A 56,484-nucleotide genomic window follows, 5' to 3' on the forward strand; every position below is an offset into this window, starting at 1 on the left:
ATTCATCGATCGCGAATGTTTATGTTGCGTGCCTGTGTGCCCCACGTTCGTGCAGTATCAACGAATCAAATCCGATCTTCGCGGCGTCGCGTTCACTAATCCGACGCCCTTCGATGAGCACGGCGAGGAGATCCGACATGATGCGCTCGCGGACAACGTCCGTCACGTCGTGGATGCCGGGGGACGAGTGGTGATTCCCTGTGGAAACACCGGTGAATACTACTCGCTGACCGATGACGAGCGGATCGCGGTCGTGGAAACCGTCGTTGAAGCGATCGGCGACGAGGCGACGATCGTTGGCGGCGTCGGCGGCAGCACCAAGACGGCCATCGAGTTGGCCGCCGCGTACGAGGACGTCGGTGCCGACGCGATCATGATCATGAATCCGGGCCACACCTATCAACACCAGGTGGGGTTGATCGAGTACTACCGCAAGATCGTCGAATCGACCGACCTGGGCGTCATCCTATACAAACGAGGGCCCGAGGTGACCCTGGATCTGCTCGCTGAGATCGCCGACTACGAGAACGTCGTCGGAATGAAATACGCGGTCAACGACGTCAAGGGATTCTCGGAGGCGGTCTCGACGATCGATTCGGACGTCGTCTGGTCGAATGGAATCGCCGAGCGGTTCGCTCCTGCCTTCGCGATCGAGGGGGCGGAGGGCTTTACCACCGGTATCGGGAACTTCGTGCCCGAGCAAGTGCTCGCGCTAATGGACGCACTCAAGGCGGAGGAATGGGACCGGGCACGGGCGCTTCGCGATCTGATTCGCCCCTACGAGAACCTTCGTGAGGAATCCGGCGAGGGCAACGATCTGAGCGCCGCCAACAACGTTCCCGCGGTCAAACACGGCATGGAACTGGCCGGGCTCTACGGGGGACCGGTCCGCGAGCCGATCGTCGAACTCTCCGACGCCGATCGGAGGCGAAGCGAGGAGTACTACGAGCGGATAACGACGGCAACCGACGAGCACGTCACCGCTGAGTGATCTTTGCGCTTTCGACGTGGAGCAACTCAAAGCTCTCGGCGTGGAGCGACTCGACGGGTGCCGATCTTCCGACACACGTAGATTGAAGTGTTCGTACGTCCGTACCGCGATCGTCTCCCGTACAACGAGGGCGATCGAACGGGGCGACCGATACCACACGTACCGATATGCGCTGGCACTACAAACACACCGTCCTTTCGCTTTGTACGCTCGCGTTCTTCGCGACGATGGTGGGGCGGCTCGCGATCAGCCCGGTCGTCCCGCAGATAACGGACGCCTTCGAGATCTCGAATACGGTGATCGGCATCGCGTTGACGGGAATGTGGATGGCTTACGCGCTTTCACAGTTCCCGAGCGGCATCCTCGGGGATCGATACGGCGAACGGCAGGTCATCCTCATCGCCGTCGGCGGCACGGGCGTCATGAGCCTTCTCGTCGCCATCTCACCAGTCTACCTGGTGTTCGTCCTCAGTGTGATCGTGCTCGGGGCAGTAGCGGGACTGCATTACAGCACCGCGACCACCTTGCTGTCGCGGACGTACGACAACATCGGGACGGCGATCGGAATTCACACGATCGGCGCGCCCGCCGGGGGCCTGATCGCACCGGCGGTGGCCGCGTGGATCGGCACGCGATACGGGTGGCGGCCGGCCGTCGCGATCGGAGCCGTGATCGCCATCCCGGTCTTCGCGTCGTTCGCGATACTCGTGCGTGATGTCGAGCCACAGCGGCCCGACCAACCGATGCGCGAGCGGATGCAGATCGGGCCCGTCGTCGAACTCCTTTCGCGACCCACGATCGCCTTCACCGCCGTCATCGCCGGCGCGGGAGCGTTCGTCTGGCAGGGAGTCGCGTCGTTCCTCCCGACGTTTCTCATCGCTCATCGCGGACTGTCCGCGACGACGGCCGGCATCGTCTTCTCGTCGTATTTCGTGGTACAGGCCGCGGTCAAACCCGCCCTCGGGGCACTCTCGGACAACTACGAGCGCGATCTCGGCGTCGGCGTCAGCCTGTTCACCAGTGCGTTGGGGATGTCGCTTTTCGTCGTCGCACCGGGACTCGTCGGTATCGTCGCCGCGATCGTGATGATCGGGACCGGCCTCGGGATGGCCGTCACCGTCGAGCCGCGATTCGTCGACGAGCTGTCCGAAAGCGAACAGGGCGTTGGGTTCGGCCTCGTTCGAACCGTCTATCTGGTCGTCAGCTCGCTCGGATCGGTCGTGACTGGCTTTCTCGCCGACACGGTCGGATGGACCTGGGCGTTTTTGATCCTCGCCGGACTTCTCGCCGTCGTCCTCGTGGCTCTGATCGTGAACTACGTGCTGGAGTTGGGCTATTGAGCGGGGGCGAGACGTTACGGCGGATTTTTTAGGTAGTCGTTGGTACCCGTGAACGATGATACACCACGACGTCGCGGTCATCGGCGGTGGCTGTGTCGGCTTATCCACCGCGAAACATCTCGCGGAAAACACCGATCTCGACGTGTGCGTCCTCGAGAAGGAGTACCATCTCGCCGAGCACCAAAGCGGGCGCAACTCCGGCGTCTTACACCCCGGATTCAACTACCCGCCGGATTCGGTAAAAGCGGAGTTCGCGACCGAGGGGACTCGCCGGATGAAAGCGTACTGTGCCGAACACGATATCCCGTGTGAGGAGTGTGGGGTCCTCGTCGTCGCGAAGGACGACCGTGAGGAGGCGTATCTCGACGAACTCGCCGCGCAGGCCGAGGCCAACGGCGTCGAATACGAACTGCTCGACTCGCAGGCGGCGATCCGTGAACACGAGCCCCACGCCGTCGGACAGGCAGCGCTTTACGCCCCCGAGGCCGCCTCCGTCGACTCCCAGCAGTACGTCTACACGCTAGCCCGCGAGGCCCAACACGACGGCGTCGAGTTGTACATGGGGCATGCGGTCTCGGAGATCCATCGGTCGGGCGAAGGCTACCGGATCCACACGAGCAACAGCGACGTCGAGGCCGACTATCTCGTCAACACGGCGGGGCTGCACGCGGATACGCTGGCTCACCAGGTCGGGGTCGGAGAGGACTACCAGGTCGTCCCGTTCCGCGGCGAATACTACGAGATCACCCCCGAGAAGGCGCATCTGTGCCGGACGATGATCTATCCGACGCCGGATCCGGAGTTGCCCTTCCTCGGCGTGCACTACACCCGACGGACTGACGGCAAGGTGATCGTCGGTCCGAACGCGGTCCTCGCGTTCGGCCGTGAGGCCTACAAAAACACGCAGTTCAACCTCTCGGAACTGTTCGAGACGCTCTCCTATGAGGGGTTCCGGCGACTCCTCGCCTCACCGAGTATGCTGTCGGTTGCGTTCTCGGAGTTGAACAAGTCCTACCGCAAGGAGAAGTTCACGGAAGCCTCCAGACGGCTCGTGCCCGAGGTCCGAAGCGAGGACCTCGAGAAAAGCTACGCCGGAATCCGTGCCCAACTCGTCAGCGCCGATGGCGAACTCGTCAAGGACCCGCTTTCGATCGAGACCGACGACGCCGTCCACGTCCTCAACGCCGTCTCGCCCGGGTTGACCTGCTCGTTGCCCTACGGCGAACACGTCGCCGAGCAGTTGGCCGAGAAGGTCTAGTCCGCTCGACTATCATCGCGGTTTCGAGCCGTCGGAAGCCGGACTCAACGCGAGCATATCGACGTTATCGCGTCCATCGGCAATCGGAATAACGACCACGACGACATCACTCACATATAGACTATCAGATGGATAATTAGAATAATCAAGTTTTAATTATACGATCCGATCGAGTCGACGATCGATCTGGCTCCCGACTTTCAGCTCGTCGCCGGGTTTCGAGTGACGCTCGTCATTCGAGCTTTTCCCCGTTGAAGACGGCTATGTCGACGGTTCCAAATTTCTCGTGAGATCGGTGAGTCGTAGTCGTTCGTTTCGGTACCCGGGAAATATACTTCGTGCTCCCGATCGGATGATCCAAATATATAGAATATACAGATGTAACATCTATTGTACCAAATCGGATTTCCATCGAACAGCTGTATCTACCACTCTTCACGAGTCCGGTGGACGCTCGCCCATCACGGCTCCCAGAGACGATCGATTCGCTGTGCGATCTCGGAGTGGGTCTCCTGGAGGATCGAGACGTCGGTTTCCCCGTCGACGTTGATCACCGACACCTCCCCGCGTCGACCGCCGTAGACGTCCTGAAAGTCGTAGACGACGCCGATGGCAGTGAGATCGTCGGGGACGTGGTCGCTTTCGAGGAGTGCATCGATCTGTCGATCGACGTTATACTCGACGAGCCGGTTGATTCGTTCCTCACGGTCGAGTCCCGCCGGCAGCCGATCGATGCCGTCGGCGAGATGCCCTTCAAGCAGATCGAGGCAGGCAGCGATCCCCGGTGGCTCGGAACGTCCCTCAGTCAGGTCGTCGTGAGCCGCCGTGACCGCTCCGCAACCGGTGTGGCCGACGACCACGGCCGTCCGGGTATCGGTGTGGACGATCGGATAGAGGAGATCGCCGGAGACGACGGGGCCGTCGTCAGTGTGCTGGGTGACCCGATTCCCGATGTTCCCACAGGTGAAGACAGTACCGGGATCGTCGTTTCCCCACATGTGATCCTGAAGGACCCGCGAGTCCGAACAGCAGACGGTGACGACGTCGGGAGCCTGTCCGTCCTGGAGACCATCGAATCTCGACTCATACTCGTCGGCATGACGGAGGTTTCGCTCCAACAGATCGATGAACGCGGCGTTCATACTCGTCACCACTCACGATTGGGAGAACAATCCATCGGTTCGATCCCTCTCGGTCGTCGATTCGATCCGTATTGGCCGCCAGTTCGGATGATCGGTCCCGGAAATCGGACCGATCGGGGACTACAGCCGGTCGACGATCGCGTCAGTCATCTCCGCGGTGGTCGCCGAGCCGCCGAGATCGCCGGTCCGGGGGCCGTCGGCAAGCACCGACTCGACGGCGGTTCGGACCCGCTTGCCCGCCTCCGCGTAGCCGAGATGCTCGAGGAGCATCGCCGCGGAGAGGATCGCCGCCGTCGGGTTCGCGATTCCCTCGCCTGCGATGTCGGGAGCGGTCCCATGAACCGGCTCGAAGAGGCCGTTATCCGTGCCAACGTTCGCGGAGGGCAACAGTCCAAGCCCGCCGACGAGCCCCGCCGCGAGATCCGAGAGCACGTCGCCGGCAAGATTCGGACACACCACGACGCCGTACTGGCTTGGATCGAGCGGCAGCTTGGTGGCGAAGGCGTCCATGAGCTCCTCGTCGGCCGCGACATCCCGCTCGTCGGCCACATCGAGGACCGTCCTGCGGAAGCGACCGTCGGTCTCACGCATCACGTTCGCCTTGTGTGCGACGGTGAAGCCGTCACGGTGGTCGGGACCACGATCCGCCTCCACGAACTCACAGGCGAACTCCGCGAGTTGCCGGGAGGCCGAATCGGTGATGACCCGGGTGAGCGTCGAGAGGTCCTCGGAGAGTCGGTCCTCGTGGCCGGCGTAGACGCCCTCGGTATTCTCACGCAGGAAGACGACGTCCGTCTCCGGCCGCAACGCATCGACGCCGGGATACGCACGCGCGGGACGCACGTTCACGAACGAGTCCACGGCATCACGAAGCGGGAGGATGACGTCGGCGGCCGTCTCGCCGGCCGCACCGAACAGCGTCGCGTCGGCACTCGCGGCCAGATCGTAGGTCTCCTGTGGCAGTGCCTCGCCGGTCTCGGAGAACATCTCGTCGCCAGCGTCGGCCTCGATATACTCGAATGGACCGACCGCCTCCGAATCGGCGGCGACGGCATCGAGGACCTCGACGGCCGCCGGAACCACCTCTCGACCGATACCGTCACCCTCGATGACGACGATCTCCTCGCTCATTCAGTCGTCCCCCGCGGCGGCGTCCCCGCCGTCCTCCGGTGATGGGACGTGTTCCGCTGGAACGTACGGCAGCGATCGGGCGGTCTCACGGACCGCGTTCGCGTTCGCACCCATCAGCGCCGTCGTATCCCAGACCCCCTCGACGAGGGCCTTTCGCTGTGCGTCGTTGACCGTGGCGTCGATCTCCTCGTCGTCGTAGACGACGCGTTCGTCCTCGATGTCGACGTGGATCTCGGCGTCGGGATCATCCTCGATGGACGCCTGAAGTGCCTCGATCGCCTCGGTGTCGGCAGTCACCGTCGGAATTCCCAACGCGAGGCAGTTGCCCGCAAAGATCTCCGCGAACGACTCGCCGACGATCGCGTCGATCCCCCAGCGCATCAGCGCCTGTGGGGCGTGTTCGCGGGAGGAACCGCATCCGAAGTTGCTGTTGACCACCAGCACGTTGGCATCACGGAAGCGATCGTCATTGAACGGGTGGTCCTTCTCGTTGTCCTCGTCGTCGAACCGCTGATCGAAGAAGGCGAACTGGCCGAGTCCGTCGAAGGTGACGACCTTCATGAACCGGGACGGAATGATCTGGTCGGTGTCGATGTCGTTACCTCGGATCGGGATGCCGGTTCCGGACACCTCGGTCACCTTCTCGGCGGGGGCCTCGCCCCCGGCGAATCCCTCGTGGTCGATCTCGCCGTCGGATCCGCTCATACGGTGACCACCTCCTCCATCTCGCGAACGTCCGTGACCTCGCCGGTCACCGCCGCCGCCGCGACCATCGTCGGACTCATCAGGACGGTCCGGCCGTCCTTCGATCCCTGTCTGCCGACGAAATTCCGGTTCGAGGAGGAGGCGCTCGCCTCGTCGCCCTCCAGTTGATCGTCGTTCATGCCGAGACACATCGAACAGCCCGGCTCGCGCCACTCGAAGCCGGCTTCGGTGAAGACCTCGTCGAGGCCCTCCGCCTCGGCGGCCGCCTGAACGCGTTGGCTTCCGGGAACGACTATCGCACGCACGTCCGATGCGACCTCACGACCGCGCACGAACGCGGCCGCCTCGTGCAGATCCTTCAGTCGAGCGTTCGTACACGATCCGAGGAAAGCGACGTCGATATCGTATCCCTCCATCGTATCGCCGGGTTCGACGCGCATGTGCTCCTGTGCACGACGTGCAGTGTCACGTTTGTCCGCCGGGAGTTCCTCCGGCTCCGGGATGGGCTCCGTGATGCCGATGCCCTGTCCGGGAGTCGTTCCCCAGGTGACGGTCGGCTCGATCGCGGAGCCGTCGATCGTGACCACGTCGTCGTACTCGGCGTCCGCGTCGCTCGCGATGGACACCCAGTACGACTTGAGCTGCTCGAATTTCTCCGGATCGTCCTCGAAGGCGTCGGTCTCCCGGAGCCATTCGTAGGTGGTCTCGTCGGGATTGACGTAGCCCGCCCGAGCACCGCCCTCGATCGACATGTTGCAGATCGACATCCGTCCCTCCATGCCGAGATCATCGATGGCCTCGCCGGCGTACTCGTAGACGTGGCCGACGCCGCCGTCGGTGCCGAGTTTTCGAATGATCGTGAGGATGACGTCCTTGGCCGTGACGTGCTCGCCGAGCTCGCCAGTGACCTCGATCCGTCGGACCTTCTGTTTTTCCATCGCAATGCAGCCGGTCGCGAGTACGTCGCGGATCTGTGAGGTCCCGATTCCGAACGCCAGCGCGCCGAAGGCGCCGTGCGTCGAGGTGTGGGAGTCCCCACAGACGATCGTCATCCCCGGCTGAGTGAGTCCCTGTTCGGGACCGATAACGTGGACGATACCCTGATCGCCGGAATTGGGATCCGAGAACTCGATGCCGGCGTCACGAACGTTCTCCTCGAGTTCCGACATCATGTTCTCCGCGGCGTCGTCGGCGTAGGGCCGGTCACGATCGTCGGTCGGAATGATGTGGTCGACGGTCGCGTGGGTGCGTTCGGGGAACGCCACCTCGGCGTCACGCTCGCGCAGCATGCCGAACGCCTGGGGACTCGTCACCTCGTGGACCAGATGCAGGCCGACGAACAGCTGGTCCTGTCCGGTCGGCAGCTGGGCCACCTTGTGGTTTTCCCAGACCTTGTCGTAGAGCGTCCCGTTGCTCATTCGTCGATCACCCGATCGCGATCGCCGGCGATCCACGCCCGGATGTCGATAGCTACCTCAGGCATCGGCGGTTACTCGCTCCGTCTCGTCTTCGTCCTCGGTCTCCTCGTCGGCCCAGGCGAAAAGCGACCGAAGCTCCTCGCCGACCTGCTCGATCTCGTGATTGCGCTCTGCTTCGTGCAGTTGGGTGAAGGAGGGACGTCCTGCCTGGTTCTCGGCGATCCACTCGCGTGCGAAGGTGCCGTCTTGAACCTGTTCGAGGATCTCCTCCATGTTCTCACGAGCGTGTTCGTCGACAACGACGTCACCTTGGGTGAGTCCACCGTACTCGGCAGTGTCGGAGACGGAATCCCACATTCCGCCGAGGCCGCCCTCATACATCAGATCAACGATGAGCTTGAGCTCGTTGAGACACTCGAAGTAGGCCATCTCCGGCGAGTAGCCGGCGTCGACGAGCGTCTCGTAGGCCTGTTTTACGAGCGAGGTAACGCCGCCACAAAGGACTGCCTGCTCGCCGAAGAGATCGGTTTCCGTCTCCTCACGGAAGGTGGTCTCGACGACGCCGGCGCGACCACAGCCGATCGCGGCCGCGTAGGCGAGCCCCTCCTGTTTGGCCGTGCCGGTGGCGTCCTGGTAGATCGCGAGCAGACCGGGCGTCCCCTCGTCGTTCTCGTAGTTCCGGCGAACGAGGTGTCCCGGTGATTTGGGCGCGACCATCGTGACGTCGACGCCCTCGGGCGGGCGGATCTGGTTGTAGTGAATGTTGAACCCGTGAGCGAACTGGAGCGTGTCGCCGGGATCGAGGTTGGGCTCGATCGCGTTCTCGTACACGTCCGGCTGGACCGTATCCGGGACAAGCACGGAGATGATGTCCCCCCGTTCGGACGCCTCCGCCGGCGTGGCGACCTCCAGTCCGTCCTCTTCGGCCGCGTCCCACGAGGAGGAGTCCTCTCGCAGGCCGACGACGACGTCGACGCCGCTGTCGGCCAGGTTCTGTGCGTGTGCGTGCCCCTGCGAACCGTAGCCGAGTACGGCGACGGTCTTGTTGAGGATGTGGGACGTGTCCGCGTCGTCTTCGTAGTAGATCTCGGAGTCGAACGGCGTATCGTTACTCATGGATGTGTTATGGATTGTCGTAGCTTCGTTGTGTCGATTCGCCCACGCCCGTCGCGTGTGCGGTCGGTTCGCCCGACGTCCCTGGCTCCTCACCGGGGACGGTCTGCGTGTCGCCGCGCGAGAGCGCGGTCTGGCCGGTCCGTGCGATCTCGATGATGCCGAACTGTTCGAAGGCGTCGATCGCGTCATCGATCTTCGGCTCGTCACCCGTCAACTGGACCGTGATCGTTCGTGGCCCGGCATCGAGGGTCTCACCGTCGTACATCTCGGTGATAGCGTGGACCTTGTCGGGGTCCTCGCCGCGAACCTTGAGGAGAACGAGCTCCGTAGCGATGGCGTCGTCGGCCAGTTCACCGACCGAGATGACCGGCTTCAGTTTCGCGAGCTGTCGTTCGATCTGATCGATCCCGGGTTCGGGCTCTTCGACCACCATCGTGAGCCGCGAGTGGCCCTCGACCGTCGTCGGGCCGACGGTCAGACTCTCGATGTTGAACTGCCGTCGCGAGACGAGCCCCGAGACCCGCGAGAGGACGCCGGGTTCGTCCTCGACGAGTGCCGAGATCGTCGCCCGCCGTGGGGGGTGTTCGGCCTCGACCGCAGGGTCGATCCGGATCCCCTGGCTGTTCCGTCTGCCTTCCGGATGCGGACGCTCCTCGGGAGCGGGCCCGGGCATTCCTGCCCGGTCCGCGTTCATCTCCCGGGTATCCCGGTAGGAGGATCCCGCATCGGGCTTGTTCGGCCTCATGTCGTCGGCATCTCCGCTCATAGTTGTTCCTCCGAAAGCGCGAACTTGGCGTTTGCACCGCCGCTTGGAACCATCGGGTAGACGTTCTCCGCCGGGTCGATTCGGAAGTCGATGACCGAGGGCCCCTCGTAGTCGAGGGCGGCCTCGATCGTGTCGGCGACCTCGTCGTACTCCGAGACGGTCCATCCCTCCGCGCCGAACGCCTCCGCGAGCTTGTCGAACTCCGGCATCCATCCGTACTCGGAAGCCACGTGTCGGCCCTCAAAGAAGGCATCCTGCCACTGTCGGACCATTCCGATGTACTCGTTGTTGAGCACCGCGAAGGTGATGTCGAGGTTTTCACGCACGGCGACCGACAGCTCCTGGATCGTCATCAGGAACGATCCGTCACCATCGAAACAGACGACATCGCGGTCAGTTTCGCCGGCGTTGTCGGCCGCCATCCGCGCGCCGATCGCCGCCGGCACGCCGTAGCCCATCGTTCCGAGTCCGTGCGAGGAGACCCAGGTTCGCGGCTCCGTGTACGTCCAGAACTGGGCGGCCCACATCTGGTGTTGGCCGACGCCCGTGGTGACGATCGTGTCGTCGCCGGTCGCCTCGTCGAAGGCCTCGACGACGAACTGTGGTTTCAGGGGTTCGTCCTCGGGCATCGCGTAGGTCATCGGATACTCCGATTTCCATTCGGAACACTGCTCGCGCCATTCGTCCGCCTCCGGAGTCGTCTCGACGGCCGCAAGCAGTTGTTCGAGCACGGTCTCGGCGTCGCCGATCAGCGGATAGTCGGCATGGACGTTCTTGGATATCTCGGCCGGGTCGATGTCGATGTGAATGACCTCCGCCTCCGGTGCGAAGGTCTCGATCCCGCCGGTCAACCGGTCATCGAAGCGGGTTCCGACCGCGATCAGACAGTCGGTGTGGGTGATCGCCATGTTCGCGTAGCCGGTTCCGTGCATCCCCGCCCACGAAAGCGCGAGTGGTTCGTCCTCCGGGAACGAACCGATTCCGGGCATCGTAGTAGTGACTGGAATCCGGTGTTCGCGTGCAAACCGACGCGCCTGATCGCTCGCGTTGGCCTTGATCACGCCGCCGCCGAACAGGCAAAGCGGCCGTTCGGACCGCTCTATCGCTCGTGCAGCCTTCTCGACCGCCTCGGGATCCGCCTCAGGATGGGTCTCTGCACCCGCAGGGGGCTCCGGTGGCTTTGGCGTCTGATCGGTCTCTCCGAGCGTGACGTCTTTCGGCAGATCGACGAGCGTCGGTCCGGGTCGTCCGGTCTCGGCGTAGGCGAACGCCTCGCCGACCGTATCGCCGACGGTGTCGGTACCGCTCGCGAAGTAGTTGTGCTTCGTGATCGGTGTCGTGATGCCGATCGTATCGGTCTCCTGGAAGGCGTCGTTGCCGACGAACTCCGTGGGAACCTGCCCGGTCAATGCCAACAGCGCATCCGAGTCCATCGAGGCGTCGGCGATCCCCGTAACGAGGTTCGTGGCACCAGGTCCGGAAGTCGCCAGACAGACGCCGGTCTCTCCGGAGACGACGCCGTAGGCATCCGCCGCGTGTGCAGCGCCCTGCTCGTGGGCCATCGTGACGTGGCGGACGGACGAGGCGTATAGTGCGTCATAGACGGGCATGATAGCCCCGCCCTGGACGCCAAAGGCCGTCTCAGCGCCGGCGGCCTCCAGTGCGGCAATGACGGACTCAGCGCCAGTCGTCGGGGTTCTGGTTGTCGCATCGGTCGGTTCCTCACCGCTTGCGTCCGTCTCGGTGGCTGTAGTGCCGCCGTCGGCGGCCGCGTCGGCGTCGTCCGACGTCACGCTCTCGCCGTTCGTGGGATTCGATTCGTCGTGGTCGTTCGGTGCGTCTCGAGTGGTCATGGATCGTGTCGTGGCATCCTCTGTGTGTCGCGATCGGTGTCAGTCACCGGATTCTCCCGATCACGAGGATCGGTTCCTCGCGAGGGAAGTGCGGTACGCCGGGGTCGAAGAAGGGTGGTTGTAGAGGGGCTCAAGCCCCTACGATGGCTCCGATCGTGCCGATCGCGAGCCCGACACGGGTGAGTCCGTTCGACCGGGCGAGCGGCCTCGTGGCTGCCTCGCCGTGGTCCAGGGACGTGTCGTGTCGACTCATTACGAGATGGATTCCGCTCGCCACACTTAAATCTGTCTCGTTCCTCCGCCAAGCGGGGCTGCCGCTGGCGGTCGAACCCCGACGCGGAGACGGCCATCAGACCCGGACCTCCTCGCGTCTATCGATGCCCTCGTCCTCCGCGAACCGCTCCACGTCACCGCCAGTGACGCGTCGCTTGTTGGCACCCTGCTTTTTGACCCGCTTCGTAACGGCCCGGACCTCAGCGTCGGTCGGGACGAAGCCGGCCTCTTCAAGGTGTTTGCGTACCGCGTGCGTTCCGGTGTGTTTGCCGAGGACGAACTCGCGTTCGGCTCCGACCATCTCCGGAGTCATCACGCCAGGTTCGAACGTGTCGGCGTTCTCGATCACGCCGGCCGCGTGGATCCCGGACTCGTGGGAGAAGGCGTTTCGTCCGACGACCGGCTTGTTCGCCGGCACCGGGATGTCCGAGGCGTCCTCGACGATCCGTGCCAGCTCCGTGATGGTCGTCGTGTCGATTCCAGTATCGACGCCGTAGACCGACTCGACCGCCATTACGACCTCCTCGTAGGCGGCGTTACCGGCGCGTTCGCCGATCCCGTTAACCGAGACCTGCGCCTGATGGGCGCCGTTCTCGAAGCCGGCCAGCGCGTTCGCGGTGGCCAGTCCGAAGTCGTCGTGGGGATGGACGTCGACGCGCGCGTCGGTCGCCTCGACGACCGCCTCGACCGTCTTCCCCAAGGCCGTCGGCGTCCCGACGCCGCAGGTGTCGGGAATGTTGATCCAGTCGGCGTCGGCCTCGGAGACCGCCTCGACGATCTCGATCAGGAATTCCGGTTCGGTTCGGGTCGCGTCCATCGGTGAGAACATGCACTCGACGCCCGCATCCTTGACGCGGCGAACGCTCTTTACGGCGCGCTCGACCGCGTCCTGGCGGGTCGCGTGCATCGAGTCCTCGAGTTGGACGTCGCTCGTGGAGACGAACACGTGTACCATCTCCACGCCGGAGTCGATCGCCGCCTCAATGTCGCCTTCGACGACGCGGGCGAGCCCGCAGGTCGTCGCGTCGGTCGTGGCAGCGATATCGCTCACGGCCTCGAACTCCGAATCGGAGTTGACGGGGAAGCCAGCCTCGATGACGTGGGTTCCCATATCGTCCAGCGTCGACGCTATGCGCCGTTTCTCGTCGTAGCTGAACGATGTGCGTGGTGACTGTTCGCCGTCTCGCAACGTTGTATCGAAAATTCGGACAGGACCGATGTCGATATTAGAAGCTATCGTGCCCTGGAAGAACTCGATCCGCCGGGGTGTCCGACGAAGCCTCCGTATGATGTGTCATCGCAATTGGTTCTGAGGCCTCTCTCCTATTAAACCTTTTCGCGATGGAGGCGATTTACCCGGATTACCATCACCACGATCACGGATCGATAGCCGTTCGATCGCTGGACGCCGGCGCGATCGATCGGCGTTCGCCGTCGGAGACGTCGGTCCTCGATACGGTCGATGGTGATCTGGAACCATCTTTATACTCCGAGTGGGCGTTCGTTCACTCTCGAACCAGGCGTTCGTCCACCTTCCATCCAGTTTCGGTTCGAACGCGCCCGCAGGGGGAATCCTTTTTAAGTCAGGCGTGGACCACCGGACATGGGCGATTGGGATCTCGACCTCAGACACGCGGAGGACCAACTCGATGAGATCGGCGCACGCGGGGACGTGGTCCTTGGAATACTCGATGGCTCGACGGACCCGGCGGAGTGGATCCGCCACGTCGAGTACGGAAACACGCTCGTGTTGTCGATCGAGGGCGATCTCAACGAGCTCGCGGCCGGGTTCGCCCGCGAGATCCGTGACATGGACGGCGAGTTAATGCACTTTCGAGGCTTCCTCGTCGTGACTCCTCCGGACGTCGCCATCGACACCGAGCGGCTCACGGAGTAAGCCACTCCCTTCTGGCCGACTTTTAAGCATCGTCGGACCGTGTTCGATACAATGACCCTATCCGACTCCGATCCCGATTTCGACTCCGACGCTCGCGACGGGAGCGAGACGGCCGACGACCGCTCCGATCTTCACGTGATCGATCGGTTCGAGGGCGGAGTGGGGTGGCTTGCTTATCCCGAGGAGGCGATGGAGCGAGCGAGCCACGCGGTCACCGTTTCGAACGAGGAACGCGAGGACCGACCGGACGTCTGGGTCTTCGACCCGGTCGATTCGACCGATCCCGAAGCTCTCGACGATCTCCTCTCGGATCTCGGTACGGTCGCGGGAGTGGTCTGTTGTCTGGATAGACATACGCGGGACTGCGCGGCGGTCGCAAACCGACATGACGTCGCCGTCTGGATCCCGGAGTGGATGGACGGCGTCGAAGCGGATCTCGAAGCCCCTGTCGAACGATTCGGCCCCCGGCTCGCCGACACCGACTTCGAGGCGATCCGTGTGAGAAACGCCTCGCTTCCACCCTGGCAGGAGGTCGCCCTCTTTGACGGTTCGACCCTGATCGTCCCCGAGGCAGTCGGCACGAACCAGTTCTTTCGCGCCGCCAACGAGCGCCTCGGCGTCCACCCGATGTTGCGTCCGATTCCCCCACGGCGTCCCCTCGCCGGGATCGATCCCGATCGAATCTTGGTCGGACACGGCACGGGAATTCACGACCGAGCCGGAGAGGCGCTCGCGGACGCGCTCGCTGGAGCCCGCCGACGAGCTCCCTCCGCTTACCTGAATGCACTTCGCACCGCCCTCGGTCGCTGAACGGGCACCGGATGGCGGACGCGCTCCGGAAGGCGCGACTGGATGGAACAGACTCCGGAAAACGAACGACCGATGAAGTGGAGAACGGACGCGACGAAACGTCGTTTCGGCGGACCTTTCACCACCCGTCCGCAGACACGACACATGGCGGAGGATCCGAGCCGAGTGGGCGATTCACCGGATGACGAGAACGGAGACGTTTCACCGGATGACGAGAACGGAGACGTGGCTGATCGTCCGCAGGTGCGCGATCCCGATCCGATCGCGACCTACGACCGGATCGCCGCACACTTCGCGAAAACGCGCGAATACGCCTGGCCCGAAGTCGAGTCCTTCCTCGACGGGCGGACGGCGACGTGCGCGCTCGACATCGGCTGCGGAAACGGCCGGCACACGGAATCGCTTGCGGACCGTTCGGAGTCGGTCGTCGGTCTGGATGCAAGCCGTGGACTACTCGCCGAGGCGGTCGATCGGGCCGATTCACGGGGGTTCGAGGCGACGTTCCTTCAGGGTGATGCCGCATCACTTCCGCTCCGGACGGGAGCCGTCGACGTGGGCGTCTACGTCGCGACGATCCATCATCTCCGGTCCAGAACGCGGCGGATACGGAGTCTCAACGAACTCGCACGCGTGTTGTGCGACGACGGCGTCGCGCTCGTGAGCACCTGGAGTACGGCTCACGACCGCTTCGACGGAAGGGACGGGGACTCGACGGACGACGCGACCGATACGAACGGAAGTGAGGAGGGGTTCGACACGATCGTGGACTGGACGCTTCCCGGCGGCGAGACGGTTCCGCGGTTTTACCACATCTACGCTCCGGCCGAGTTTCGATCGGACCTCGAAGCCAGCGATCTGTCGATCGAGGACTTCGAGATATCCAGCGGCAACTGCTACGTGGTCGTTCGTCCGGATTCGGGAGCCCGATGAGACCCGGGATCGGGCCTCGATCGAGACACCCGTGTAGCCAACCGAGGGTCGTCGGGGCGACGATGCGACGCTCGGAAAGGGTAAGGTCCTTATTCCACCGGTGATTTTCGGTAGATGAGCGCCGGTGGTCTAGTGGTAGGACCTGAGCCTTCCAAGCTCATGGCCCGGGTTCAAATCCCGGCCGGCGCACTCCCTGCGGTCGTTTGCCGCCCGACTTCCCGTTCGCTACGCTCACGGGAATCCCGGCCGGCGCATTTCTCGAACGAAGTGAGAGAACTCGCCGAGAGGGGTTTTGAATCCTGAAAGTCGCAACCTGCGAGCGAAGCGAGCAGGACCGTCTTTCTCTGGTTCAAATCCCGGCCGGCGCACTCCCTGCGGTCGTTTGCCGCCCGACTTCCCGTTCGCTACGCTCACGGGAATCCCGACCGACGCACCCCCTGCGGTCGTTTGCCGCCCGACTTTCCGTACAGAACATGGACACCGCAACTCAATGTCGGGTATGCCGGCTTCACCCTCAAGCTAAAGCACGAGGCTTTCTCCTTGGTTTTCCGTAACGGGCGAGGCGAGAAGCCAGAGGCTGACCAGCACGGTGATCCCCCCGCTCCACTCACCTGCCGAGTTCGTCGCCGTCTCGGCGGATGTTTCTCACGAGTTGTCCCGAATCTCGATCGGACGGTTACTGGCCAGCGCGATACTCGCCATGTTTCATTCCGAGGACGAAGGCCACGACTGCAAAGAGTATCATTGACGGGAGCACCATCATGAAGATGACTCTCGTCGGCATGGCACCACTCGCAGCGAGACCGACGATGCCCAGAACGGTTACGACGACCAGTGTTCCGACCGAACGGAGGAAATCGAATTGCATACCGTAGTCATCTCGGAGAGATTTTATTTACTTTTCGATGGTTAAGAATAAATCGTCGATTCTGGCGTATTCCCACGTGAAATTGAAGAATGGGTAGTAATCGGAGCGGGGAGACCGAATTACTAGAAGATCACCAGTCGCCGCCACACACCACTTCAACTCCGTTCCCCTCTACCCCGCGTTTTGAGTTATATGCGACTCGCGGCCGATGTTCGCGATTGGCGCGCAAGTAGTGGTATCCCTGCGGCATTTCATCTCCGGGAGACCGATCCATTCGAGCGATCTCGACGGATCGTCAGCGTTCTGCGCCATTCGACTGCCCGATCGTTGTGCTCACGGGAATTCCGGGCGGTGCATTCTCGGACCGTAGCGAGAAAAACGGTCGAGATGGGTTCGAATCCGAGCGGTCGTGCGCACGACCACGCCGGCGTTCGGCGAGGCCGAGGACCGATGGCTTTTGTGGGATGACGCCGTGGGTCGATCGAATGAGCCATCGTCGGTCCGGACGGATAACCGATCTGCGAAGGTACGAACCCCTCGCGTTAGTGGGCGGGATCTGGTTGATCGCAAAGCTGCTCAGATACGCCTTTCCGGTGTTGTTCCCGACGTTTAGAGCAAGTCTCGACGTCCCGAACGCGTGGCTGGGCGGCGCATACACCGGGATGATGCTGCTGTATGCGGCGGTGCAGTTTCCGAGTGGAGCGCTCGCGGATACGCTCGACGACGTGGAGGTGGTTGCCCTCGGCGCGGTGATCGCCGGGATCGGTGGTCTCGTTTTCTTCCTGCCGACCACGTTCCCGCTGCTCGTCGTCGGCATGCTGCTCGTGGGACTCGGAACCGGCGTTCACAAGACGGTCTCGGTCGGATTGTTGGCCCGGTTGTATCCGGGTCGAACCGGTCGCGCGCTGGGGGCGTTCGATACGCTCGGCACCGTCGGCGGCGTCATCGCTCCGGTTGCCGTCGTCAGCGCCCTCTCCACGACCGGCTGGCCGCCTCTCTTCGTCGGAATCGGTCTGGCCGCGATCGCGTTCGCCGTCACGCTCTCGATGCGAGTGCCACATCAGGAGCCGTCAGCCGGCGGATATTCGGCCGCGATCGGCGATCTCGAGTTGCGCTCGTATCTCGGACCGTTTCGGGAACGACGATTCCAGCTTTTCATCGCGGTCACGCTCTGTTTCGCCTTCGCGTACAACGGGGTCGTGGCGTTCCTCCCCTTGTTCTTAGTCGAGGCCGGAACGACCGAGACGAGCGCCTCGATACTCTATAGCGCCCTGTTCGCCGTGAGCGTCGTCCAGGTGGTGACCGGCGACCTCTCCGATCGAGTCGGTCGGCTCACCCTGTCCGTTGGAGTGTTGGCGGTCGCAGCCGTGGCGCTTGGCGGACTCGTCGTAGTCTCCGGAGGAGGTGTTCTCTTCCTCGGCGGTGCGGTCGTCCTGTTCGGTCTCGGCAGTCATGGCTTCCGACCGCTTCGCGGCGCCTACCTCGCGACGGAGTTCCCCGACGAGGTTGCCGGCGGGGGGCTCGGTCTGGCGCGAACGATGTTGATGGGCGTCGGAGCGATCGCACCGTCCGTCGTCGGCGTGATCGCGGACACCGCCGGGTTCCGTGTCGCATTCGTCATGCTCGCCGTCGCGATGGGGCTGGCCGCGGTCCTGGCCGTGATCACCGCCCTCGTCGATCGGTGACGGCCGGGTGATCGCCGTCTTTCCAAGAGGGTCTCAAGGGGCACTCCGGTCGAGGACCACTCCCGATCCAAATCTCATCACTCCTGACTCGAATCCCGTTCCCGATCGTCTCACAGTCCGATCCGATTCCGTTTCTCCCCGTCTCAGGCCCGGTTTTCGTTCCCGATCAACTCAGGATCGATTCGGTCCCGATCAGCCGGAAAACTCGGTCAGGCCCGCCTGTGTCGATCCCCGCTGCTCGTCCGCGGGAACGGTCGTGGCGATGATCTCCGCCACCTCGTCGCGGTTGTCGGCATCGCTATTTATCGCCCGCGTGGCACCTTCGGTCTCGACGACGAGTCCGGCCTCACAGTAGCGATCGTACATCACACCGCTGTTGGAGAGGACGACGTGGACGCCAGCGGCGTCGAGCTTCGAGGTGACATCGAGCAGCCGCTCCTGATCGTCGCGGTCGAACCCCTCGGCGCTGTACTCGTTGAAATCAGCGGTCGGACTCATCGGCTCGTAGGGGGGATCGAAATAGACCAGATCGCCCGCGCTCGCCCGGTCGAGGACGTACTCGAAATCACGGTTGTGGATGCTCGTTCCCGCCAACACCCGGCTCGCCTCCCGGATCCGATCGGCCTGTACCCAATCGGGATCCGCGTATCGACCGATCGGGACGTTGAATCCACCATCGGCGTTTTCGCGGTAGAGTCCGTTATAACAGGTTCGATTGAGATAGGCGAGAAGTGCCGCCTCCTCGAGCGGATCGAACTCGTGGCCGTAGGGGCGCCTGTTGAACCGGGCGCGTTGTTGATAGTAGTAGTTCGTCACCTCCGTCCCCCTCGACGTCGTCTCGGCGAAGGCCAACTCGGGATCCGGATCCGATTCGGGATCCTTGAACGTCCGGAGGCGATCGATCAACGCCTCGGGCCGGGATTTGACCTGTTCATAGAAGTTGACGAGCCGCGGGTTGGCGTCGTTTACCGTTCCATCCTCGGGTTCGAGATCGAAAAAGACTGCCCCGCCGCCGAGGAAGGGCTCGTGGTAACGACCGTAGACGGTCGGGAAGCGGCGGGAGAGCGCAGCGAGCAACTGACGTTTGCCGCCGGCCCACTTCAAAACTGGCTGTGCCATCTCCGGTCGCCAGTCGAGTGCGGACCGGGATAAATACCTCGTCCATCGCGGCGGGAGCCGTCGGGATGGCCCTCCGTCGCGGCACGATCGCGACCGTACCGTTTTGTACGATCGGCGCACATCCTCGAACGTGATACCGGACGCGGAGTTCGGCTACGAGTTGCTCGTCTGCCGGTGGGCGGAGCTCGCCTGGCATCCGGACGGCGAGTCGAGGCCGGCGATCGTCGCCCGTCAGATCGGGACACAGGAGCGTCGCTGGGACGTCCTCGTCGTCGAAGTCGATCCCGCGGGACTTCGCCGTCGCCGGGCGTTCGGCGAGCGCGAACTCGATCGAGAACTGCTCGGGATCGTCCGCGAGGCGCCGGGCGACTGGGCGTGGTATCGTGATGTCCTCCCCGAACCGGACTATCCCTGGCGATACGTTCGGGAAGCGATCCATCGAGCGGCCGACCGCGATCTGATCGACGAGCGGAGTCGGAAGGGACGGATCGAGATCCGACGCCGAAGACCGTATCCGGACTGGATACGCCGGATCGTCGCGATCGAAAACAAACCCGACCTCACCGCCAGTGCCGCCACCAGACTGTCGGATCAGCTCGCATACGACGTCGAGGTGGGTCTCCTCGATGAAACGTGGCTTGCCACCGAGACGACCGGCTCCCGACTCGAACCCGCGCTCCGTCGGGAGATGCCCGTCGAGGCCGGGATCCTGATCACGGACCTCGCCGCGGGCGTGACACCTGCGGCGGCCGCAGTCGAGTGGCTCCCGAGCGATCTCGGACGGTCGCATTCCGGCGATCGACGTGGAAACGCCGGTGACGGACCCGGCAGTGATCAAGAGCGGGAGCAAGAACGGACACAAAATCGGGAGCGGGAACTCCGGCGGCTCGTCCTGGCCGAACGCGCATACGGCCGCGGCTGGCGATCCTTCCACGAGACGATGCGACCGGACTGCCGCCACTTTCGACTCGATCGGGCGGGCGAGGCGTTGCTGCCCGAGTGTGCCGCGAAGGGACGGTGTCCGACCGCACGCGAGTGTTCGGGCTCCTGTGCATCCTTCTCGCCGGAGCCGCCCGGGTGGCGCACGAAGGGATGGCCCATCGAAGGGGGTCCCGGGAACGGAATTAGGCGGCTACTCGATCGCCGCCGTGATCGCGCTCGCTACCGGACGGTTCGTCGGTGATGCGCCCTCGAAACGGGGTCCGAACGGAACCGCCGCCGGATTCGGAAAACGGGCGTCGTCTCGACGCTCCGCTTTCGATCACCTTGGACGGACCACGGATAAACCACGCACCAGCACCCTGGTAGCGCCAACGGTGTCCACGGTCGATTCGACGATCCGAGTCGTCGATCATCCGAACTCGACGGTGACCGAGTTCTCCGTGACGTGGAGATAGGTGACGTATTGTCCCTCGCCGGTGCGATCGTACTCGAAGGTCACGCTGGAGTCGTCGTCGATGTTCATCGAGTTATTGTCGTTGTTCCCCTGTCCTTGATCGCGACCCCACGTTGCCTGGAGCTCGAAGGAGGGCCCCAACCGATCGAGGTAGTCCCGGACGAACCAGTCCGGTTCCAGCGTCTCCCCGGCGATTCTGGATTTCGTGCCTTCGGAGGTGTTTATCTCGGCCGGCTCCGTGTAATCGCTCCCCCAGACGTCCTGATACTCGACCGCGCTTCCGGGATCCTCGTTGACGTAGGTAAACGCTTCCGTGCTGGTGAAGTCGATCTTCAACATCCCGTCCTGGCAGGTGGCGAAATCTCCACCCGTCACGCCGGAGGAATCCGCGAGTTTCCAGTGGTGGGCGACGTCACCGTCGGTATAAAGGACGCGCGCGTCGAAGGTCGCATCACAGACGTCTTCGCTTCCCTGTCCCTCATCGAACTGGATGACTGTCTCGAAGTACTGATCGTCGCGTTTTCCGTGGAAGCTCACCCAACCCTGATTGGGCTGATCGACGTCGAACGTCGTGGAGAACGCCTGCAGTGCGTCCCGCTCGGTGAATCCATCGACGGGGATCTGCTCGCCCGCGCCAGGAAGATCGAAGATGCCGCCCGTTCCGGCGGTCTCGAGTTCGAGTACGACCGTCTTTTCGGAATCGACGTCGTCGAGGACCTCGGCGGGAACACGCTCGGTCGGAATGTCAGCGGTGTCGACGACGCGCCCATCAGTTCGGCGCTCGAAGTACTCACGCCATCCGTCGTGATACTCGCTCTCGACGACCACGACGACGGTCCCGTTCTCCACCGGGTTGTGGGCCGTTTCGTCATCATCGGCGGCGGTCGGGTCCGGAAACGTCCGGGTCGTGTCTCCGCCCTCGACGCGGATCCGAGCGGACCCGGAGGCCGCGGCCGTCTCGCCGGCAGTCACCGAGACAATGGGGAGAGTCAACGTCGCACCGCGATAGTGAAACTCCGGGGGAGAGACCATCTGTGCCGGGTTCTCACCCTGCTTTCGCCAGACTCCGCCGCCTTGATAGGCCGTAACTCGGTCGTCGTTTCGGTGTGTTACCTCGCCGAGGGTGCTGTTTGCGACCTGGTCCACCTGATCTGCCCCGCTGGCGTTGACGTGGTAGACCTGCATTCGGCCCGTCTCCTCGGTGACGCCGATCGTGCCCTGCGTCTCGCCGGTCGCCATCGATTGGCTGCCGGACTCGCCGAGGGAAGCCATTGCCACCTTGGAGGCGAACTGCGTCATCACGTGTTCGCCGCGCTGGACGTCGGCCGCCTGCTGGGTGTCGCCGATCGCGGCGGACCCGAGCGTGACGACGGTAACCGTCCCGACGAGCGTAATCGCGACGATGAGCACGACCCCGACCGTCGCGCTAACCGCGCGCTCGTCGTCCCGAATCCCCCCGAGAGCGCGCCTCATGGTCTCGTTTACGTCCGGACAGGGGTTAAGGGTATGGTCCCGACCGGATCCGTCGCGACGCTCCGCTCGATCGTCCTCGCCGGTCATTCGATCTGCCCCCGCTCGATTCGGAGTCCCTCCCCCTCGACGTACCGTATCACGACCGGTCCGCCGTCGATCGAGCGGTCGCTTACTGGGGTGAAGCTTCGGAATCGGACCGTGTGTGTGATCGACCCATCGGATCCCTCCAGTTCGATCGTGTTCGTGTACGGGGGGCCATCGGCTCCGCCAGTGACGCTGATCGCATATCCACTGGACGCGATCCGCTTCGGCGCATCGATGGCGACCGCGACGGTAACGTTGCCCCCGCCTGCCGCCTCGACGAGCCGATCGGCATCCGAATAGCCGGTTGCGATCCGCTCGCCGGACGCCTCGAGGCCGCTTGTAACCGCCGTGTCGTGCTGGTTCTCAAGGGTGGATCCTCCGGCGATGAACAGCCCGGAGATGAGAAGGGACGCGATCATGAGCCCGAGAACGTATCCGATCGTCGTCGAGACGGCTCGATCGGTTCCGGCGATCGGAACGGCCCGTCTCAGGAACTCGACGACCGCTTCGATCGTTCCGTCAGGACGCATTGTAGGGTGCCTCCTCGGGAGCGATCCGGGTCCCGTTTCGGTAGCGAACGGCCTTCGAACGGCGAATGACGTCGTACTCGACGTCGTAGATCGCATCATCGGCGGTTGGCGATCCGGAGGCGTTTGGATCCTCGTTGAACCGGTTCGCGTCCATCCCAGCGTCGCCGGTCGTCGAGGAGATTGTGAGGGTGTACGTGCCGTTCATCGTTCCGGGATTGTGATACGTTATCTCGTGTCCCGGGCCGACCGATTCAAAAAGGGAGACGTCGAACGCCTCGGTCGAACCGGGAGCACTTGCGGGCGCGATCGTGATGTTCGAATTCGTCGAGTCGCCGGTGAGATTCACATGGAATTCCGAATCGGAGACGCACTCACGTTCGACCCCGTCCGTCCCGTCGTGGACGAGCGCGCAACCGTCCCCGGAGGAAGTCCGATAGAGATGGAGGTAGTACGTCTCGTTCCCGGTGAACTCGATGAAGAACGTCTCCGTGACGTTCACTGGGTCGGTGTCGTTGAGGGTCGCGGCGGTCCCGTTCGTCGGTTCGGCCTCGATCGTGTACTTTCGAACACGTGTCGAGTCGGCAAGGGTCCACTCCGTGGTCGTGTTGTCGTCGACGGGATAGAAGTTCTCGCCAGTCGTCGAGTTGTGTTGGATCCGGGTGCCGTTCGTGATGGTGACGTTCTCGATCGACACCATCGTCCCGCGGATCGCGGCGTGTTCGGCGGAGGCGGACTCCCAGGCGTCAATTCCCTCGGAGAATTCCGTCCACAGTTCGTCGTGAGCGACGTCGGTTCCCTCGCTGTAATCGTTCGTCTCGGCGAGTACCACCTCAATGGCGTCGTGAGCGGCGTCGTCGTACTCGATCGTCGCCGCGACGTCCGATCCTGAGTCGCGCGTCGCGAGGTTCCCCGTGTAGATGACGGAGTTTAAAAGCGCCGCGAGGGCGAGGAACAACACTGCAAGGACGATCGCGCCCACGAGAAACAGCTGTGCGCGGTCCGTTCGGTCTGCGATCGCTCCCGACCCCGCGGGTTCGCGAGAGGGCACCGATCCATTCACATCCGCCATACGACGACCTCCACTTCGATCACGTTGAAGAGATCGGAGTCGACGTCGGTCTCGTTGTCGATGTCATGGGTGGTGAAGTACGTCCGATCGCCGGCAGCGACGGCGTCACCGATCGTCTCGCCGGTCGGGTTTCCATCCGAGTCCAGAAGCCCATCCGATTCCCGGAGAGTGACCTGCCAGGTCGCCGTCGAGGAGTGGTCACTCGGCGTGCCGAGGTTGATGAGGGGTTGTGATCGGCGCTCACCGGACCCGCGCATGTAATGGAGATCGACGTTGACTGCGATCCCCCGCTCCAGAAAGGTCTCCTCAAGTGCTGCTCCGAACGTGGTGTTCGTCGGAAGCCGCCCGTCGTACTCGCCGTCGTCGCCATCGGCGCCGTGGAACCGCTCCGCGTCGCTGGAAGCGTTGTAATAAAGCAGCAGCTCCCTGACCGAGCCGTTCGCCGCCTCGGCCTCAAGGAGGCCTTCCGCGACGTTCGCCTGCTGGTTCTGAATGTGCTGGTTCGAGGTACTCCCCGAAAGAGGGGTCACCGCGGTTACCTGAAGCGCAAAGAGGATCGCCGACAGGAGGACGATCGCGGCCGCGACCGCTTCGAGGGTGTGTGCCTGGCCCCGATCCGTCGAGGAAGTCGATCGACGCATCGTCACCACACCCGTACCACGAGCCGGTGGCTTCGTCCGTCGAGCAATACGACCTGTCTGGACACGGTTACCTGTGATCGACCGGCTGCCGACGGTCCCGCACGAAGCGGCGTGTTCCCCCCGTCATTGAGCGTCGCGGTCGTCCCGTCGTACTCGAGGGTGGCGATCCCGCCGGTGCGCTTTTCGATCGTGACGTTGACCGTGTGATCGGTCGCAAACGTCGATTCGAGGTCGGTGTCATCACCGTCGAAACGGCAGGCGTCGGTTTCAGTCGCTCCATTCTGTATCTGGGTGAAGAATGCGGCGGTACAGACCGGATCGATCGTCCGACCGTCCGACGGATGGCCGAGAAGGTCTCCGGCGAGCATCGCGGCGAATCGATCGGCCGCCTGCGTCGGATCGACGGCCTCGAAGGGCGCAAGCATTCCGGAGACGAACGCGATGACGAACGCGACGACGACGAGAAAGACGCTCGCGCCGATCGCGAAATCGAGCGTCGTCTGTGCGCGCCAGCGGCCATCCGGGAGCGGTGGTGTCGGGAGAGACATACCTACCAGTCACCCCACGTAGATCCAGGTGGCAAGCGCGATCGTCATCAGTATCACCACGAATTTCACGCCCGATATGATGTCGGCGTTTCGGATGTAGCCGCTTATGAACCCCGAGAGGATCGCCTGGATGGTAACCGCATGAAAGAACAGAAGCGAGAGTAGCGCCGGATCGACGCCGCCGCCGAAGTTCATGTCGCCGGCCCCGCCTCCACCTCCCCCGCTACCGGAGTCGACGAGCTCTGCCATCACGTCGATGAACTGCGTTTGCAGGATCGCCATCACGCCGAGAAGCGTCACGTAGGTCATAAGGATGATCGCGATCTGCATCCTGGTTCGCGACCGCCGCTCGCGATCGATATCGTCCTGGTTCTCGGAGGCCTGTGCTGCCGTCGTCAACACGTCGGTGATCTGCGAGGAGGCTTCCTGGGCCTCCGAGATGAGCTTTACCGTCCGTGCGAGCCGGGGAATGTGATACTTGTTGTTGAACTCGACGAGCGCCTCCCGAAGGCTCATCCCGTAGTTGACCTTCGCGTACATCACCTCGAACTCATCGGCGAGGCGGCCCGAGGAGGTGTCCGCGATCATGTCGATCGATTCCAGAAGCGTCTGTCCGGTATCGTTAGCTGACGAGAGCTTTCGAAGGTTCTCCGAGAGCTTTCCGACGACCGCCCCTCTGGACCGCTCGTGCCACTCGTGAAAGAACGCAAGCGGCAGGAGCGTGAGGTACACCGGAATGTATACCCACAGGACGGTACTCCAGATCGGCTTTGCGATCCACGCGTCGACCGACAGCGGCGCCGCCCCGACGGCGATCGCGCTCGCGATCAACACGGTTGCTGCTGGAATCGTCAACGCCAGCGTGTAGATCGGATTCTCCTTGAAAAACAGGTGTGGGCTGTGCAACAGCTGTTTCGTTTTGTAGGTCCCCTCCCGGTCCTTGACGCGATCGAATAGGCTGAATCGGCCGACAAATCCCTCGATGAGACCGAGGTGGAGTAGTCCCTCCTTGCTTTCGGTTTCGAGCCGATCGCTCGTCCCCTGCGGGTGGAGGTATCCGTCGCCGGGTTCGTCCTGTTTGACCGTCGAGACGAGCACCAAAAAGCCGATTCCGGTGAGCGGGATGAGGACGTAGACGGTGCCATAAAGCAGCCGGTCGTCGGAGTCGCCCATCATTCCCATGATGACGAGGATGATGATGAGAAGGAGCGGAAAAAGCGACAGCGTCATGTACATCTCCCCGAACAGCTCCAGCGTTTCGAGAGTCATCTCGCGTTGCTGTTTGGCGGTTCGAAGGTGCTTTTCCTTTTTGTCGTTCAGGAAGTGCTCCATGTCGCCGCCGGAGTTGATGATCGAGAGCATGTCGGTCAAAAACTGCGCGAGTTCGTCGGAGGGCGTCTCGATCGCCTGTTTGCGGATCGCGTTCCGATAGTCGGTCCCGAAATACTCCGTCTCGTTGACGATGCTTTGAAACTCCCGTGAGACCTCCCCGTAGGTATCCTCGGCGTCCGCCATCGATCGGAGGATTTCGAGTTGGTTGAGCCCCCCGACCGAGAGCGCGTACATGAACGACACCGAATCAGAAAGCAACATGTTGATCTCGCGTTTCCTGGCCGACGATCGCGAGTACGGTATCGAAAGGACCCCGCCGAATCCCGCCGCGAACCCGATCGAACCGAAGACGATCCCGGCGAGGAACACCGCCGTCGGCACGATGAGCGAGCGCATGAACGCGGCGACGCTCGGGTCGGAAACGGGGATCCCGAGACGGAGCGCCTCAGGGTCGACGATCCCGAGCGCGAAGACCGAATAGCTCACGAACGTTCCGACGGCCCAAAGCGACAGCCCCGAGATGATCCCAAGCGCAAGCGCCTTGGAGATGAACAGCTCGACGGTGTCGGCCATTCTCGCCTCCGTCAGCTTCGTCTCGATGTCGGCGACAAGATCGCCGTCGGAATCGAAGAGCAACTGGAAAACGGGGTAGAATAACTCCCCGAGTACGTCGAGCCCCCCCGACTCACCCTCCACTTCCGTGCCAAAGCTCATGGCCGTTCACCCGAAGGGTTCCGTTCCGGTATCGCGGTCACACACGAGTCAGTCACTATTGTCCTCCGGTGTTTTGAACCGCCACTCGTCGATCTCGGCTGTGTCGTCATCGTCGCCCTGATCGCCGTCGTTATCGTCCTCATCATCGACATCCCTGTCGCCCTGACCACCATCCTCATCGTCGTCCCGATTTCTGTCCCCATCGTCGGGACCCCTGTCGCCCTGAGCGCCGTCGTTATCGTCCTCATCATCGACCCCCCTGTCATCCCGATCGCCCGTATCGGCCACATCGTCCCGATCACTCCTTTCGTCCTCGGCGTTTTCGCTATCCTCCCCACCTAGGATGACTCCCGTACCGTCGCCGACGCCAGCACGTCCGTCATCCGTATCCCCGGAAGTCGGTTCCGCCGGGTCGGGTTCCTCGCGATCGAGTTCGATCGATGGCTCCGAATCGACTTCGGTGCGATCGGCTGTTCCGGACGATTCCGTCCGGTCCGTCTCGTCGCCGGTCGATCGTGGGGGATCGTCGCCGACGTCGGTCGAGGCGTCGGTGGAATCCGATCCGGTCGAGGCGTCCGGGTTCGAGAGATCCAGCGGTTCCCGGAGGTCATCGTCAGATTCCTCGGAATCGTCCGAGGTCGAATCAGCGGCTGCGATCGATTCGTCGGTTCCCGATCCGAACTCGTCGGCCCGCTCGGAGTCGTCGGAAGTCGCGGACGGCTCGTCGTCCGCTTCGGATTCCGGGTCCGCGGACTGTACGTCGCTTCGGAGGTCGTCCGCGTCCGTCATGGCACTGAGATCGTCCGCGTCCGTCGTGGTGTCTCGATCGTCTTGGTCGTCGTCATCATCAGGCTTCACCTCGACGTCGGCTTCCGGTTGTACCTCGACGAGCGCCTCGGCGACGGAGTCGGGGACGGTATCGCGATAGCGTTCAAAGATATCCTCGGCCTCTTCGAGGATCGCCGCGGCCTCCCGTTTGCCCTCCTCGTCGGGGTCGGGGCGGGGAACCATCGCCTCGGTTTCGGCTTCAACGTTGATCTGCACCGACTCCATCTCCCGGAGGTCCTCAAGCGAGCGTTTCAGGTCATCGTTGGCCATCAACGCGAGGATCGTCTCCGGATCGTTGATGAACGCCTGGGCGGTCGCGGCCACCTCCGCATAGGTGTTGAGGTCGTGATCGATGAGGTACGCCAAGACGATGCGGCGTTTAAACATCTCCTCGGAGAGCGTTTCCTGGGTCCAGCCGCGATCGAATTTGATCTCCTCAAGAGTGTTCGACTCGCCCATCTGGAGGAATTCGTCCGTCTCGGCCTGCCACTGATAGACGTCCTGGACGTTGATCTCGTCGTTTTCGGCGTCGTAGTGGTTGATCTCGGTGATCGATTTGTTTCGGCGGACCTTCCGACCCTGGACCCGTGTCGACGTCTGAATCGAGACGAGATCGAGGGCGGTGAACATCGTCTTCGAGACGTTGATCGGGTCGGTGGTGAACCGCTTGAGAACCTCGCCGACCGAGTCGGCGTGGAACGTCGTATAGGTCGTGTGACCCGTCGACATAACCTGAAAGAGGGTTCGACCCTCCTCGCCGCGGATCTCGCCCATCACGATGTAGTCGGGACGCTGTCGCAACGCCGCCTCGAGCAGGTCGAACTCGTCGACATCGCCTTTGTCGTCGTCGCTAAAGGACGGGCGCGTCACCGAGGCGATCCAGTTGCGCTGGGGGAGTTCGACCTCCCGGGTGTCCTCGATCGAGACGATCTTCGAGTTCGACGGGATGAAAAGCGAGACCGCGTTCAGGCTCGTCGTCTTTCCGGAGGCGGTACCGCCGGCGAAGATGAGCGATTTGTGGTTCTCGATACACAGCCACAGGAAGGCCATCTCGTCGAGCGAGAACGTCCGCCAGTTGATGAGATCGACCGGCGTGAACGGGACGTCCTTGAACTGCCGGATCGTGTAGTTCGTGCCGTGATCGGAGACCTCCTTGCCGAGGGTGAGCTGTGCACGCGACCCGTCGGGGAGAGTACAGTCGACCTGTGGGGATCGCTTCGAGATCCCCTTGCCGGATCGCTGTGCGAGTTTGACGACGAAATCGTCGAGTTCCGTTCGTTCGTGATGGATGTTGGAGATGATCTGCTCGTATTCGGAATGATAGACGAACACCGGCGAGTTGTATCCGTCACACGAGATATCCTCGACGTTGATGTCGAATTTGATCGGATCGATCCGCTCGTAGCCGATGAAGTCGCGCTGGAGAAAGTACAACAGTTTTTGGACCTGATACTCGGTGAGCGTCTCCGGATCGTCGTCAAGGACCGCCGACTCCGGACGAGCGGAGAGTCCCTCGATGTACTCGACGGTCTCGGAAGCGGATTCATACCCGAGAGCCCCCGCGATCCGGGCGGCGATCCCGTCGGTTGGCTCAAATCCGAATCGATCGAGAACGCTCGCGAGCGGACCCGACTCCGATTCCGAGGAGTACAGGTCGTACCGATCCAAAAGCGTGTACGTCTCCTCGGCGATCACCTCGCGTCGGAAGTCCTCGTCGCCGCCGGCGATCGACTCGTCGGCGTATTTGATCGAGGTCCGGAGCTTGCCGGTGAGATACGACTGCAGCTCCGTTTCGATCTCGGTCATGTACGGCTGGATCGCGTAGTACTTCCGCTCGTTTTCCTTCGTCGAGTGGAAGATGATCACGAACGCGTACGGCTCGTTCACCCAGTAGCGTTCCAGTTCCTGAAAGTGGGACTTCTTCGTGTTCGGGACCGACTTTTCGAGATCATATCGGTTGACGAGTGTTGTGGTCCCGTCGGGATCCGAGAAGAACGCGTCCTCGTCGATATCGTCGGCGACGTTGACCGTTCGCTCGTCGACGATCTCGTCGAGATCGGAGCCCGTCTCGCCGGCGGCGGCCAGGACGCTTTCGATCGCCGTCGGATCGAATCCGAGATCGTCCGACGGGTCGAAGGTCTCGGGCTCGCCGTCGGCGGTCGTCGGCGGATCCCCGGCCGCGTCATAAAAGTACTCGCGTTTGTACTCCTCCCACGTGTAGTAATCCTTCTTGACGGGCGTCCGATCGAGGTCGTATCGATCGCTACATCGGACCCGAACCGTCTCGCCGACCGACGCCGCGACCCCGATCCGATCGGGAAGCATCTCCGGATCAAACCCGAGAAAATCGGCTGGATCGATCCCGACGCGGTCCCAGTCCGTCTCGGAGGGAGGAGCCTCCGCGTCCGCGGTAGGTCGCTCGCGGAGGCGATCGGCCGCGTCCTCGTGGCCGTGCTCGCGCAGGAACGCCTCCCAGGTGTACTCGCCAGCGGTCGTGCCGTCCCCCCGTCCGGACGTCGGTGACGGCGATGACCCATCCGATTCAGGATCGACATCGCCGTCGACGTCCTCAATTGCCATGGTCCGAACCAATCGCGGCAGAGCCAAAAAGGCTTCCACCGTTCCCGTCAACGAGCCAACGAGAGCGCCGAACGCGGCCGGATTGGGTTCGAGTTACGGTAATAGGCCGTTCCCGACGTCGGTGGTGAGGAGGTCGTTTCCGGCGTCGGTAGTGACGTGGTCGTCCCCGACGTCGCATGGGTGGTTCGCATCAGTCTCCGTGTGTCAGGTCCCGTGTATCTCGCACGGAGTGTCCCGTTCATCCCGGGGCATAAGGTGGCTCGCCGCTTGTCCCTCTCCCGACCCGCGAGGTTTTTCGCGGCAGGAATCCGATGAGGTGATGTGGCACCGATCGGTCGACTCCGCGATCCCGACGTTCGACGTCGAATCCGAGAGGCGTTCGCCCGGGAGTTGCTTGGCGATCCACGGAGCTTGACGAGCGTGCTCGCGATCTGTGCCGTCGGCATCCTCGTCGGGGGTCGCTATTACGTCGCGACGATGGCGTCCGTTCCGACGCTTTTGTGGCCACTATATGCCGACTCGCCGATGGCGCTCGCGCTCGCGATGCTTGCGCTCGCGACCCTGCTTCCGACGGTCGGAGCCGGCGAGGACGTGATCGAAGCCCCGGTCAATCGTCCGCTCGCGTACCTCCACACGCTGGCGTTCGTCTGGCTCGTGAAGTACGGTCTGTGGCCGCTTGCGGCGCTCCACATCCGCCCGGAGTTATATCTCGGAGCACCGAACGCGCTCATCTCCTACTGGGGGATCCTCCTCACGCACCTGGCGTTCGTCGGGCTCGCGTTACTCCTGCCCGCGATCGGGCGCACAACGCGGGGCGCGCTGGCACTCGCGATGGGGCTGTCGCTTCTCAACGACGTCGTCGATTACGGATTCGGCTATCACCCGCCGTTGCATTACGAACCCGGATTCGCCCTGCCGACGGCGACGGTCGTCGCGGGGGTGTTCGCGGTGGCGCTTGCCGCCCGGTCGTTCCGTCGGCTCGAGTCGTGAAATCCGTGTACCCGGGACCGAACCGCTCGACCGGAAGCCCGCAAGCGACGAGTTCGAAACGCCACGCGAACCACGAGAAGGGTTCAAGAAAAGACCGTTCTGTGGGAGTTCGAACCACAGACGAATCATCAGGGAAGGACGCGGCGGGAGTCCCGCAACCAAGCAGAATCTACGGACCAAAAGGAAGGACGCGGCGGGAGTCCCACAATCAAACAGAATCTACAGACCAAAAGGAAGGACGCGGCGGGAGTCCCGCAAGCGAACGCAGTGAGCGAGTGGGACTACGCCGCGTCCGCGAGCGAAGCGAGCGGACGCGGCGGGATTCGAACCCGCGATCGAGAGGTTAGGAACCTCTCGCCCTATCCACTAGGCCACGCGTCCAATCAAAAGGAGATAGGCCCGGACGAGTGGATCACGACGACGTCTCGGAGGTCGTCTCGGATTCGGATTCCGTCTCCGGTTCCGTCTCGTCTACGTCGTCGGCATCGGTCGTTTCTGTACGCTCGGTCGACTCGGTCGTCTCGGATTCGGAGTCCGAGTCGGGCTCGCCTTGCATCTCTTGAAGCTCCTCTTCGACCTCCTCGCGTCCCTTCTTGAACTCGCCCATTGCCTGACCGGTGGAGCGAGCGAGTTTCGGGATCTTCTGGGCCCCGAACAACAGGACGAGGACGAGCAGGATGATGAGCAGTTCGGGACCGACTGGAAGCGGGCCGAACAGTGGAATCGAGGGTATCATCTCAACTCGCAGTAGCCCGGTTATTATTATATGCCTTTTGCTCCCGGGGGGACTATTTCGCCCATCGACGATCGATCACGGCCGCTAGCGCGCCACCGCTCCGTCGAAGCCACAACGGTAAAACCCTCTGCGAACGACCGATCGATATGGTAACCACCGGCGATACCGCACCCGATTTCGAGGCGACGCGCGTCGGGGACGACGTCGAACCGATGCGGCTGTCCGACAACCTCGGCGACGGACCGGTCGTGCTCGCGTTCTTCCCGGCCGCGTTCACCGGAACCTGTACGACCGAATTGTGTACGCTTCGCGACCGACTGGACCGGTTCGAGGCACTGAATGCGACCGTCTTCGGGATCAGCACGGATCTGCCCTACGCGCTCTCGGAGTTTCGTACTCAAGAGGAGTTTACCTTCGACCTGCTTAGCGACGCCGGCCACGAGGCGATTGCCGCCTACGATGTCGTCGACTCCTTCGATCACGTGGGGATCGACGAGATCGCCCGCCGGTCGGTATTCGTGATCGACGACGGAGGGACGATCGTGTACCGCTGGCTCGCCGACGAGCCTGGCCACGAACCCCCCTACGACGACGTCGAGGCTGCAGTCGAGGAGGCTGCCGCCGAAGCCACTTGACGACGGCGCACCGAGCCTGACGACGGCGCGCTGACCTGCAGGGGGGTTTTTATCTTCGGGAGCGCGAGCAACGAGACATGGATGACGTCGACGACCAGCCGATGCAACGGCGGGAATACGACCCGGATATGGACCACGCCTTTCCCGACGAGCGCCTGAACGAGGTGCTTTCGGCGATCGAATCCGATCCGGAGATCGGGACGTATCTGAAGGCCCAAAACGTCAATGCAGTGGATAGAATGGGGTACAACGACCACGGAGAGAAACACATCGAGATCGTCAGAGACCGCGCGCTCCGGCTCTACGACCTGCTCAAACACGGTGGGGTCGAGTTCAACGGTGCCCGCGACCAGGGCCTCGAGGAGGCCGACGAATCCGTGATCATCGCGCTTGCGGCGACGCTTCACGACATCGGACACGTCGTCCATCGAGACGACCACACCTACTACTCGATACCGCTTGCGGCCGACCTACTCGACCGGTTTCTCGTCGACTTCTATGGGACCGAATCGGCCGTGCGCATGAAAGCGGAGGTATTACACGCGATCCTCTGTCACCACACCGAGGAGAATCCCCTTACGGAGGAGGCGGGTGTCATCAGGATCGCGGACGGACTCGACATGGAGCGGGGACGCTCGCGGATCCCCTACGAGAAAGGCGGCCGCGGCATCAACACGATCTCCTCGCAGGCGATCGAACGCGTTTCGTTGGCTCCCGGAGCCGATCACGCCGTCGAAGTGGAGATCACGATGAACAACGCCGCCGGCGTCTATCAGGTGGACTCGCTTTTACAGTCCAAACTCGAGGGGTCGCTTCTGGAAACGGACATTCGGATCGTCGCGATCAACACCAAAGGCGACGGCGAAGATCGGCTCGTCGAGCGGATCGAGTTGTAACGTTCCGTCAGGGGGCTTCGACGGCTCGCGATCCGAAACCGCCGATCGTCTACGCGCCGGCGATCCGGATGAGGTTGTATCCGGCCGCGAGACACGAGAGCACGCCGACGCCACCGAACATCACGGCCAGAACGACGTTACGATCGCGGTCGGCGATCGCGACCGGGATCGCGATGAGGACCATTCCGGCAAGTTTCGTCGCGAGCATCCCACGAACGAGACCGTATCGGTCGATGAAGTGCCTCCCGATCGGCGATCCCTCCACGAACGGGCCAAACGCGATCGCGACGTACGTCGTGGCGACGTCGGCCACCACACCCACGACGAACAGTCCGAGGCCTGCCACGAGGCGACGATCCATCGCTCGCGGATACGCGAGGGGTGCATAAGAAAACCACGGGGCGTCGATTTCCGCGCCGGAGTCGGCGGTGTCATCCCCCGACCAGCACGAGGATCAACGCGCCGGCCGCAACGAGCGTGATCACGAGCACGCCACGGCCGATGCCAAACCGTATCTCCGAGTCGATGCCAACCCGACGGGCCACGGACCGCGGATTCATCGCCGCCCACTCCAGGATCGCGACGGCTCGCATGGTCGCGCGATCGACGGCAGCCCAAAGTTCCGTCACGCCCCATATCAGCCCGCGACCGGCGTAGAAGAACGCCGGGTAGGTGACGGCGTCGACGTCACGGACGTGGTGGGCCAGCCAGCCGAGCGGACGCTTCAGAGAAAAGAAGGCGACGAATCCGACGGTCAACAGCGCGGCGGCTTCCCGGAGATGGCCCGTGCTGTATGGATGCAACTCCGCGAGCAGGGACTCCGTATGAGGCATCAATCCGATCAGCGTCTCATAGGAGAGACCGAGATACACGCAGGCGCCGGCGGCAAGCGCCATCCCGACCGTCTGGAAGGCCGTCGCATCGCGCGGCGAACTCGAGGCCGGGCCGTGGAAGAACGTGTAGTAACCGAGCTTGATGAACGACATGAACGTCCCGATCCCTCCCAAGATGAGCAGCCACCAGAGGAGCCCCTCGCCGAACAGGAGCTCGAACTGGTGGAGTTCGTGAGCGGAATCGATCACCATTCCCTTCGAGATGAAGCCGTTGAACCCGGGCACGGCCGTGATCGAGGCGGCACCGATCACGTAGAGCAAGAACGCGATCGGCATCGTTCGCCAGAGGCCGCCCATCTCCCTGATGTCCTGTTTCCCGGTTCGGTAGATGACGACGCCAAGTGCCATGAACAGGAGGCTCTTGTAGAGGACGTTGTTGAGCAGGTGGGCGAACCCGCCCGCGAGCGCCTTCTCGCCGACGTAGCCTGCAAGGCCGATCCCGGCGAGCATGTATCCGACCTGCGCCTGGATGTGGTAGGAGAGGAGCCGGCGCGGGTCGTACTGCAACAGCGCGAAGAAGGCGCCGTAGACGGCCATCGCACCACCGAGGTACGCCATCCACAGTCCTCCCTCGGGGAACGCCCGGTACAGGACGTAGACGGCAGTCTTCGTCGTGAACACCGACAGGAACACGGAGGCCGCGATGTGCGGACGCGGGTAGGTGTCGGGCAACCACGTGTGAAGCAGGATGAACCCACAGTTGATGCCGATCCCGATCGCCGCAAGCGGTGCGGCCGACGCATGAATCCCCGTCTCGGCGGTGAACAGGAAGCTCTCGACGGTGCCAAAGTGGACCACGACGGCAGCCAGCAACAGTGTGCCGCCGATCCCGTGGAAGATCGCGTATCGGAAGCCAGCCCGGACCGCCTTGCCGCCGTGATGCCAGACGAGTAGCGTCGAGGTGACGGCCATCAGCTCCCAGAAGAAGACGAGCGTGAGCCAGTCACCGGCATAGACGGTTGCGACCGTCGAGGCGACGTAAATCAGCGCAAGCCCCGTCATCCATTTGGGTGCATCGCTGCCGTACGCGTAGGCCACTGCTGCGGTCGCGAGGAATCCGATCACGACTCCCATCAGTCGCGAGAAGTCGTCGACGTTCAGGAAGACGACGTCGAACCCGAGGAACGTCGTCGCCAGATGGGGACCGTAGACCCCCGGGTCAAAGGCGACCGCCTGCAGGAAGACGAACGCGGTCGCAGCCGCCCCGAGAAGATGGCCGATCCGCCGGGGAAGCACGACGACGAGGAGCGCCGCGACGGCCACGAGTGCATACGAGGGGAGCGAAAGCAGGGACGGGGGAAGCGAATACGCCAGCGACTGGAGGACGAGCGACCCAGTCATGGACTCACCCCCGCACCCTCGAGACGCGTCTCGACGATGAGTTCGATCAACTCCAGGAATCCGGTCTCGGTCGGCACGATCCCCACGAGTACCGCGAGCATCATCGCCGTGAGGATCGGTGCGAGCATGAACCACGTCGTCTCACGCCCGAGCAGGGCGTCGAGACCGCGGATCGACGTCCAGCCACCCGGGGGCGGTCCACCGTGGTGGTCGTGGTCGGCGTGCTCGTCATGCTGTTCATCGTACTGTTCGTCATGCTGCTCGTCGTGATCGTGACCTGCGTGCGCCTCCGGTTCACCATCCGCCGTGGTCCCGGGACTCGATCCTTCAAAACGCACGTCCGCATCGGAGGGTTTCATGTCCACCGCGTAATCTCCGGTGTCGATCCGTTCCGCTGGCTCGGAGAAGTCGCGATCACGGACGTCGAAGTCGGGCCGAACGACGCCGTCCTCCTCCAGTGCGACGTCCTCGGCATCGGGGATGGTCTCCTCGACACCCTCGTCAGCATGGTCGCCCCGACCCTCAGCACGGTCATCGTCGTGATCGTCGCGTTCGCCACCGTCAGCCCGGGCCGACTCCACGGTCGAGGTCGTTCGCCCGCCAAGCGGGAAGTCGACGAGCGGTTTGGCGTCGTGAGCCTCCTCCGACTCGAAGAAGGCAGTATAGACGACTGGCCAGAAGTAGGCGATGTTCAACACGCCGGAGAGCAACAGCGCACCCGCCAGATAATAGCCGACCGGCGAAAACGCCGCCCCCATTTGTACGCCGCCGATGAGCATATAGTACTTGCTCACGAACCCGGCGACGAGCGGGATACCGGCCATCCCGGCGGCGGCGACGGTAAAGGCACCCATCGTCACCGGCATCCGCTTTCCGATCCCGGCCATCTCCGAGATGTAGTCCGTGTGGGTTTCGACGTGGATACTGCCGGCACAAAAGAACAGCGTGAGCTTCATGAACGCGTGTGCGGGGATGTGAAGGAGCGCACCGACGAGCCCGTACCATCCGAACAGACCCAATCCGAGCAGGATGTAGCTGAGTTGGCTCACCGTCGAGTAGGCGAGCCGCTGTTTCAAGTGGTCCTTTCGCAACGCGATGACGCTCGCCGCGGTTAGAGTGAACGCGGCCGCCACTGACAGCCAGAGCCCGACGCCGAGATCGAAGACGATCTCGGGCCCGAAGACGTCGAGAACGACCCGCGAGACGCCGAACGCGCCGGATTTAACCACCGCGACGGCGTGCAACAGCCCCGACACGGGCGTCGGGGCAACCATCGCCTCGGGGAGCCACTGGTGAAGCGGCATCATCCCAGCCTTCACGCCGAAGCCGACAGCGAGCAGAACGAAGGCGATCTTCGCCATCAAGGGGTCGGTGCTCGCCGCCGTTGCGAGCGCGTCGATCCCGCCGGCCGAAAAGGAGACGGTCGGCTCGCCGACGAGGCCGGTGAGCCAGTAGATCAGCACGGTCCCCGCGAGCACGAGCACGCCGCCGCCGAACATGGTATAGGCGAGATACTTTCGCCCGGCCGATCGTGCCTCCTCGGTCTCGTCATGGGCGACGAGGGGGTAGGTGGCGATCGATAACAGCTCATAGAAGACGAAGATGGTGACCAGGTTGCCGGCGAAGGCGATCCCCATCGTCGTCGACAACGAGAGGGCGAAGGCGGCGAAATACCGCGTCTGATTGGGCTCGTCGAGCCCGCGCATGTAGCCGATGCTGTAAAGCGAGGTCACGATCCACAGCCCGCTCGCGAGGAAGGCGAAAAGCATCCCGAGCGGGTCGGCCCGCAGGGTGAACTCGATCCCCGGCAGGAACGTCACGAAGTTCGTGACGTAGACGGTCCCGCCGAGCACGCCCGGCAGCATCGAGGCGACGGCCCCGAACTTCGCGAGGGCGGCGAGGATCGTCACGCCCTCACGGACGTCCGGCCAGCGATAGGTGGCGATGATGAATCCGGTCGCGACGAACGATACGAGGACGGCGAAAATCGGTCTTGGGTCTGCAAGTTCGGTCATTTAGAACATCCTCCCGAGGAACGGTTCGAACAGATCGTATGCGGTGAAGCCGGCGAATCCGAGCACGACCGCCGTGAGCGTGACGGCGACGAGGACGACGAACGCGCCGGTTGGGATCTCCCGGATCTGCGAGGCCGGTGATCGTTCGACGGACGCGCGTCCACCATCGGTCGCGGAAGTCGGTGCTCCGGACGTGGCCAATGGCGACGATGACCCACCGGAGTCGACCTCAAGACCGGCGAAGTAGAGTCGTTCGACGATCCGGGCGACGTATGCGAGCGTGAACAGCGTGCTCAGAAGCATCACGACGGCGATCGCGAGTCCGGCGGGATCGCCGGACCCGGCAACCTCGACGGCACCGAGCACGATATACCACTTTCCGAGCAGGCCGACCGACGGGGGGATTCCGACGAGTGCCAACCCGAGAACGACGAACGCTCCCGAGACGTACGGCGCACGCCGTGCCAGGCTCGCGAGGTCGTGAATTCGGTGGACATCGTAGCCGTAGGCCAAAAGCCCGATCGCGAGGAACAGTCCAAACTTAAGTAGGCCATGTCCGAGCAGGTGGATTATCCCGCCGAGCAGAGCGGTCTCGTTCCCCAACGCGATCGCGGCGACGATCATGCCAAACTGGGCGACCGAGGAGTACGCGAACAATCGCTTGAGGTCGGACTGCATGACCGCCAGTGCGGAACCGAGGAGGATCGAGGTGCCGGCAACGAGCAATATTCCGTTCGTAATCACGGGATTCTCCGCGAGGAACTCGACGGTGAAGACGGTGTACGTGACGCGCAACAACGCGTAGGCGGCTGCCGTCGAGACAAGTGCGGAGATCAACGCGGTCACCGCATCGGGCGCACGCTGATAGGCGTCGGGCTGCCAGACGTGCAGCGGGAACAAGGCGATCTTCAACCCGAAGCCGACGACGATGAACGCATATCCCGCCTGCACGAGCGGATCGCCGTAACCGACCGCCGCGATACTCGCCTGGAGATCGAGCATGTTGAGCGTTCCCGTCGCGAGGAACGTGTAGCCGACGCCGACGAGGTACAGCGAGGCGCCGACGGTGCCGACTATCAGGTACTTGATCGACGCGTAAGCGCTGGCGCCCGACCGGTCCGCGGCGACGAGCGCATAGGTGGTCAATCCGACGATCTCTAAGAAGACGAATAGATTGAACAGATCGCCAGTGAGCGCCATTCCCATGAGCCCGCCCACCAACAGCAGATAGGCGGCGTAGAACGCGTTTCCACGCGGGCCGGCGACCCTCGAGAACACGAGTGTGGCCGCGGAGACGATCGCGATCAATGCGACCATCGCGGCCGACAACTCGTCGGCGATGAGTTCGATCCCGTAGGGTCGCTGCCAGCCGCCGAGCTCGTGGACGATTCCGATCGACGAGGGTGGGTCGAGGAACGCCGTCCGAACGACCGCTCCTGCCATCGCGAGAACGAAGAGGATCGTGACAGCAGCGATCGGCCAGCCGACGTCATCGTAGCGCAACCCGAAGGCGATCGGCATCGTCGCGGCCACGATCGGCACCACGATCAACGCGGGCAACAGAAGGTCGATCACGCCGCGTCACCTCCTTCTTTGCCCCCGGTGGACCGCTCGGTGGCCGGTGCTCCGGACGCGTCGGTTTCCCCGGGAAGAACGTCCTCATCGCGCATCACCTCACGGAGCGCGTCAGTTCGAAGCGTTCCGTACTCCGCGTAGATCCGCAAACAGAGCGCGAGCCCGACCGCGGTGAGACTCACACCGACGACGATCGCCGTGAGGACGATGACCTGCGGGAGCGGGCTCACGTGGACCGCCTCCGCTCCGTCGGCACCGTGGACGATCGGGATCGATCCGCCGCGCACGTACGCGGAGGCGATGAAAAACAGGAATATCGCCGTCTGGAAGAGGTTGAGACCGATGATCTTCTTGACCAGATGCTCGTTCGCGATCATCATGTACAGGCCGATACACAGCAGGATCGCGAACACGGCATAGGCGTGTCGCGTCATCAGCAGGTCGACGATGGTAAGCATGATGGCTGTCGTCATTCCTCGGTTTCCTCCGTCGGTTCACGGACGTTCGTATTCTCACGATCATCCGCTGTGGGCTGTTCGAACCGCAAGGTCCCGTTTCTTCCGTCAGTCTCGGCTTCGACGTCGGCGTCGAAACCGGCGGCTAACAGGAAGAACAACCCAACGAGAACGCCCGCGACGATCGGGGCGATCCCGAAGATCTCGATACCTTCCATTCCGTATTTTACCGGATGAGGGATCGGAAGGCGAGCGTATTCAAGGAACGTTCCTCCGCGAGCAAGCCCGACGATCCCGATCCCGGCGAAGATCAACACGCCGCCGACACCGAGTCCGATGGCTGTCGCGTTCCGGAACCACTCGCGAGTGGAGTCGATCCCGAACGCGAAGGCGATCATCAACACGACCGCGGCGACGATGGCACCCCCCTGGAAGCCGCCGCCCGGCGATCCGCCGCCGTGGAAGGTGACGAAGAGTCCGAACGTGAACACGAAGGGGGAGACCATCTTGACCGTCGACATGATCACCTGGCTTTCCGTGTAGGGCGTCTGCTGGCGCTGGACCGGAGAGAGGTGTGGTCGGTCCCCGTGACCGGAGTAGGTCGGTTCGATCGGGGATGCATCGGAACTGGAGTTGGATCCGGATTCGGACCCGGAATCAGACGCGGAGCCGGACTCAGGCCCGTGCTCGGATCCGGATCCATCGGGAGTTGCTCGGCCACCCCCGAACTCCGAATCCTCGTCGTCGACGACATCGGAGGAGTCGTCGACGTCGGCCGGGTCGCTCACGAGAACACCTCCCGATGGAGGACGACCATCGTCGCGACGCCGGCGGCAAAGACCACGACCGCCTCCCCGAAGGTGTCGAACCCACGATAGGAGGCAAGCACGGCCATCACCGTGTTCTCGACGCCCGTGTCCGCGTAGGTGTTCGCGAGGTAATAGCCAGTGACCTCGGAGTTCGACCAGACGGGGGCCTCCGGATCCCCGACGGCCGGCATGTGCGCGACCGTCGCGAGCATCGCAGCACAGAGGACGCCGACGACCGTCGCAGCCGGCCAGTCGACCGCCTCGAAGACGGCCTCGTGGTCGATCCGCGAGGTCTTCGCGATCGTGAGAAGCAACAGGACGGTCGTGACTCCCGCCGAGATCGCCGCCTCCGTAAGCGCGACATCGGGCGCGCGGTAGAACGTATATAGTACGGCCATGCCGAGGCTGTAGGCACCGAAAACGATGATCGACGAGAGGACGTCGCGGGCAAGCGCGGTCACGAGCGCCGTCGCGATCACGAAGACGAAAAGCACCGCCTCGATCGCGGTCACCTCCACGCTCATCGGCGCTCGTCCTCCTCGGTCCAGGGGACGATCCCGTCCTCGAATGCGGCCCGCGAGATCGCGTGGGCCGCCGTCGGGTTCGTCACGAAGATGAAGAACAACAAGATCACGGTCTTGATGGAGGCTCCTTGCCAGCCGAGCGTGAGTGCGACAGCCGCGAGCCCGAAGCCGGCACCGAGCGTGTCGGCCTGCGAGGCAGTGTGTGCCCGCGCGTAGACGTCGGGGAGCCGGATAACACCCGTCATCGAGACGAACGTGAAGAACAGCGCGCCCGCAAGGAACGTAACGACGAGCGCGATCCGGACGATCGTCAGGAGCGCCATCGATTCAACCGCCATCAGAGGACCCCTCCACGCTCAACCGTGAACTTCGAGATCGCGATCGCCATCAAGAAGTTCAACAGGGCGTAGACGAGCGCGATATCGAGGAACGTCGGCTCGCCGAGTCCGGCCCCCAAAAGTGCCAGAATGACGACCGTGTTGGTTCCGAGGACGTTGACCGCGAGCACCCGGTCTTGCATCGTCGGACCCTTGACAGCCCGGTAGAGCATCCCGAGCGCGAGCAGGACGAATCCGGCCGCTGCAGCCAACAGGACGTCGCCGATCGTATATCCGGCCGCGATCACGATGTCGGCAAAACTCATCGATCCGAATCCTCCCCGTTGTCGATCGGCCGTTTGGGCTCGATGGGGATTTCAGCGGACCTCATCGATCGCTCGCCCTCGTCGAAGGGCATCGCCTCGTCGGCTTCGGGCCCTTGCAACACCGCACAGTCGTCGCGCTCGCGGGGGGTGGGCAATCGCGCGGCCTCACGTCCGTAAAACACGAAGCGAGTCCAGCGCTCTAACCCGCCGTCGAAGAGCCCCTCGCGGGCCCACGGGATCAGCGTGTGGACGTAGAGGTTCTCGTTGCGGGCACGAACGGTGAGCGTGCCGGGCGTCAACGTGATCGAGTTCGCGAGCGTCGTGACCGGGAGCCCCGATCCGACGAGCACTCGCATCCGGGTCATCGCCGGATCGATCGGCAACGACGGCGAGAGGATGACGCGGGCGACCATGAGGTTGGAGATAAGGATTTCATAGAACAGAGCCGGAACGTAAATGATCCCACGCAGGAGTCGCATCGGAGTGTCGGGAAACGTCGGATCGTGATCGAGACTAACCCGCGACAACGAGATCGCAACGATGAGCGCGGAGGCGACGCCGGTCAGGAGATCGAACCAGTAGGTCGGGTCGCCAAGTATCATATAAAAGACGAACGAGATGCCGAAGATCGCCACGAACCGCACTCCGGTGAGTTCCTTTGCGATCCGAACGTGACGGGCGGGACGATCGACGGGCGCCTGACGCACCGAAAGCGGCGTCGAGGCGAGTTCGAACTCCATCGGCTGCAATAGGGTCGTATTCCCGACCGGCGTATACTCCGGATCCAGGATTACGGTGTCGATTCCGTGGGTGTCGGCGTATCGGTGGAGTTGATCGGCGAACTCGCCGGGGCCGAACAGATAGATGTCCTCGCCCACGATGGCGGTCTCGACAGCGATGTCCTCCGCGTCGACGTCCTCCAGATCATAGCGAGCCCAGAGCGCGGCCTCCTCCAGCAGATCGGCCGCGGCCGACCGACGGCGTGCGGCGCTCGGCTCGTCCGCCCGCCAGGAGGCGAGATAGACGAAGTGGATCGCCTCGATCCCGTCTTCAGCCGCCTCGCTTGTGACGTGGGCGACCGTCGATCGAAGCGTCGACGACTCCTCGATCGGGACCAGTATCCGGGCATCAGCCACCGGGAACACCTCCCTGGATCGTGAAGAGGACTGATAGAGACGACATTGGTGGTTCTCGTTCGATGAGTCGAACGGCCGACCCAAAACAGTTCTTATCCAAGTAAGCTACCACGGCGTTCACGCCGTGGCATTCAGCGTGGACTCCCGTTCTAACTGTGTAACACAGTAGGCGAATACTCGCCGTTCACGTTCAACATCCCGCTGTTCAAGCGCACGCCTACGGGTGCGCCTCCACGTCCAGACTTTTGCTGGTCGCGGAGATACTTCACGCCGATATTCTTTGCCGCGTTGTAATCCGCGTGAATATCGTATCCGCACTTTAGACAGCCGAACTCGTCCTGACCGTTGTCGTGCGGACGATTATCCTCGTGGGTGAAACCACACTTCGAGCAACGCTGACTCGTGTACGCCGGATTAATCTGCTCCACCACAAGCCCTTCCGACTCGGCTTTGTACGTGACGTACTCGAACAAGCGGTGGAACGCCCACTTGTGAACCGCCTTCGCGTGCGGGAGGCGTTCACGGATGCCTTTGAGTTGCTCGAACACTATGTGGGTACAGTCGTTCTCACGGGCTTCCTCGACCAGTTCGTTCGAGATGGTGTGAAGCATCTGCTCGAACCGCCCGGTTTGCTTTCGACCGACTCGCTGAACATTCTCGTGTGCCCATCGAGTCCCAGTCTGTTGAAGCGAGCCACGTCGCTTCTCATACTCTCCATGCCAGTGGTTGAGTTCACCACCGCTCCAGAACTGGCCAGTTGAGGTGGTTGCGATGTTTCTGATGCCGAGGTCAACACCAAGGACGGAAACGTGCTTGGCATCACCTGTATCGGCATCATCGTTCTCCACGGTGGGCTTTGTCCGCACGTGAAGGTAGAAACTGTCCTCACCCTCGTCGTAGTGGAGCGTGGCTCCTTTCACGTCGTAGTCGTCGTTGAACAGGTACGCCGAGTGCGGCGTGTCACGTTGTTTGTCGGGGAGGACGAACTCTGCGGTAACTCGCCCGTCGATGGTGGCGAGTGTTGCATGGTCGTCGTTGACGGTAACGGTTCGGGCGTCGTAGCTGGCGAACCGTGACGTGAACTCAGGCTTCGAGGCTTTCTTGCCTTCCTTCCAACGTTCGATGACGCCTTTGACGGCTTCTGCTGCTCGGTTTCGTGCGGCTTGCACGAGGTTGGCCGGGAGTGGAGAGTCGTCTCGAACGTCGTAGTACGTGAGGTCATGGAGTTTCTGTTTGCTGGTGATTTTCCAGTCTGGTTCCCACGCTACGTCTACGACGTAGTTAGCGGTGTCGAGGAAGTGGTCGGTTGTCTGGTGGAGAAGATCAGCGGCACTCTCGTCCACATCGAGTTTGATGGGGACGGTTCGAGTGCTTGAGTCTTCCACCATCTATACTTCATATGTAGAAGCTTGTATTTATAATAGTTCTGAGTATCGTGGGGGAGTCAGCCTGCTATCGGGGATGGTTTATGTAGTGGGTTGTCGGCTTCCTCCCGCGCCTAAAGGCGCGGGTTTCCGCCTTGCAGTCATGAGCCACCGGCGACCGATCCCCCTCGCTGGTTTCCGTTCTCCGAAGTTTTATCATGGATGTACATGAACAACGGCGCGTGGACGACGAGGCCGAACGACCCCGACGACGATCCGATCGGGGTCGACGTGGAATCCGAGCCGACGATACCGACGGACGGCATCGACGGGACGGCCGCACGCCTCGACGTCCGGATGTGACGCGAGTGTTCATCGTTCACGGGTCGACGTCGGCGGGCGACCGACCGGGACTCTCTATCGGTCCGTTCGACGCGCTCGACCGCGTGAGTCGATCGAAGTCGACCGATGACCAGTCACACGCGAATCGAAGACAACCGCCAGTGGTTCCTATCCCAAGGGGAAGGGGCCTCCGTCGCGGACCACACGGGCACAGAAACACGATATATGGTAGAAACTGACACAGAGGGACCAGCCACCGATCCGTCGATGAGTACGGACGGCGGCACGGTCACGACGGATTCCGTAGAATCGAGAGATGATCGGCCGGGAGACTATCTCGAACGGGAGGTGAACATCCTCAACCCGAGCACGCCGTTCATGCGCGACCATCTTCGAGTGGTCTGGACCGGCTTTATCGTCTGGGTACTCGTCGTCTTCGGCCCGGTCACGCTGACGCGGCTCGCGCCGGGACCGATGACGACGACGATGCCGATCCTCGGCTTCCCGCTGCACTACTTCCTGGTCGCTTTCGGCGCCCCGACCGGCGCGTTGATCCTCTCCTACTGGTATTCGCGAAAGCGGGATCAACTCGACGAGAAATACGGGATCGATCACGAAACGACCACGGAAGTGGGGGACATGGAAACTGAAACGAGCAAGGTGGAACAGGGGGGAGTAGAGACATGATCGGCTCGGTCGGGATCGCGTTGCAAGCGGGGTTGCTTCCGGAGGGACTCGACGTCTCGTTCAAGCTTCTTCCGGCGATCCTCGTCGTCACGATGCTGCTTTTGTTCCTCGTCATCGGCCTCGTCTTCCGGGTCGCCGATACGGAGGACATGTGGGTCGCTGGACGGTCGATCGGTAACCTCGAGAACGGAATGGCGATCGGAGCCAACTGGATGTCTGCGGCCTCCTATCTCGGGATGGCGGCGTCGATCGCTCTTTCGGGATTCTACGGGCTGGTCTTCGTCGTCGGCTGGACGACGGGATATTTCATCCTGCTCATCTTCCTCGCCGCACAGTTGCGTCGGTTCGGCAAGTACACCGCCCCCGATTTCGTAGGCGATCGCTTCAACTCGGATACCGCACGCGCAATCGCGGCGGTGACGACGTTCCTGATCGGCTTCGTCTACGCGATCGGACAGGCCCGCGGAATGGGTCTCGTCGCGTTGTATATCTTCGGCGACCTCGGCTTTGCCGGCTTCAGCGGCTATCAGGTGATGGTGCTTTTGATGATGGCGCTCACCGTCGGCTACCTGGCCGTCTCGGGAATGCTTGGGGCGACCAAGAACATGGCCGTTCAGTACGTCATCCTCATCGTCGCGTTCCTGACCGGTCTGTTCGCCGTCGGGTGGGTGAACGGCTACTCAACCATCGTTCCGCAGTTGGAGTACGGCATGCTTATCGGCGAACTCTCGCGTGAGTTCTCCGAGCCGTTCACGAACGCGAGCTACTACCTGTGGATCGCGACGACGTTCTCGCTCATCGTCGGTACCTGCGGACTCCCGCACGTGCTGGTGCGATTCTATACGGTCGAAAACGAACGAACGGCCCGCTGGTCGACGGTCACCGGGCTATTTTTCATCTGCCTGCTCTACTGGAGTGCACCGGCATTCGCGGCGTTCGGAACCGATCTCTACGGGGAGAACGTCGGTGCCGTCTACGCTGCGGAGGGGGGAATGACGACGGCAGCCGCCGACGTGATCGTCGTGCTCGCGGCCCAGCTATCGGGGCTTCCCGGGTGGTTCGTCGGGTTCGTTGCCGCCGGCGGGATCGCGGCCGCGATCGCGACGACTGCCGGCCTCTTCATTGCCGGCTCCTCGGCCATTTCCCACGACATCTACGCGAACATCATCAACGAGGACGCCACCCAGCGTCAACAGCTGTTCGTGGGACGCGTGAGCATTCTCGTGTTGGGTATCATCACGACGCTTGCAGCCCTCGATCCGGCGGCACCGATCGCCGCGCTCGTCTCCTACGCGTTCGCGCTCGCCGGATCGGTGCTCTTCCCGATGTTCTTCCTCGGCAGGTGGTGGGAGAACACCAACCGTCAGGGCGCACTTGCCGGGATGTCGACCGGACTCACGATCTGGGGGATCGCAATGGTAAACGAGGTCGTTCCGACCTACACCGGCGGCGGAAGCGAACCGTACGTCGGAGTGCTGGCACAGTGGATGCCGGCGATCGGCTCGGCGATCATCGCGGTTCCGATCGTCTTTGCGGTCACCATCGTCGTCTCCATACTCACGAGCGAACCGCCGATGGAGACCAAACGGGTCGTTCGCCAATGTCACAGCCCCGAGCCGATGAGCCGACAACAGACTGCAGAGGACGTCGTCGCCGCCGACGGCGGGACCCCCACGGAGGGGGAGGAGTGATCCATGTACGACCGAATACTCGTTCCGACCGACGGAAGTGACGTTGCAGAGGCCGCCGTCGACCACGCGATCGACCTCGCCGAACGGTACGGCGCGGATATCCATGCACTATACGTCGCCGACACCGATGCGATCGCGGTCAGCCTCGGCACCGAGCAGGTCGATCGTATCCGACAAGGCAACTTCGGCGAGATGACCGAACTCCGCGAGAAGGCGGAGGCCGCGACCCGGTCGGTCAGCGATCGGGCGGCAGAACACGGCATCGAGACGACCGAACACCACGCGGGCGGTCAACCCCACCGACTGATCGCCGAGTATGCCGAGAACCACGACGTCGACCTCATCATAATGGGCAGCCACGGCCGCGCAGGCGTCCGACGCGCGCTGTTGGGCAGCGTGACGGAACAGACGCTCCGGTCGACGCACGTTCCCGTTCTCGTCGTCGACTACGTGGGGGAGTGACCGCCGCATGAATGGTATCGATCGCCTCCGCGAGTTCGTCGCCACGAACGGCACCGGGATGGCCTTCGACCTGCTTTTTGCCGTCTGCTGGGTCGGCCTCGTGGGCATCCTCTTCGAGTTCGTCTTTCGCGGCGGCCCGCAGTGGGCGTACTACCTGATGATGCTCGCGGGGATCCCGGCATACTTCGGATTCCGCTGGTCCGTCGAGCAGGCGACGCAACCCGCTCCCGACCGGTAGCCGGCGGGCGAGGCGGGAGCATCGTTCCTCGACGATCGGTGACGACCACCCCTCAGCGACCGCGATGAGCGATCTCGGACGGTCGATCACGGGACGAAATCACCGATCCAGCGTCGATCGCGAAAAATCAGAACGTACTCTTCAACCGCTCGAAGAAGCCTTGTTCGACGTCGATCTCCTCGCCGCCGGCCTCGGCGAACGCCTCCAGCGCCTCGCGTTGCTCGTCGTTGAGCGAATCGGGGACGACCACCTGTACCTGAACGTACAGATCCCCGCGGCCGCGACCGCGAAGTCGGGGCATACCCTTTCCGGAGAGACGGAACGTCTCGCCACTTTGAGTCCCGGCCGGAACGTCCATCTCGACGGGGCCGTCGACGGCGTCGATCGTGACCGTATCCCCGAAGACCGCCTGCGGGAACGAGACCGCCTCGTGGAGGTGCAGATCGGCACCGTCACGTTCGAACCGGTCGCCAACGTCGACATCCACCTCGATGAGGAGGTCGCCGTTCGGCCCGCCATTCTCACCGGGAGCACCTTCTCCCTCCATTCGGAGGCTCTGGCCGGACCGTATCCCCGCCGGTATCTCGACCGATAGCGTCGCCTCGTTACGGACGATTCCGTCGCCGCTACAGGTCGAACACTGCTCGCTGTAGATCTCGCCCGCTCCCTCACACCGCGGACATGTCGTCGTCTGTTGGACGCGTCCAAGCGGCGTCTGTTGAACCTGCGTCACCTGTCCTTGACCGCCACACTGGTCACAGGTGGAAACGTCGGCGTCCGGCGGATGGCCCGTGCCGCCACAGTCGTCACAGGACTCCGGACGGGCAACGGTGAACTGCTTCGTGACGCCCTCGAAAGCCTCCTCTAAGTCGATCGAGACGCTCGTCCGAAGGTCCTGGCCCTGACGCGGACGGTTCGGATCGCTGCCGCGACCGCGGCCGCCGCCACCAAAGAACTGGTTGAAGATGTCCTCGAAGCCGCCGGCTCCGCCGGCACCACGAGCGCCGCCGAAGGGACCGCCGGCGCCACCCCGTCCTCCACCCGCTCCGGATCCGGTCGCGCCATGTTTCTCGGCTTCGACGAACCGATCGTGGCCCAGTTGGTCGTACTGGCGGCGCGTCTCCTCGTCGGTGAGGACCTCCTTTGCCTTCTTGATCTTCTTGAAGCGCTCCTCGGCGTCGTCGTGATCGCTGACGTCCGGGTGATATTCGGCCGCCTTCTTTCGATACGCTCGTTTGATGTCGTCGGTGTCGGCGTCCCGTGAGACCCCGAGTACGTCGTAAAAGTCCTCGCTCATGCGTGAAATTTCGTTCTTATGATTGCGTAATTCGTCGGGCTACTTGAAAAGCGTGCACGCGACCTGCGGCGGTCACACGGCAAGGTCGACGTTCATGTCAGACGTGTCCGATTCACCGTCGTCCTCGCGACATCATCCGAAACGAGGATACGTTTCGGCGGGCTGATGTGGCTTACTCGTCGTCTTCGTCCTCGTCAACGTCCTCGAAGTCGGCATCGACGTACTCCTCGTCGCCGGGTTCAGCCGCGCCGTTACCCGCAGCACCGGCGCCTGCACCACCCATGCCGCCCATTCCGCCGGGGCCGGCACCGGCGCCGCCAGCACCGCCGGCCGCGCCGGCCTGGGCCGCCTGCTCTTGGTACATCTGCTTGCCGATCTCCTGTAGCTGATCGGTGAGCGACTCGGTGACGTCCTCGAGGTCCTCGATCGAGGCGTCCTCCTCTTCGAGGACCTCCTCAACGTCCTCGGTGGCGGCCTCGATGTCGGCTATCAGATCGTCCTCGAGATCGTCCTCGTTCTCCTCGAGAAGGGTCTCGGCACGCTGGATCGTCGATTCGGCCTCGTTGCGGGCCTCGATCCGCTTGCGACGCTTCTCGTCCTCCTCGGCGTGTTGTTCGGCCTCCTCTTGCATCTGCTCGATCTGCTCGTCGGAGAGGCCGGCACCGCCCTCGATCGTGATCGACTCGGCATTGCCGGAGCCTTTGTCCTCGGCCTCGACGTTGACGATGCCATTCTCGTCGATGTTGAACGAGACCTCGATCTGGGGCGTTCCAGCCGGTGCCGGCGGGATGCCGGTGAGCTGGAAGGCACCGAGCAGTTCGTTCTCCTCCGCGATCTCACGTTCGCCCTGGAAGACGCGGACGTTGACGGACGTCTGGTTGGCCGCGGCGGTCGTAAAGACCTTCGAGGCCTCCGTCGGGATCGTCGTGTTCTTCTCGATGAGCCGCTCGAAGAGCCCGCCTTTGACCTCGATGCCAAGCGACAGCGGCGTCACGTCAAGCAGGACGATATCGTCGACGTCACCCGAGAGCACGCCGCCCTGGATGGCCGCGCCGAGCGCGACCGCTTCGTCGGGGTTGACGTTCTTTTTCGGCTCCTGGCCGACGAGTTCCGCTACCTTTTCTTGCACCTGGGGCATTCGAGTGGATCCGCCGACGAGGATGACCTCGTCGATGTCGGACTTCTCGTAGCCGGCGTCGGAAAGCGCCTGCTCCGTCGGACTGACGGTCCGTTCGAGGAGGTCGTCGGTCAGGGACTCGAAGGTCGCACGCGTGATCGACTGTTCGAGGTGGACGGGACCGGAGTCGGTCGCCGTGACGAACGGAAGGTTGACCGTCGTCTCCTTTTTATTTGACAGCTCGATCTTCGCCTCCTCTGCGGCCTCGGTGAGACGCTGGAGGGCCTGTCGGTCCTCCCGGAGGTCGATCCCGTGGTCGTTTTCGAACTCCTCGGCAAGGTGATCGATGATCGCCTCGTCCCAGTCGTCGCCGCCCAGATCGTTGTCGCCGTTGGTCGCGACGACCTCGTAGACGCCGCCGCCCAGATCGAGGATGGAGACGTCGAAGGTACCGCCGCCCAGATCGTAGACGAGAACCGTCTGGTCGGACTCGTCGTCGAGGCCGTAGGCCATCGCGGCCGCGGTCGGCTCGTTAACGATCCGCTCGACCTCGAAGCCGGCGATTTCGCCGGCGTCCTTGGTCGCCTGGCGCTGTTTGTCGTTGAAGTACGCCGGGACCGTGATGACCGCTCTCTCGATCTCGTCGCCGAGGTATTCTTCGGCGTCACGTTTGATCTTCTGGAGGATCATCGCCGAGATCTGTTCGGGCGTGTACTCCTCGCCCTCTATCTGGACGGTGTAGTCCTCCTCGCCCATGTGCCGTTTGATCGATTGGATCGTCCGATCGGGGTTCTGGACCGCCTGGTTCTTAGCGGGCTTGCCAACCAGTCGCTCGCCGTCGTCGGAAAACGCGACGACGGACGGCGTCGTTCGATCGCCCTCCGCGTTCGCGATGATCTCGGGGTCGCCGCCCTCCATCACCGCAAAGGCGGAGTTGGTGGTACCGAGGTCGATACCGAGGATCTTGTTACTCGCCATCTTGCCCGAAGATACCGGCTTGCGTCGGTTAAAGGTTACTAGATGCGGTCGAGATTCGTCTCCGATCAACTCAACGCAGTCATGCGTTTTTGACGCTCCGGTCGCCGACCCGTTCGGTGTTTTTATGCTGATCCACATTTCCACCGGCGCATTCGGACGGCGGTCCGGAAGTCGAGGTGATCGATCGGCTCACTCGCGGCGGAGACTAAGGCGTCGGAGGGTTCACTCGCAGCGGGATTGAGACACCGGACGACTCACTCGCGGCCCTGGCCAAGCGGTTTTTTTCTGTCGACCTCGACCTCGACGTGGATCGAATCGGGGAACTCACGGTCGACCATCTCACGGGCGACGTCGTCCGAGCCGTGGATCTCGAGACGCCGGGTGTAGACCGTGTACTCCCACGGCGAGAACTGGTCGCCGGGTGCGAGTCGTTTGTACAACTGGACGCGTGCATGCTCGGGTGGGGACGCGTGGGGACCCTTGCACTCCACGCCCTTCCGTTCGACCGATCGCTTGAGGTCGGCGACCGTCTCCTCGAGGACGGTCCGATCGCCGGATTCGAACGAGAGTTTGGTTACGAAGGTCATTCTCGGGATGTCCGTGCGTCCGTGTCGGAAGGGTAAAAACGCACCTACCCGAGGTCACGACGCCCCGCCCGAAATCGATCGGCGCCGCGATCGACCGTCGAAGCACCCGTCTGACAAAAAGGGGGCCGTCCGACACCCTCTTTAGAGGCGGCATCGTATAATTTGGTAATGACGGTCGAAGCGACGAGCGCTGGAGCCATCCTCTTCCGCGACACCCGCGGCCATCGAGAGTACTTGCTCTTGAAGAGCCGTCCGGGGGACTGGGAGTTCCCCAAAGGCGGGATCGAGGGGGACGAGGAGCTCCAGCAAACGGCGATCAGGGAAGTTAAAGAGGAGGCCGGTATCGAGGACTTTCGACTCATCGACGGCTTCCGCGAGGAGTATGATTACGTCTTCGAGGCGAACGGCGAGACTATCCACAAGACGGTTCATCTGTTCATCGCTCGGTCCTTCGAGGCGAGCGCCGAACTCTCGAAGGAACATCGTGATCTTCAGTGGCGAGATTACGACCAGGCGGCAAACACGATCACTCAGGACGGTCCACGTGAGATCTTCGAGCAGGCACACGAGTTCCTCGACGAGATCAAAGCCGAGTCCGAGAATAGATACCACTAACTCCGCCATCGATCCGGGATCGAGCCACTCCAAGACCGGACTGCGCCCGCGTCTCTAGCTTTGCGTGCGTCACGACCCGCGTGCGTCAGCGTCACGACCCGCGTGCGTCACGATGATCGATCGACGGAAGGCTGACGCACCAGGATCCCTACGTAGGATTTTATGTCTGACCGGATACAATCAAGCGACATGGACGGGCGCCGAGACGAGCTGTTGGCCTCGCTGTTTCGAGACACGAGACGGAACGCGATCGTCGGCTGGGTGATTTTCGGGCTCGTAGCGCTCGCGTTCGTGGAGAGCCTCTTCGGGTTCGATCTGCTGTGGACGGTCGTTTCGGCGGCGACGATGGTCGTGATGGCGTTGCCGGCGGTCGTTCGACGCGACTGGCGCGTGATTCTTCCATGGGAGCTGTTACTGCTCGCAGCGCTTCCGGTCGCGACGCGGGCCGTGATCCCGGACGTCGAGATAGGGATCTTCGCGTCGTATCTCGCGCTCGCTGCGTTCGCGCTGTTGGTCGTCGTCGAACTCGACATGTTCACGGAGATGCGTGTCACCCACTGGTTCGCGGTGGCGTTGGTCGTGGTGACGACGCTCGCCTCCGGAGCGGTCTGGACGATCATCAGATGGTACCTCAACCGTTCGATGGGCACTACGTATCTCCTCGATAACGAGGCACTCATGATCGAGTTCGTTCGGATCGCGCTGGCGGGAATCGCTGCCGGCTTGCTCTTTGATCTCTACTTCCGGCGACGCAACCAGATGCTCAAACGGCGACTCGAGAGTGAACTTCTCGAGTCGAACGTCTCCGGGGAGGCGAACGAGTCGTGATCCAACGGATCCGCCGCCGCCTCGGGCGCAACCAACAGCGCTGGCTGGCTCGCGCGATGCAGGTCATACTGGTTGGATTCATCGGCTATGGCCTGTGGACTGGCAAGCCGAAGACGGTCACGAACGCGGCGGCCGGGCTCGCGATCACGTTCGTGCCGGCGATCATCGAGCGGAACTATCGCATCGCGCTTGATCCTTTCCTGGCCTTCTGGATCACCACCGCGGTGTTTTTACACACGCTCGGGTCGGCAGGACTGTACGCCACCGTCGGCTGGTGGGACCACCTCACGCACGGCGCCTCCGCGTCGATCATCGCCGCGATCGGCTATATCGTCGTCCGAGCGATCGATGCCCACCACGATGAGATCGTCCTCCCGACGCGGTTTTTCGTCGTCTTCGTCGTCTCGTTCGTGTTGGCCTTTGGCGTCCTCTGGGAACTTTTTGAGTTCGGACTCGACGTCTTCGCCGCCGCTACCGGGATCGAGATGCCGCTTGCCCAACACGGCCTCGACGATACCGTCAAGGACCTGCAGTTCAACGCGATCGGCGCTCTGATAGTCGGTTTGTGGGGGCAAGCGTACCTGACTGGCGTCGGTGAGAAGCTCGCCGAGCGGTTCACCGACACCGGAGATCCGGGCTGAAAAGGCCCGGAGCCGACCGGCCCGGTCGATTCCATCGGGAGCCCCAACCGCCAGGCTTTATCCGTCCGGGTCTGTACCGGCGACATGGATCAGTTGGAGCAGTCGCTGCTCGACGCCCCGATCATCGAGAAAGGAGAATACGAGTATTTCGTCCATCCCATAAGCGACGGCGTTCCGATGTTGAAACCGGAACTGCTCCGGGAGATCGTCATCCGGATCATCCGAAAGGCCGAACTGGAGAACGTCGACAAGATCGTCACTCCCGCCGCGATGGGGATCCACATCTCCACCGCGCTCTCGCTCATGACGGACATCCCGCTCGTAGTCATCCGGAAGCGACAGTACGGACTCGACGGCGAGGTCCCGCTGTTTCAAGAGACCGGCTACTCCGAATCCGAGATGTATATCAACGATGTCGAGTCCGGCGATCGCGTGCTCGTGATCGACGACGTGCTCTCCACCGGCGGCACGATGAAGGCGGTACTCGACGCACTCACGAACGAGATCGGCGCTGAGGTCGTCGACGTCGTCGCCGTCATCAAGAAGGCCGGAGAAAACGAACTCGACGACACCGACTACACCGTTCGGACGCTCATCAACGTCACCGTCGAGGATGGCGAGGTCATCGTCGTTGACGCACACGGCGACGGATAAGCTCCCACGCCTGCACTCATCGATCAATCAGCGTCGACTGACCCCACATCAGCCACCTCTGCATCGACTGCGTCGGCGTCGACGGGCTCACCCCCCGTTATCTCGAAGCGCGCGCCACCCGTGTCCGCGTCCGTCACCACCACGTCCCAGTCGTGAGCCTCGGCGATCTCCGAGACGATCGCCAGCCCCAATCCGGTTCCCTCGCGGGCGGTCGAGTATCCGTACTCGAAGACGGTAGAACGATCCGCCTCGGGGATGCCGGGACCGTCGTCCTCGAAGTAGAAGCCGACCGGGCCGGACGGGGAGTCGTCGAGGGGCCCGACGGTGATGTTCACCTCCGGGCCGGCGTGTTCGATGGAATTCCGAAGAAGGTTCTCGAAAAGCTGCTGGAGCCGTTCTGGATCAGCCAGGAGCACCACGTCGCCGTCGACCGACAGCGTCGCCTCTCCAGCGTCGATCATGCTCCATGCCGCCTCACAGATGCTCGACAGCCGGACGGGCTCGGTCTCGTCGATCGGCTGTCCCTGGCGAGCGAGAGTGAGCACGTCGCTGATCAGCTCCTCCATCCGGTCGAGCGCTCGGTCCGCGGCCTCCAGATGTTCGATCAGTTCCACATCTCCAGCTTCCGAATCCATCGCGAGGTCGATCCGGCCTTGAACGACGTTGAGGGGGTTTCGGAGGTCGTGTGAAACGACGCTCGCGAACTGTTCGAGCCGCTCGTTTTGACGTTCCAGTTCCATCCGGTAGCGCTCGTGGTCGGTGACGTCAGTGATCGTGACGAGCCGTCCGAGATGTCTGGACCCCACGGTGAAGGGACCGATCGAGACGTGGAAATATCGGGTCTCCCCGTCGATATCGATCGGACGGACGTTCTCCTCGGAGTCGATCGCGTCCGCGACCTCCGGAAGGACCTCGTCGATCTCCCGGCCGATGATGGAGGGCCCCGAAAGCAACGGGAAAAGTCGCCTTGCGGAGACGTTGTAGTCGGTGATCCGGTCTTCATTGTCGAGGATGATCACTGGGTCGTCGGACTCCGTGGCGATCCGGGTCGCCTGAAACCGGTCGAAGAAGATCGAGGTCACCCCGACCGCGAACACCGCGACACCGAGTGGCTCGTAGGTCATATCGAGCACGAACGGAAGCATGTAACCGAGGAGGTCCAACGCGAGCGGAAGGGCGGTGAATCCGACCAACACGGCAAGCGGCCTCGTGTCGGCGCCGACCTGCGTGAACTGCTCGAAAAGCATGAATATCCCGACGGCCGCGAGCGCGTAGGCCAGTCCCATCGCGAGCCAATGGCCGATCAGGTGCTGAACGCTGAGGTGGACGAACGGCTGCGTGACGAACTCGGTAGTGAAATACAGTCCATGGATCGGATTCGTGAATTTCACGAGAATCACCGCGAGATAGAGTCCGACAGCGAAGCGTCGGTAAAGAGCCTGTCTATGGAGGGTTCGGCCGGTGTAGGCCGAACAAAAGTACAGCCAGGCACCGATCGTCGAGAACCCCGAAACGAGTCCGGCGACGTAGAAGGCGATCGCGATCGGGCCGGACGGGGCCAAAAGGAACCCGACGTGGGCGGACGCCCACCCGCCACTGAGAACGAGGAGCCCGATCAGCCCGCGTCGGGTGTCCGCGTCGTCGAAGCGACGAGCGCGTGGAATGGTCAGGAAACACGTGAGTGCGGCCGCGCCGAACGTGAGCACGTAGACGGCGAGGACGGCCTGACCTGAAAGCGACGATTGAAGGGGCACGACCGCCCGTTTCGAGCGGTCGGATAAAGGAGTTTACCCCAGCGCGTCGATCTCACTCGATCCGGAAGATCGGTTCGTCGATCC

54 protein-coding genes, 2 tRNA genes and 1 pseudogene (1 of these 57 only partly in view) are annotated in these 56,484 nt (G+C 63.0%); 21 read left to right on the plus strand and 36 right to left on the minus strand.

The genetic code is table 11. The features are described 5' to 3' along the window. The first annotated feature begins 49 nt into the window (after nucleotides 1–49). The 3 genes from ACERIT_RS07610 to lhgO all read left to right on the plus strand — a co-directional run bounded on the left by ACERIT_RS07610 (nucleotide 50) and on the right by lhgO (nucleotide 3,589). Nucleotides 50–991, plus strand: coding sequence for a dihydrodipicolinate synthase family protein (locus tag ACERIT_RS07610; RefSeq protein WP_373674247.1), 942 nt, complete (start codon nucleotides 50–52; stop codon nucleotides 989–991). Nucleotides 992–1,158: 167 nt separating this feature from the next. Next, complete coding sequence (locus tag ACERIT_RS07615; protein ID WP_373674248.1) at nucleotides 1,159–2,331, plus strand: MFS transporter; 1,173 nt, start codon at nucleotides 1,159–1,161, stop codon at nucleotides 2,329–2,331. A gap of 55 nt (nucleotides 2,332–2,386) precedes the next feature. Further along, nucleotides 2,387–3,589: an L-2-hydroxyglutarate oxidase gene (lhgO, locus tag ACERIT_RS07620; protein WP_373674249.1), complete on the plus strand. Its 1,203-nt coding sequence runs from the start codon at nucleotides 2,387–2,389 to the stop codon at nucleotides 3,587–3,589. Between the two features lie 461 nt (nucleotides 3,590–4,050). On the opposite strand, the gene ACERIT_RS07625 is transcribed toward lhgO, so the two are convergent. From ACERIT_RS07625 to ACERIT_RS07665, 9 genes are all read right to left on the minus strand, one after another. After that, nucleotides 4,051–4,731, minus strand: coding sequence for a carbonic anhydrase (locus ACERIT_RS07625; RefSeq protein WP_373674250.1), 681 nt, complete (start codon nucleotides 4,729–4,731; stop codon nucleotides 4,051–4,053). 120 nt (nucleotides 4,732–4,851) lie between these two features. After that, entirely contained in the window at nucleotides 4,852–5,862 is a 1,011-nt protein-coding gene (locus tag ACERIT_RS07630; protein WP_373674251.1) for an isocitrate/isopropylmalate dehydrogenase family protein, read from the minus strand. Beyond that, the gene (gene leuD, locus ACERIT_RS07635) at nucleotides 5,863–6,567 is read right to left on the minus strand and encodes a 3-isopropylmalate dehydratase small subunit (protein ID WP_373674252.1); all 705 of its coding nucleotides are present in this window, start codon (nucleotides 6,565–6,567) and stop codon (nucleotides 5,863–5,865) included. Further along, nucleotides 6,564–7,985: a 3-isopropylmalate dehydratase large subunit gene (gene leuC / locus ACERIT_RS07640; protein WP_373674253.1), complete on the minus strand. Its 1,422-nt coding sequence runs from the start codon at nucleotides 7,983–7,985 to the stop codon at nucleotides 6,564–6,566. The genes leuD and leuC overlap by 4 nt, the downstream gene beginning before the upstream one ends. A 57-nt stretch (nucleotides 7,986–8,042) precedes the next feature. Further along, nucleotides 8,043–9,101 carry a ketol-acid reductoisomerase gene (gene ilvC / locus ACERIT_RS07645; RefSeq protein WP_373674254.1) on the minus strand — a complete coding sequence of 353 codons (1,059 nt, stop codon included), beginning with the start codon at nucleotides 9,099–9,101 and terminating at the stop codon, nucleotides 8,043–8,045. A gap of 7 nt (nucleotides 9,102–9,108) precedes the next feature. Further along, nucleotides 9,109–9,867, minus strand: a complete 759-nt coding sequence (gene ilvN, locus ACERIT_RS07650; RefSeq protein ID WP_373674255.1) for an acetolactate synthase small subunit — start codon at nucleotides 9,865–9,867, stop codon at nucleotides 9,109–9,111. Further along, on the minus strand, nucleotides 9,864–11,720 hold the full coding sequence (ilvB, locus tag ACERIT_RS07655) for a biosynthetic-type acetolactate synthase large subunit (RefSeq protein ID WP_373674256.1): 1,857 nt from the start codon (nucleotides 11,718–11,720) through the stop codon (nucleotides 9,864–9,866). The genes ilvN and ilvB overlap by 4 nt, the downstream gene beginning before the upstream one ends. 130 nt (nucleotides 11,721–11,850) lie before the next feature. After that, the gene (locus tag ACERIT_RS07660; RefSeq protein ID WP_373674257.1) at nucleotides 11,851–11,973 is read right to left on the minus strand and encodes a hypothetical protein; all 123 of its coding nucleotides are present in this window, start codon (nucleotides 11,971–11,973) and stop codon (nucleotides 11,851–11,853) included. Nucleotides 11,974–12,069: 96 nt separating this feature from the next. Then, nucleotides 12,070–13,284, minus strand: a complete 1,215-nt coding sequence (locus ACERIT_RS07665) for a LeuA family protein (RefSeq protein ID WP_373674376.1) — start codon at nucleotides 13,282–13,284, stop codon at nucleotides 12,070–12,072. A 312-nt stretch (nucleotides 13,285–13,596) separates the two neighbouring features. Between ACERIT_RS07665 and ACERIT_RS07670 the strand changes: the two are divergent. The 4 genes and pseudogenes from ACERIT_RS07670 to ACERIT_RS07685 all read left to right on the plus strand — a co-directional run. Beyond that, nucleotides 13,597–13,887 (plus strand): annotated as a pseudogene (locus ACERIT_RS07670) (DUF5779 family protein); the annotation flags it as partial. A 54-nt stretch (nucleotides 13,888–13,941) separates the two neighbouring features. Continuing rightward, nucleotides 13,942–14,700: a hypothetical protein gene (locus ACERIT_RS07675; RefSeq protein WP_373674258.1), complete on the plus strand. Its 759-nt coding sequence runs from the start codon at nucleotides 13,942–13,944 to the stop codon at nucleotides 14,698–14,700. 144 nt (nucleotides 14,701–14,844) lie between these two features. Beyond that, the gene (locus tag ACERIT_RS07680) at nucleotides 14,845–15,630 is read left to right on the plus strand and encodes a class I SAM-dependent methyltransferase (RefSeq protein WP_373674259.1); all 786 of its coding nucleotides are present in this window, start codon (nucleotides 14,845–14,847) and stop codon (nucleotides 15,628–15,630) included. Between the two features lie 118 nt (nucleotides 15,631–15,748). Then, nucleotides 15,749–15,819: transfer RNA gene (locus tag ACERIT_RS07685), tRNA-Gly, on the plus strand. Nucleotides 15,820–16,306: 487 nt separating this feature from the next. Here ACERIT_RS07685 and ACERIT_RS07690 read toward each other — a convergent pair. Continuing rightward, nucleotides 16,307–16,498 (minus strand): hypothetical protein, encoded by a 192-nt coding sequence (locus tag ACERIT_RS07690; RefSeq protein ID WP_373674260.1) that lies wholly within the window; start codon nucleotides 16,496–16,498, stop codon nucleotides 16,307–16,309. 485 nt (nucleotides 16,499–16,983) lie between these two features. Here ACERIT_RS07690 and ACERIT_RS07695 point away from each other — a divergent pair, with 485 nt between their 5' ends. After that, nucleotides 16,984–18,183 (plus strand): MFS transporter, encoded by a 1,200-nt coding sequence (locus ACERIT_RS07695; RefSeq protein ID WP_373674261.1) that lies wholly within the window; start codon nucleotides 16,984–16,986, stop codon nucleotides 18,181–18,183. Nucleotides 18,184–18,375: 192 nt separating this feature from the next. Here ACERIT_RS07695 and ACERIT_RS07700 read toward each other — a convergent pair whose 3' ends face one another. Continuing rightward, nucleotides 18,376–19,302: a DNA adenine methylase gene (locus tag ACERIT_RS07700; protein ID WP_373674262.1), complete on the minus strand. Its 927-nt coding sequence runs from the start codon at nucleotides 19,300–19,302 to the stop codon at nucleotides 18,376–18,378. Between the two features lie 130 nt (nucleotides 19,303–19,432). On the opposite strand from ACERIT_RS07700, the gene ACERIT_RS07705 reads away from it, so the two are divergent. Next, nucleotides 19,433–20,485 (plus strand): DUF5787 family protein, encoded by a 1,053-nt coding sequence (locus ACERIT_RS07705; protein WP_373674263.1) that lies wholly within the window; start codon nucleotides 19,433–19,435, stop codon nucleotides 20,483–20,485. Between the two features lie 168 nt (nucleotides 20,486–20,653). Here the strand turns inward: ACERIT_RS07705 and ACERIT_RS07710 are convergent, their stop codons facing one another. From ACERIT_RS07710 to ACERIT_RS07740, 7 genes are all read right to left on the minus strand, one after another. Further along, on the minus strand, nucleotides 20,654–22,171 hold the full coding sequence (locus tag ACERIT_RS07710) for a hypothetical protein (protein WP_373674264.1): 1,518 nt from the start codon (nucleotides 22,169–22,171) through the stop codon (nucleotides 20,654–20,656). A gap of 83 nt (nucleotides 22,172–22,254) precedes the next feature. Beyond that, nucleotides 22,255–22,785 carry a hypothetical protein gene (locus tag ACERIT_RS07715; RefSeq protein ID WP_373674265.1) on the minus strand — a complete coding sequence of 177 codons (531 nt, stop codon included), beginning with the start codon at nucleotides 22,783–22,785 and terminating at the stop codon, nucleotides 22,255–22,257. Next, a complete protein-coding gene (locus tag ACERIT_RS07720; protein ID WP_373674266.1) occupies nucleotides 22,775–23,854 on the minus strand; it encodes a hypothetical protein in 1,080 nt (359 codons plus the stop codon). The genes ACERIT_RS07715 and ACERIT_RS07720 overlap by 11 nt, the downstream gene beginning before the upstream one ends. Beyond that, nucleotides 23,842–24,495 carry a hypothetical protein gene (locus ACERIT_RS07725; RefSeq protein ID WP_373674267.1) on the minus strand — a complete coding sequence of 218 codons (654 nt, stop codon included), beginning with the start codon at nucleotides 24,493–24,495 and terminating at the stop codon, nucleotides 23,842–23,844. Before ACERIT_RS07725 ends, ACERIT_RS07720 begins: the two co-directional genes overlap by 13 nt. Before the next feature lie 2 nt (nucleotides 24,496–24,497). Beyond that, nucleotides 24,498–25,043 carry a hypothetical protein gene (locus ACERIT_RS07730; protein ID WP_373674268.1) on the minus strand — a complete coding sequence of 182 codons (546 nt, stop codon included), beginning with the start codon at nucleotides 25,041–25,043 and terminating at the stop codon, nucleotides 24,498–24,500. A gap of 9 nt (nucleotides 25,044–25,052) precedes the next feature. Next, nucleotides 25,053–27,089: a type II secretion system F family protein gene (locus ACERIT_RS07735; RefSeq protein ID WP_373674269.1), complete on the minus strand. Its 2,037-nt coding sequence runs from the start codon at nucleotides 27,087–27,089 to the stop codon at nucleotides 25,053–25,055. 48 nt (nucleotides 27,090–27,137) lie between these two features. Beyond that, nucleotides 27,138–30,497, minus strand: coding sequence for an ATPase, T2SS/T4P/T4SS family (locus tag ACERIT_RS07740; protein ID WP_373674270.1), 3,360 nt, complete (start codon nucleotides 30,495–30,497; stop codon nucleotides 27,138–27,140). 321 nt (nucleotides 30,498–30,818) lie between these two features. On the opposite strand from ACERIT_RS07740, the gene ACERIT_RS07745 reads away from it, so the two are divergent. Next, nucleotides 30,819–31,487, plus strand: a complete 669-nt coding sequence (locus tag ACERIT_RS07745) for a DUF1405 domain-containing protein (protein WP_373674271.1) — start codon at nucleotides 30,819–30,821, stop codon at nucleotides 31,485–31,487. A 308-nt stretch (nucleotides 31,488–31,795) separates the two neighbouring features. Here ACERIT_RS07745 and ACERIT_RS07750 read toward each other — a convergent pair. Beyond that, nucleotides 31,796–31,868, minus strand: a tRNA-Arg gene (locus ACERIT_RS07750). 31 nt (nucleotides 31,869–31,899) lie between these two features. Beyond that, nucleotides 31,900–32,223: a twin-arginine translocase TatA/TatE family subunit gene (locus ACERIT_RS07755; RefSeq protein WP_373674272.1), complete on the minus strand. Its 324-nt coding sequence runs from the start codon at nucleotides 32,221–32,223 to the stop codon at nucleotides 31,900–31,902. 146 nt (nucleotides 32,224–32,369) lie between these two features. On the opposite strand from ACERIT_RS07755, the gene ACERIT_RS07760 reads away from it, so the two are divergent. Together ACERIT_RS07760 and ACERIT_RS07765 are read left to right on the plus strand one after the other, a co-directional pair. Beyond that, nucleotides 32,370–32,858, plus strand: coding sequence for a redoxin domain-containing protein (locus ACERIT_RS07760; RefSeq protein ID WP_373674273.1), 489 nt, complete (start codon nucleotides 32,370–32,372; stop codon nucleotides 32,856–32,858). 77 nt (nucleotides 32,859–32,935) lie between these two features. Next, nucleotides 32,936–33,754 (plus strand): HD domain-containing protein, encoded by an 819-nt coding sequence (locus ACERIT_RS07765; protein WP_373674274.1) that lies wholly within the window; start codon nucleotides 32,936–32,938, stop codon nucleotides 33,752–33,754. 49 nt (nucleotides 33,755–33,803) lie between these two features. Here the strand turns inward: ACERIT_RS07765 and ACERIT_RS07770 are convergent, their stop codons facing one another. From ACERIT_RS07770 to ACERIT_RS07820, 11 genes are all read right to left on the minus strand, one after another. Next, the gene (locus tag ACERIT_RS07770) at nucleotides 33,804–34,115 is read right to left on the minus strand and encodes a hypothetical protein (RefSeq protein ID WP_373674275.1); all 312 of its coding nucleotides are present in this window, start codon (nucleotides 34,113–34,115) and stop codon (nucleotides 33,804–33,806) included. Nucleotides 34,116–34,185: 70 nt separating this feature from the next. Next, nucleotides 34,186–35,988, minus strand: a complete 1,803-nt coding sequence (locus ACERIT_RS07775) for a Na(+)/H(+) antiporter subunit D (RefSeq protein ID WP_373674276.1) — start codon at nucleotides 35,986–35,988, stop codon at nucleotides 34,186–34,188. Then, nucleotides 35,985–38,003 carry a cation:proton antiporter gene (locus ACERIT_RS07780; RefSeq protein ID WP_373674277.1) on the minus strand — a complete coding sequence of 673 codons (2,019 nt, stop codon included), beginning with the start codon at nucleotides 38,001–38,003 and terminating at the stop codon, nucleotides 35,985–35,987. Before ACERIT_RS07780 ends, ACERIT_RS07775 begins: the two co-directional genes overlap by 4 nt. Then, a complete protein-coding gene (locus ACERIT_RS07785) occupies nucleotides 38,004–39,578 on the minus strand; it encodes a proton-conducting transporter membrane subunit (RefSeq protein WP_373674278.1) in 1,575 nt (524 codons plus the stop codon). Beyond that, on the minus strand, nucleotides 39,575–40,051 hold the full coding sequence (locus tag ACERIT_RS07790) for a cation:proton antiporter subunit C (RefSeq protein ID WP_373674279.1): 477 nt from the start codon (nucleotides 40,049–40,051) through the stop codon (nucleotides 39,575–39,577). The genes ACERIT_RS07785 and ACERIT_RS07790 overlap by 4 nt, the downstream gene beginning before the upstream one ends. Continuing rightward, nucleotides 40,048–40,821 carry an MnhB domain-containing protein gene (locus tag ACERIT_RS07795; protein ID WP_373674280.1) on the minus strand — a complete coding sequence of 258 codons (774 nt, stop codon included), beginning with the start codon at nucleotides 40,819–40,821 and terminating at the stop codon, nucleotides 40,048–40,050. The genes ACERIT_RS07790 and ACERIT_RS07795 overlap by 4 nt, the downstream gene beginning before the upstream one ends. Further along, a complete protein-coding gene (locus ACERIT_RS07800; protein WP_373674281.1) occupies nucleotides 40,818–41,366 on the minus strand; it encodes a DUF4040 domain-containing protein in 549 nt (182 codons plus the stop codon). Before ACERIT_RS07800 ends, ACERIT_RS07795 begins: the two co-directional genes overlap by 4 nt. Continuing rightward, the gene (mnhG, locus tag ACERIT_RS07805) at nucleotides 41,363–41,689 is read right to left on the minus strand and encodes a monovalent cation/H(+) antiporter subunit G (protein ID WP_373674377.1); all 327 of its coding nucleotides are present in this window, start codon (nucleotides 41,687–41,689) and stop codon (nucleotides 41,363–41,365) included. Before mnhG ends, ACERIT_RS07800 begins: the two co-directional genes overlap by 4 nt. 14 nt (nucleotides 41,690–41,703) lie before the next feature. Beyond that, nucleotides 41,704–42,009, minus strand: coding sequence for a cation:proton antiporter (locus ACERIT_RS07810; protein ID WP_373674282.1), 306 nt, complete (start codon nucleotides 42,007–42,009; stop codon nucleotides 41,704–41,706). Further along, on the minus strand, nucleotides 42,006–43,145 hold the full coding sequence (locus ACERIT_RS07815; protein WP_373674283.1) for a monovalent cation/H+ antiporter subunit E: 1,140 nt from the start codon (nucleotides 43,143–43,145) through the stop codon (nucleotides 42,006–42,008). Before ACERIT_RS07815 ends, ACERIT_RS07810 begins: the two co-directional genes overlap by 4 nt. 149 nt (nucleotides 43,146–43,294) lie before the next feature. Beyond that, nucleotides 43,295–44,533, minus strand: coding sequence for an RNA-guided endonuclease InsQ/TnpB family protein (locus tag ACERIT_RS07820; protein WP_373674284.1), 1,239 nt, complete (start codon nucleotides 44,531–44,533; stop codon nucleotides 43,295–43,297). A 198-nt stretch (nucleotides 44,534–44,731) separates the two neighbouring features. On the opposite strand from ACERIT_RS07820, the gene ACERIT_RS07825 reads away from it, so the two are divergent. From ACERIT_RS07825 to ACERIT_RS07845, 5 genes are all read left to right on the plus strand, one after another. Further along, nucleotides 44,732–44,872: a hypothetical protein gene (locus ACERIT_RS07825; protein WP_373674285.1), complete on the plus strand. Its 141-nt coding sequence runs from the start codon at nucleotides 44,732–44,734 to the stop codon at nucleotides 44,870–44,872. 204 nt (nucleotides 44,873–45,076) lie between these two features. After that, nucleotides 45,077–45,538, plus strand: coding sequence for a DUF4212 domain-containing protein (locus ACERIT_RS07830; RefSeq protein ID WP_373674378.1), 462 nt, complete (start codon nucleotides 45,077–45,079; stop codon nucleotides 45,536–45,538). Continuing rightward, a complete protein-coding gene (locus ACERIT_RS07835; protein WP_373674286.1) occupies nucleotides 45,535–47,229 on the plus strand; it encodes a cation acetate symporter in 1,695 nt (564 codons plus the stop codon). Before ACERIT_RS07830 ends, ACERIT_RS07835 begins: the two co-directional genes overlap by 4 nt. A gap of 3 nt (nucleotides 47,230–47,232) precedes the next feature. Beyond that, on the plus strand, nucleotides 47,233–47,691 hold the full coding sequence (locus ACERIT_RS07840; RefSeq protein WP_373674287.1) for a universal stress protein: 459 nt from the start codon (nucleotides 47,233–47,235) through the stop codon (nucleotides 47,689–47,691). 7 nt (nucleotides 47,692–47,698) lie between these two features. Further along, entirely contained in the window at nucleotides 47,699–47,929 is a 231-nt protein-coding gene (locus ACERIT_RS07845) for a hypothetical protein (protein ID WP_373674288.1), read from the plus strand. Nucleotides 47,930–48,056: 127 nt separating this feature from the next. Here the strand turns inward: ACERIT_RS07845 and dnaJ are convergent, their stop codons facing one another. The 3 genes from dnaJ to ACERIT_RS07860 all read right to left on the minus strand — a co-directional run bounded on the left by dnaJ (nucleotide 48,057) and on the right by ACERIT_RS07860 (nucleotide 51,908). Then, nucleotides 48,057–49,226, minus strand: coding sequence for a molecular chaperone DnaJ (dnaJ, locus tag ACERIT_RS07850; RefSeq protein ID WP_373674289.1), 1,170 nt, complete (start codon nucleotides 49,224–49,226; stop codon nucleotides 48,057–48,059). A 172-nt stretch (nucleotides 49,227–49,398) separates the two neighbouring features. Next, nucleotides 49,399–51,321, minus strand: a complete 1,923-nt coding sequence (gene dnaK / locus ACERIT_RS07855; RefSeq protein WP_373674290.1) for a molecular chaperone DnaK — start codon at nucleotides 51,319–51,321, stop codon at nucleotides 49,399–49,401. A 254-nt stretch (nucleotides 51,322–51,575) separates the two neighbouring features. Beyond that, nucleotides 51,576–51,908 (minus strand): 30S ribosomal protein S10, encoded by a 333-nt coding sequence (locus ACERIT_RS07860; protein WP_373674291.1) that lies wholly within the window; start codon nucleotides 51,906–51,908, stop codon nucleotides 51,576–51,578. A gap of 168 nt (nucleotides 51,909–52,076) precedes the next feature. Between ACERIT_RS07860 and ACERIT_RS07865 the strand changes: the two genes are divergently transcribed. The 4 genes from ACERIT_RS07865 to hpt all read left to right on the plus strand — a co-directional run bounded on the left by ACERIT_RS07865 (nucleotide 52,077) and on the right by hpt (nucleotide 54,646). After that, complete coding sequence (locus tag ACERIT_RS07865; protein ID WP_373674292.1) at nucleotides 52,077–52,523, plus strand: bis(5'-nucleosyl)-tetraphosphatase; 447 nt, start codon at nucleotides 52,077–52,079, stop codon at nucleotides 52,521–52,523. Nucleotides 52,524–52,712: 189 nt separating this feature from the next. Further along, nucleotides 52,713–53,351, plus strand: coding sequence for a hypothetical protein (locus ACERIT_RS07870; protein ID WP_373674293.1), 639 nt, complete (start codon nucleotides 52,713–52,715; stop codon nucleotides 53,349–53,351). Between the two features lie 56 nt (nucleotides 53,352–53,407). After that, nucleotides 53,408–53,992 (plus strand): hypothetical protein, encoded by a 585-nt coding sequence (locus ACERIT_RS07875; protein WP_373674379.1) that lies wholly within the window; start codon nucleotides 53,408–53,410, stop codon nucleotides 53,990–53,992. 84 nt (nucleotides 53,993–54,076) lie between these two features. Continuing rightward, the gene (gene hpt / locus ACERIT_RS07880) at nucleotides 54,077–54,646 is read left to right on the plus strand and encodes a hypoxanthine/guanine phosphoribosyltransferase (RefSeq protein ID WP_373674294.1); all 570 of its coding nucleotides are present in this window, start codon (nucleotides 54,077–54,079) and stop codon (nucleotides 54,644–54,646) included. A gap of 23 nt (nucleotides 54,647–54,669) precedes the next feature. Here hpt and ACERIT_RS07885 read toward each other — a convergent pair whose 3' ends face one another. Continuing rightward, the gene (locus ACERIT_RS07885; RefSeq protein WP_373674295.1) at nucleotides 54,670–56,400 is read right to left on the minus strand and encodes an ATP-binding protein; all 1,731 of its coding nucleotides are present in this window, start codon (nucleotides 56,398–56,400) and stop codon (nucleotides 54,670–54,672) included. 52 nt (nucleotides 56,401–56,452) lie between these two features. Beyond that, nucleotides 56,453–56,484: the final stretch of a transcriptional regulator gene (locus ACERIT_RS07890; RefSeq protein ID WP_373674296.1), read on the minus strand. The gene runs 247 nt beyond the window's last position; only the last 32 of its 279 coding nucleotides appear in the window; its start codon lies off the right edge, out of view; the stop codon is at nucleotides 56,453–56,455.

The organism is Halopenitus sp. H-Gu1 (assembly GCF_041821145.1).
In the GTDB taxonomy this organism is placed as follows: Archaea; Halobacteriota; Halobacteria; order Halobacteriales; family Haloferacaceae; genus Halopenitus.

Bases quoted from the DNA above. Each gene is read 5' to 3' on its own strand.
- ACERIT_RS07725 (WP_373674267.1), bottom strand. From the start codon at position 24,495: ATGCGTCGATCGACTTCCTCGACGGATCGGGGCCAGGCACACACCCTC.
- ACERIT_RS07860 (WP_373674291.1), bottom strand. From the start codon at position 51,908: ATGACCTTCGTAACCAAACTCTCGTTCGAATCCGGCGATCGGACCGTC.
- ACERIT_RS07690 (WP_373674260.1), bottom strand. From the start codon at position 16,498: ATGCAATTCGATTTCCTCCGTTCGGTCGGAACACTGGTCGTCGTAACC.
- ACERIT_RS07700 (WP_373674262.1), bottom strand. From the start codon at position 19,302: ATGGCACAGCCAGTTTTGAAGTGGGCCGGCGGCAAACGTCAGTTGCTC.
- ACERIT_RS07870 (WP_373674293.1), top strand. From the start codon at position 52,713: ATGGACGGGCGCCGAGACGAGCTGTTGGCCTCGCTGTTTCGAGACACG.
- ACERIT_RS07845 (WP_373674288.1), top strand. From the start codon at position 47,699: ATGAATGGTATCGATCGCCTCCGCGAGTTCGTCGCCACGAACGGCACC.
- dnaK (WP_373674290.1), bottom strand. From the start codon at position 51,321: ATGGCGAGTAACAAGATCCTCGGTATCGACCTCGGTACCACCAACTCC.
- ACERIT_RS07680 (WP_373674259.1), top strand. From the start codon at position 14,845: ATGGCGGAGGATCCGAGCCGAGTGGGCGATTCACCGGATGACGAGAAC.
- ACERIT_RS07865 (WP_373674292.1), top strand. From the start codon at position 52,077: ATGACGGTCGAAGCGACGAGCGCTGGAGCCATCCTCTTCCGCGACACC.
- ACERIT_RS07840 (WP_373674287.1), top strand. From the start codon at position 47,233: ATGTACGACCGAATACTCGTTCCGACCGACGGAAGTGACGTTGCAGAG.
- ilvC (WP_373674254.1), bottom strand. From the start codon at position 9,101: ATGAGTAACGATACGCCGTTCGACTCCGAGATCTACTACGAAGACGAC.
- ACERIT_RS07830 (WP_373674378.1), top strand. From the start codon at position 45,077: ATGGTAGAAACTGACACAGAGGGACCAGCCACCGATCCGTCGATGAGT.
- leuD (WP_373674252.1), bottom strand. From the start codon at position 6,567: ATGAGCGGATCCGACGGCGAGATCGACCACGAGGGATTCGCCGGGGGC.
- ACERIT_RS07615 (WP_373674248.1), top strand. From the start codon at position 1,159: ATGCGCTGGCACTACAAACACACCGTCCTTTCGCTTTGTACGCTCGCG.
- ACERIT_RS07825 (WP_373674285.1), top strand. From the start codon at position 44,732: ATGTACATGAACAACGGCGCGTGGACGACGAGGCCGAACGACCCCGAC.
- ACERIT_RS07735 (WP_373674269.1), bottom strand. From the start codon at position 27,089: ATGAGCTTTGGCACGGAAGTGGAGGGTGAGTCGGGGGGGCTCGACGTA.
- ACERIT_RS07625 (WP_373674250.1), bottom strand. From the start codon at position 4,731: ATGAACGCCGCGTTCATCGATCTGTTGGAGCGAAACCTCCGTCATGCC.
- ACERIT_RS07715 (WP_373674265.1), bottom strand. From the start codon at position 22,785: ATGCGTCCTGACGGAACGATCGAAGCGGTCGTCGAGTTCCTGAGACGG.
- hpt (WP_373674294.1), top strand. From the start codon at position 54,077: ATGGATCAGTTGGAGCAGTCGCTGCTCGACGCCCCGATCATCGAGAAA.
- ACERIT_RS07800 (WP_373674281.1), bottom strand. From the start codon at position 41,366: ATGAGCGTGGAGGTGACCGCGATCGAGGCGGTGCTTTTCGTCTTCGTG.
- ACERIT_RS07695 (WP_373674261.1), top strand. From the start codon at position 16,984: ATGAGCCATCGTCGGTCCGGACGGATAACCGATCTGCGAAGGTACGAA.
- ACERIT_RS07820 (WP_373674284.1), bottom strand. From the start codon at position 44,533: ATGGTGGAAGACTCAAGCACTCGAACCGTCCCCATCAAACTCGATGTG.
- ACERIT_RS07730 (WP_373674268.1), bottom strand. From the start codon at position 25,043: ATGTCTCTCCCGACACCACCGCTCCCGGATGGCCGCTGGCGCGCACAG.
- lhgO (WP_373674249.1), top strand. From the start codon at position 2,387: ATGATACACCACGACGTCGCGGTCATCGGCGGTGGCTGTGTCGGCTTA.
- ACERIT_RS07790 (WP_373674279.1), bottom strand. From the start codon at position 40,051: ATGACGACAGCCATCATGCTTACCATCGTCGACCTGCTGATGACGCGA.
- mnhG (WP_373674377.1), bottom strand. From the start codon at position 41,689: ATGGCGCTCCTGACGATCGTCCGGATCGCGCTCGTCGTTACGTTCCTT.
- dnaJ (WP_373674289.1), bottom strand. From the start codon at position 49,226: ATGAGCGAGGACTTTTACGACGTACTCGGGGTCTCACGGGACGCCGAC.
- ACERIT_RS07760 (WP_373674273.1), top strand. From the start codon at position 32,370: ATGGTAACCACCGGCGATACCGCACCCGATTTCGAGGCGACGCGCGTC.
- ilvB (WP_373674256.1), bottom strand. From the start codon at position 11,720: ATGACCACTCGAGACGCACCGAACGACCACGACGAATCGAATCCCACG.
- ACERIT_RS07875 (WP_373674379.1), top strand. From the start codon at position 53,408: ATGCAGGTCATACTGGTTGGATTCATCGGCTATGGCCTGTGGACTGGC.
- ACERIT_RS07710 (WP_373674264.1), bottom strand. From the start codon at position 22,171: ATGAGGCGCGCTCTCGGGGGGATTCGGGACGACGAGCGCGCGGTTAGC.
- ilvN (WP_373674255.1), bottom strand. From the start codon at position 9,867: ATGAGCGGAGATGCCGACGACATGAGGCCGAACAAGCCCGATGCGGGA.
- ACERIT_RS07660 (WP_373674257.1), bottom strand. From the start codon at position 11,973: ATGAGTCGACACGACACGTCCCTGGACCACGGCGAGGCAGCCACGAGG.
- ACERIT_RS07755 (WP_373674272.1), bottom strand. From the start codon at position 32,223: ATGATACCCTCGATTCCACTGTTCGGCCCGCTTCCAGTCGGTCCCGAA.
- ACERIT_RS07740 (WP_373674270.1), bottom strand. From the start codon at position 30,497: ATGGCAATTGAGGACGTCGACGGCGATGTCGATCCTGAATCGGATGGG.
- leuC (WP_373674253.1), bottom strand. From the start codon at position 7,985: ATGAGCAACGGGACGCTCTACGACAAGGTCTGGGAAAACCACAAGGTG.
- ACERIT_RS07770 (WP_373674275.1), bottom strand. From the start codon at position 34,115: ATGGATCGTCGCCTCGTGGCAGGCCTCGGACTGTTCGTCGTGGGTGTG.
- ACERIT_RS07835 (WP_373674286.1), top strand. From the start codon at position 45,535: ATGATCGGCTCGGTCGGGATCGCGTTGCAAGCGGGGTTGCTTCCGGAG.
- ACERIT_RS07765 (WP_373674274.1), top strand. From the start codon at position 32,936: ATGGATGACGTCGACGACCAGCCGATGCAACGGCGGGAATACGACCCG.
- ACERIT_RS07720 (WP_373674266.1), bottom strand. From the start codon at position 23,854: ATGGCGGATGTGAATGGATCGGTGCCCTCTCGCGAACCCGCGGGGTCG.
- ACERIT_RS07810 (WP_373674282.1), bottom strand. From the start codon at position 42,009: ATGAGTTTTGCCGACATCGTGATCGCGGCCGGATATACGATCGGCGAC.
- ACERIT_RS07775 (WP_373674276.1), bottom strand. From the start codon at position 35,988: ATGACTGGGTCGCTCGTCCTCCAGTCGCTGGCGTATTCGCTTCCCCCG.
- ACERIT_RS07780 (WP_373674277.1), bottom strand. From the start codon at position 38,003: ATGACCGAACTTGCAGACCCAAGACCGATTTTCGCCGTCCTCGTATCG.
- ACERIT_RS07675 (WP_373674258.1), top strand. From the start codon at position 13,942: ATGACCCTATCCGACTCCGATCCCGATTTCGACTCCGACGCTCGCGAC.
- ACERIT_RS07630 (WP_373674251.1), bottom strand. From the start codon at position 5,862: ATGAGCGAGGAGATCGTCGTCATCGAGGGTGACGGTATCGGTCGAGAG.